Annotated in this window: 53 protein-coding genes (1 of these 53 running past the window's edge); 14 read left to right on the top strand and 39 right to left on the bottom strand. The window is 37.9% G+C overall.

The genetic code is table 11. From position 1 onward, the window contains the following. The 7 genes from ASE92_RS07415 to pheT form a co-directional block, all read right to left on the bottom strand. Window positions 1-968, bottom strand: the 5' portion of a protein-coding gene (locus tag ASE92_RS07415; RefSeq protein ID WP_056849487.1) for a hypothetical protein. It extends 487 nt beyond the left edge of the window; 968 of the gene's 1,455 nt are visible here — the first part of the coding sequence; the start codon lies at window positions 966-968; the stop codon falls past the left edge of the window. A gap of 85 nt (window positions 969-1,053) precedes the next feature. Then, window positions 1,054-3,810, bottom strand: a complete 2,757-nt coding sequence (locus ASE92_RS07410) for a TonB-dependent receptor (protein WP_056849486.1) — start codon at window positions 3,808-3,810, stop codon at window positions 1,054-1,056. Between the two features lie 150 nt (window positions 3,811-3,960). Further along, window positions 3,961-4,476, bottom strand: coding sequence for a DUF962 domain-containing protein (locus ASE92_RS07405; RefSeq protein WP_056849485.1), 516 nt, complete (start codon window positions 4,474-4,476; stop codon window positions 3,961-3,963). Between the two features lie 956 nt (window positions 4,477-5,432). Beyond that, on the bottom strand, window positions 5,433-7,004 hold the full coding sequence (gene rny, locus ASE92_RS07400) for a ribonuclease Y (RefSeq protein WP_056849484.1): 1,572 nt from the start codon (window positions 7,002-7,004) through the stop codon (window positions 5,433-5,435). Window positions 7,005-7,300: 296 nt separating this feature from the next. Then, window positions 7,301-7,591 carry a cell division protein ZapA gene (locus ASE92_RS07395; protein ID WP_056849483.1) on the bottom strand — a complete coding sequence of 97 codons (291 nt, stop codon included), beginning with the start codon at window positions 7,589-7,591 and terminating at the stop codon, window positions 7,301-7,303. A gap of 33 nt (window positions 7,592-7,624) precedes the next feature. Then, window positions 7,625-7,915, bottom strand: coding sequence for a hypothetical protein (locus ASE92_RS07390; RefSeq protein WP_056849482.1), 291 nt, complete (start codon window positions 7,913-7,915; stop codon window positions 7,625-7,627). 31 nt (window positions 7,916-7,946) lie between these two features. Then, on the bottom strand, window positions 7,947-10,346 hold the full coding sequence (gene pheT / locus ASE92_RS07385) for a phenylalanine--tRNA ligase subunit beta (RefSeq protein WP_056849481.1): 2,400 nt from the start codon (window positions 10,344-10,346) through the stop codon (window positions 7,947-7,949). 164 nt (window positions 10,347-10,510) lie between these two features. Here pheT and ASE92_RS07380 point away from each other — a divergent pair, with 164 nt between their 5' ends. Further along, complete coding sequence (locus ASE92_RS07380; RefSeq protein WP_056849480.1) at window positions 10,511-10,822, top strand: nucleotidyltransferase family protein; 312 nt, start codon at window positions 10,511-10,513, stop codon at window positions 10,820-10,822. Then, window positions 10,809-11,141, top strand: a complete 333-nt coding sequence (locus ASE92_RS07375) for a DUF86 domain-containing protein (RefSeq protein WP_056849479.1) — start codon at window positions 10,809-10,811, stop codon at window positions 11,139-11,141. Before ASE92_RS07380 ends, ASE92_RS07375 begins: the two co-directional genes overlap by 14 nt. Before the next feature lie 7 nt (window positions 11,142-11,148). On the opposite strand, the gene ASE92_RS21125 is transcribed toward ASE92_RS07375, so the two are convergent. From ASE92_RS21125 to rpsT, 7 genes are all read right to left on the bottom strand, one after another. After that, window positions 11,149-11,343, bottom strand: a complete 195-nt coding sequence (locus ASE92_RS21125; RefSeq protein WP_157255682.1) for a hypothetical protein — start codon at window positions 11,341-11,343, stop codon at window positions 11,149-11,151. A gap of 3 nt (window positions 11,344-11,346) precedes the next feature. Beyond that, the gene (locus tag ASE92_RS07370) at window positions 11,347-11,535 is read right to left on the bottom strand and encodes a hypothetical protein (protein ID WP_056849478.1); all 189 of its coding nucleotides are present in this window, start codon (window positions 11,533-11,535) and stop codon (window positions 11,347-11,349) included. Window position 11,536: 1 nt separating this feature from the next. After that, on the bottom strand, window positions 11,537-12,931 hold the full coding sequence (locus ASE92_RS07365; protein WP_056849477.1) for a radical SAM protein: 1,395 nt from the start codon (window positions 12,929-12,931) through the stop codon (window positions 11,537-11,539). Next, window positions 12,924-13,694 carry a prolipoprotein diacylglyceryl transferase gene (locus ASE92_RS07360; RefSeq protein ID WP_056849476.1) on the bottom strand — a complete coding sequence of 257 codons (771 nt, stop codon included), beginning with the start codon at window positions 13,692-13,694 and terminating at the stop codon, window positions 12,924-12,926. Before ASE92_RS07360 ends, ASE92_RS07365 begins: the two co-directional genes overlap by 8 nt. 10 nt (window positions 13,695-13,704) lie before the next feature. After that, window positions 13,705-14,541 carry an endonuclease/exonuclease/phosphatase family protein gene (locus tag ASE92_RS07355; RefSeq protein WP_056849475.1) on the bottom strand — a complete coding sequence of 279 codons (837 nt, stop codon included), beginning with the start codon at window positions 14,539-14,541 and terminating at the stop codon, window positions 13,705-13,707. Between the two features lie 3,197 nt (window positions 14,542-17,738). Then, window positions 17,739-18,437, bottom strand: coding sequence for a DNA repair protein RadC (radC, locus tag ASE92_RS07345; RefSeq protein WP_056849473.1), 699 nt, complete (start codon window positions 18,435-18,437; stop codon window positions 17,739-17,741). A 75-nt stretch (window positions 18,438-18,512) separates the two neighbouring features. Further along, window positions 18,513-18,767: a 30S ribosomal protein S20 gene (rpsT, locus tag ASE92_RS07340; RefSeq protein ID WP_010603296.1), complete on the bottom strand. Its 255-nt coding sequence runs from the start codon at window positions 18,765-18,767 to the stop codon at window positions 18,513-18,515. Between the two features lie 243 nt (window positions 18,768-19,010). Between rpsT and ASE92_RS07335 the strand changes: the two genes are divergently transcribed. Continuing rightward, a complete protein-coding gene (locus tag ASE92_RS07335) occupies window positions 19,011-19,589 on the top strand; it encodes a phosphoribosylglycinamide formyltransferase (protein ID WP_056849472.1) in 579 nt (192 codons plus the stop codon). 828 nt (window positions 19,590-20,417) lie between these two features. After that, the gene (locus ASE92_RS21120) at window positions 20,418-20,654 is read left to right on the top strand and encodes a hypothetical protein (protein WP_157255681.1); all 237 of its coding nucleotides are present in this window, start codon (window positions 20,418-20,420) and stop codon (window positions 20,652-20,654) included. 282 nt (window positions 20,655-20,936) lie between these two features. Here ASE92_RS21120 and ASE92_RS07325 read toward each other — a convergent pair whose 3' ends face one another. Next, window positions 20,937-21,770 (bottom strand): LytTR family transcriptional regulator DNA-binding domain-containing protein, encoded by an 834-nt coding sequence (locus ASE92_RS07325; RefSeq protein WP_056849470.1) that lies wholly within the window; start codon window positions 21,768-21,770, stop codon window positions 20,937-20,939. A 210-nt stretch (window positions 21,771-21,980) separates the two neighbouring features. On the opposite strand from ASE92_RS07325, the gene ASE92_RS07320 reads away from it, so the two are divergent. The 4 genes from ASE92_RS07320 to ASE92_RS07305 all read left to right on the top strand — a co-directional run bounded on the left by ASE92_RS07320 (window position 21,981) and on the right by ASE92_RS07305 (window position 24,061). Continuing rightward, window positions 21,981-22,361 carry a hypothetical protein gene (locus ASE92_RS07320; RefSeq protein WP_056849469.1) on the top strand — a complete coding sequence of 127 codons (381 nt, stop codon included), beginning with the start codon at window positions 21,981-21,983 and terminating at the stop codon, window positions 22,359-22,361. Between the two features lie 122 nt (window positions 22,362-22,483). After that, on the top strand, window positions 22,484-23,062 hold the full coding sequence (locus tag ASE92_RS07315; protein ID WP_056849468.1) for a Crp/Fnr family transcriptional regulator: 579 nt from the start codon (window positions 22,484-22,486) through the stop codon (window positions 23,060-23,062). A 137-nt stretch (window positions 23,063-23,199) separates the two neighbouring features. Then, on the top strand, window positions 23,200-23,628 hold the full coding sequence (locus ASE92_RS07310; protein WP_157255680.1) for a MauE/DoxX family redox-associated membrane protein: 429 nt from the start codon (window positions 23,200-23,202) through the stop codon (window positions 23,626-23,628). A gap of 100 nt (window positions 23,629-23,728) precedes the next feature. Continuing rightward, window positions 23,729-24,061, top strand: coding sequence for a hypothetical protein (locus tag ASE92_RS07305; protein WP_056849466.1), 333 nt, complete (start codon window positions 23,729-23,731; stop codon window positions 24,059-24,061). A 36-nt stretch (window positions 24,062-24,097) separates the two neighbouring features. Here the strand turns inward: ASE92_RS07305 and ASE92_RS07300 are convergent, their stop codons facing one another. Genes ASE92_RS07300 through ASE92_RS07290 form a run of 3 tightly spaced genes read right to left on the bottom strand, consistent with a single transcriptional unit; the run spans window position 24,098 to window position 29,235 of the window. Next, complete coding sequence (locus ASE92_RS07300) at window positions 24,098-25,453, bottom strand: RagB/SusD family nutrient uptake outer membrane protein (protein ID WP_056849465.1); 1,356 nt, start codon at window positions 25,451-25,453, stop codon at window positions 24,098-24,100. A 13-nt stretch (window positions 25,454-25,466) separates the two neighbouring features. Next, the gene (locus tag ASE92_RS07295; protein ID WP_056849464.1) at window positions 25,467-28,640 is read right to left on the bottom strand and encodes a SusC/RagA family TonB-linked outer membrane protein; all 3,174 of its coding nucleotides are present in this window, start codon (window positions 28,638-28,640) and stop codon (window positions 25,467-25,469) included. Window position 28,641: 1 nt separating this feature from the next. After that, window positions 28,642-29,235, bottom strand: a complete 594-nt coding sequence (locus tag ASE92_RS07290; protein WP_056849463.1) for a TlpA disulfide reductase family protein — start codon at window positions 29,233-29,235, stop codon at window positions 28,642-28,644. Window positions 29,236-30,307: 1,072 nt separating this feature from the next. On the opposite strand from ASE92_RS07290, the gene ASE92_RS07285 reads away from it, so the two are divergent. From ASE92_RS07285 to ASE92_RS07265, 4 genes are all read left to right on the top strand, one after another. Next, the gene (locus ASE92_RS07285) at window positions 30,308-30,580 is read left to right on the top strand and encodes a helix-turn-helix transcriptional regulator (protein ID WP_056849462.1); all 273 of its coding nucleotides are present in this window, start codon (window positions 30,308-30,310) and stop codon (window positions 30,578-30,580) included. 763 nt (window positions 30,581-31,343) lie between these two features. Further along, on the top strand, window positions 31,344-34,061 hold the full coding sequence (locus tag ASE92_RS07275) for an SMEK domain-containing protein (protein WP_056849460.1): 2,718 nt from the start codon (window positions 31,344-31,346) through the stop codon (window positions 34,059-34,061). 749 nt (window positions 34,062-34,810) lie between these two features. Next, window positions 34,811-35,065, top strand: a complete 255-nt coding sequence (locus tag ASE92_RS07270) for a hypothetical protein (protein ID WP_056849459.1) — start codon at window positions 34,811-34,813, stop codon at window positions 35,063-35,065. A 128-nt stretch (window positions 35,066-35,193) separates the two neighbouring features. Continuing rightward, entirely contained in the window at window positions 35,194-36,627 is a 1,434-nt protein-coding gene (locus ASE92_RS07265; protein WP_056849458.1) for a DNA/RNA non-specific endonuclease, read from the top strand. A gap of 161 nt (window positions 36,628-36,788) precedes the next feature. On the opposite strand, the gene ASE92_RS07260 is transcribed toward ASE92_RS07265, so the two are convergent. The 6 genes from ASE92_RS07260 to ASE92_RS21110 form a co-directional block, all read right to left on the bottom strand. After that, window positions 36,789-37,493, bottom strand: a complete 705-nt coding sequence (locus ASE92_RS07260) for an SOS response-associated peptidase (RefSeq protein ID WP_056849457.1) — start codon at window positions 37,491-37,493, stop codon at window positions 36,789-36,791. A gap of 141 nt (window positions 37,494-37,634) precedes the next feature. Then, window positions 37,635-38,879: a Y-family DNA polymerase gene (locus ASE92_RS07255; protein ID WP_056849456.1), complete on the bottom strand. Its 1,245-nt coding sequence runs from the start codon at window positions 38,877-38,879 to the stop codon at window positions 37,635-37,637. Next, a complete protein-coding gene (locus ASE92_RS07250; RefSeq protein ID WP_056849455.1) occupies window positions 38,857-39,300 on the bottom strand; it encodes a LexA family transcriptional regulator in 444 nt (147 codons plus the stop codon). Before ASE92_RS07250 ends, ASE92_RS07255 begins: the two co-directional genes overlap by 23 nt. 218 nt (window positions 39,301-39,518) lie before the next feature. Continuing rightward, the gene (locus tag ASE92_RS21115) at window positions 39,519-39,692 is read right to left on the bottom strand and encodes a hypothetical protein (RefSeq protein WP_157255679.1); all 174 of its coding nucleotides are present in this window, start codon (window positions 39,690-39,692) and stop codon (window positions 39,519-39,521) included. Next, the gene (locus ASE92_RS07245; RefSeq protein ID WP_157255678.1) at window positions 39,685-39,897 is read right to left on the bottom strand and encodes a hypothetical protein; all 213 of its coding nucleotides are present in this window, start codon (window positions 39,895-39,897) and stop codon (window positions 39,685-39,687) included. Before ASE92_RS07245 ends, ASE92_RS21115 begins: the two co-directional genes overlap by 8 nt. A gap of 26 nt (window positions 39,898-39,923) precedes the next feature. After that, on the bottom strand, window positions 39,924-40,139 hold the full coding sequence (locus ASE92_RS21110; protein WP_157255677.1) for a hypothetical protein: 216 nt from the start codon (window positions 40,137-40,139) through the stop codon (window positions 39,924-39,926). A 256-nt stretch (window positions 40,140-40,395) separates the two neighbouring features. Between ASE92_RS21110 and ASE92_RS07235 the strand changes: the two genes are divergently transcribed. Continuing rightward, complete coding sequence (locus ASE92_RS07235) at window positions 40,396-40,617, top strand: hypothetical protein (RefSeq protein ID WP_056849452.1); 222 nt, start codon at window positions 40,396-40,398, stop codon at window positions 40,615-40,617. 52 nt (window positions 40,618-40,669) lie between these two features. Here the strand turns inward: ASE92_RS07235 and ASE92_RS07230 are convergent, their stop codons facing one another. Beyond that, window positions 40,670-41,071: a DUF5675 family protein gene (locus tag ASE92_RS07230; RefSeq protein WP_056849451.1), complete on the bottom strand. Its 402-nt coding sequence runs from the start codon at window positions 41,069-41,071 to the stop codon at window positions 40,670-40,672. Next, on the bottom strand, window positions 41,071-41,826 hold the full coding sequence (locus ASE92_RS07225; protein WP_056849450.1) for a hypothetical protein: 756 nt from the start codon (window positions 41,824-41,826) through the stop codon (window positions 41,071-41,073). The genes ASE92_RS07230 and ASE92_RS07225 overlap by 1 nt, the downstream gene beginning before the upstream one ends. 291 nt (window positions 41,827-42,117) lie before the next feature. On the opposite strand from ASE92_RS07225, the gene ASE92_RS07220 reads away from it, so the two are divergent. Continuing rightward, window positions 42,118-42,336: a hypothetical protein gene (locus ASE92_RS07220; RefSeq protein ID WP_056849449.1), complete on the top strand. Its 219-nt coding sequence runs from the start codon at window positions 42,118-42,120 to the stop codon at window positions 42,334-42,336. A gap of 276 nt (window positions 42,337-42,612) precedes the next feature. Here the strand turns inward: ASE92_RS07220 and ASE92_RS07215 are convergent, their stop codons facing one another. The 13 genes from ASE92_RS07215 to ASE92_RS07155 form a co-directional block, all read right to left on the bottom strand. Beyond that, window positions 42,613-43,212, bottom strand: coding sequence for a 7-cyano-7-deazaguanine synthase (locus ASE92_RS07215; RefSeq protein ID WP_056849448.1), 600 nt, complete (start codon window positions 43,210-43,212; stop codon window positions 42,613-42,615). Further along, a complete protein-coding gene (locus ASE92_RS07210) occupies window positions 43,200-44,390 on the bottom strand; it encodes a PfkB family carbohydrate kinase (protein WP_056849447.1) in 1,191 nt (396 codons plus the stop codon). The genes ASE92_RS07215 and ASE92_RS07210 overlap by 13 nt, the downstream gene beginning before the upstream one ends. Window positions 44,391-44,392: 2 nt before the next feature. Further along, window positions 44,393-44,710, bottom strand: coding sequence for a hypothetical protein (locus ASE92_RS07205; RefSeq protein ID WP_056849446.1), 318 nt, complete (start codon window positions 44,708-44,710; stop codon window positions 44,393-44,395). Window positions 44,711-44,939: 229 nt separating this feature from the next. Continuing rightward, window positions 44,940-45,176: a hypothetical protein gene (locus tag ASE92_RS07200; RefSeq protein ID WP_056849445.1), complete on the bottom strand. Its 237-nt coding sequence runs from the start codon at window positions 45,174-45,176 to the stop codon at window positions 44,940-44,942. Window positions 45,177-45,233: 57 nt separating this feature from the next. Further along, window positions 45,234-47,417 (bottom strand): DNA/RNA helicase domain-containing protein, encoded by a 2,184-nt coding sequence (locus ASE92_RS07195; protein WP_056849444.1) that lies wholly within the window; start codon window positions 47,415-47,417, stop codon window positions 45,234-45,236. Then, window positions 47,418-47,741 (bottom strand): nucleotide pyrophosphohydrolase, encoded by a 324-nt coding sequence (locus ASE92_RS07190; protein WP_056849443.1) that lies wholly within the window; start codon window positions 47,739-47,741, stop codon window positions 47,418-47,420. It abuts the gene before it with no gap. Between the two features lie 61 nt (window positions 47,742-47,802). Then, window positions 47,803-48,672 (bottom strand): phospholipase D family protein, encoded by an 870-nt coding sequence (locus ASE92_RS07185; RefSeq protein WP_056849442.1) that lies wholly within the window; start codon window positions 48,670-48,672, stop codon window positions 47,803-47,805. A gap of 59 nt (window positions 48,673-48,731) precedes the next feature. After that, window positions 48,732-49,223 carry a hypothetical protein gene (locus ASE92_RS07180; RefSeq protein ID WP_056849441.1) on the bottom strand — a complete coding sequence of 164 codons (492 nt, stop codon included), beginning with the start codon at window positions 49,221-49,223 and terminating at the stop codon, window positions 48,732-48,734. A gap of 45 nt (window positions 49,224-49,268) precedes the next feature. Next, window positions 49,269-51,995: a DUF262 domain-containing protein gene (locus tag ASE92_RS07175; RefSeq protein ID WP_056849440.1), complete on the bottom strand. Its 2,727-nt coding sequence runs from the start codon at window positions 51,993-51,995 to the stop codon at window positions 49,269-49,271. Continuing rightward, window positions 51,979-53,316 carry a DUF262 domain-containing protein gene (locus tag ASE92_RS07170; RefSeq protein ID WP_056849439.1) on the bottom strand — a complete coding sequence of 446 codons (1,338 nt, stop codon included), beginning with the start codon at window positions 53,314-53,316 and terminating at the stop codon, window positions 51,979-51,981. Before ASE92_RS07170 ends, ASE92_RS07175 begins: the two co-directional genes overlap by 17 nt. Window positions 53,317-53,354: 38 nt before the next feature. Beyond that, window positions 53,355-54,014, bottom strand: coding sequence for a hypothetical protein (locus ASE92_RS07165; RefSeq protein ID WP_056849438.1), 660 nt, complete (start codon window positions 54,012-54,014; stop codon window positions 53,355-53,357). Window positions 54,015-54,120: 106 nt separating this feature from the next. Beyond that, window positions 54,121-54,330, bottom strand: a complete 210-nt coding sequence (locus ASE92_RS07160) for a hypothetical protein (protein ID WP_056849437.1) — start codon at window positions 54,328-54,330, stop codon at window positions 54,121-54,123. A 133-nt stretch (window positions 54,331-54,463) separates the two neighbouring features. Further along, a complete protein-coding gene (locus ASE92_RS07155) occupies window positions 54,464-55,276 on the bottom strand; it encodes a hypothetical protein (protein ID WP_056849436.1) in 813 nt (270 codons plus the stop codon). Window positions 55,277-57,671 lie beyond the last annotated feature (2,395 nt).

Here is a 57,671-nt window from a genome sequence, read left to right as displayed (position 1 = left end):
CTTATTGAAGAATTACGACGGATTTGAGCACCGTGGTAGAAGTTAGCATTATAAGAATCACCAGCTTTTTTAATCGGGCCTAAAATAGTTACGTTAGAAAATACTGCAGAAGTTTTTGGTGATTGATCTGTACCTGTTGCATTGTTATCAGATTCGAAACCATTAGATTGAGATTGATCGGCAACAGTTGAAACACGTTGTGCCAACGCAAACTGAACATTACCAGAGTAACCAAAATCTGTATCAAAATCATCATCCCAGGTACCAATAGCCAGTAAGTGTTTTGCATTTACCGTACCACCGAACCATTCAAATGCATCATCTCCTGATCGATAAACTTGAACATAATCTAAAGTTGTACCGTTACCAACACCTCCCATTGTTAACCCGTTGATCTCATTATCAACTGAATAAGCAATACCGCCAAATTCAATACGTACATATTTCATTACACCAGAGTTATCAGCTGCATCAGCACCACCATAATAAATATATGCTTTTTCGTCTTTTCCAGTAGGTTGAACCAAACCACCTTCAATTTTAACATCTGTACCTTGGTTTACTGGCGCTTTCCCTAAAAGGATAATTCCACCCCAATCTCCTTGGCTACGAGCACCTGCTCCTAAAGCCGAAGTAAATACAATTGGTTTATCAACTGTACCAGTTGCATTGATTTTTGAACCACGAGTGATAATCAAAGTTCCTTTAGAAGCTTTATCTCCTTTAATAATTGTTCCAGGCTCAATAGTTAAAGTAGCGTTGTTACTTACAAACACAAAGCCTCTTAATAAATAGATCTTACTTGCCGACCAAGTTGTATTTGCTGAAATTTCTCCAGATACTTCTACAACATTTGAAGTCGAACCAGTCGGAACATCAGTTGCAGGTCCTTCAACAATAATATTCTTCTTGCAAGAAGTTGAGAATAAAACCACCGCTAAAGCAAGTAGTAGAAATTGGTTTTTCATTTTTTTTATTTTAAATGTTTTTTTTTACAAAGAGATACTTTTAATTTTTCTTCAGGATTAAAATCCTGTTAACATATTGTAAAGACTAAAAAGAGTAGTTGAATGATAATGAAATATTTGTACCGCTTTTGTAAGAGCTAAAAGTTTCGTCTCCACCGTTACCCACACTTCCATTGTATTTTTTATCTCCGTTATAATCGAAGTATACTGTGTTTCTTTGGTTTAAGATATCACCAACATTCAGCTTCACCTCACCTTTAGATTTAATTACCTTGTAGCTTGCTTGAAAATCGATTACATCTCTCGGGTTTTCCCAAGTACTTGGGAAACGGATACCACCTGCCTGTACAATTCTTCTTCCAATTTTATTGTAAAGAATATTGAAATTTAACTTGTTATCTAAAGCACTGTGCTGTAAACCTGCATTAATTAAATATGGAGACTGACCAACCATTGGACGAGTTTTATCAATATAATCTTGATCTGTTGGATTAGTTACCTTAGATTTAATTATTGATAAATTGAAATAAGCAGTGGTATTTTTAAAGAAGCCTTCATCATTAATGAAGTTTAAATTCTTTCTGCCCTCAAACTCTAAACCATAAACATAAGCTTTTGGCGTATTGAAAAAGGCAACATCAACAGTTGATAATACATCATAACGATAAGTTTCAATCGCATTTGTAAAACGCTTATAGAAAGCAGATACCGAGAAAAGCTGTCCTGCTTCTGGATAAATTTCATAGCGTAAATCAAAATTATCAATAATCGATCTTTTCAAATTTGGATTACCGATAATATTACTCAATTGTTCGTAGTCATAATAAGAATTTAACGAAAGTTCTCTAAATTCCGGTCTTGCCAATGTACGGTAGTAAGCGGCACGCAAATTGGCTTTTTTAGTTAGGCTGTAAGTTAAGTTCGCAGATGGGAGTACGTCAAGCTGTGTATCATCAACGTAAGTGCTCAACGTATTCATTAACTTCACATTATAGTTTTCAACCCTTGCTCCATAAACTGCTCTAAAGTTTTCACCAAATTTTTGATCAAGCATTAAATAGCCATAATTAGTAAATGAATTAGCATTGTAATCATCTAATGGACCACCAACCTCTGCCAACTTGTAAACACCAGACTCTATTAATGATTGAGAATAGATTTCAGTGATTGGCAAAGATCTGATCTGAGTTTGTAAGTCGATATCGTTAGTTTGTAATTGTGCCCCCACAAAACGAGCATTGAAAGTTCTTTCACGATATTGTGATCCTAACCCCACTTTCATAGTAGTAGAAGCATCAAACAATTTGAAAGGTGTAATGTAATTAGCCTCTCCAGAATATAAATTCTCGTTCAAATCAGAAAACAACCTCGTATTTTCCTTACCCAAAGATGTGATATTTGCTTCATAGGGAACTGAGGGATCATTTTGAGCAGCTAAAGCTTTTTGGTAATTAAGCTTTAACTGATTAGGCTGATTATTAGTAATATTGCTATATGATGCCGTCCATTTCAGTTTACTATTCCCTTCGCCTATTTGATGATCACCTTCTAAAGTTGCCTTGTAAAGAGATTTTTGCATAATATCATATGCATAGAATTGATTAAGCGTATTGGCATCTCTAATACCTGTACGAACAGTATAATTATCGTCGTAATTTTTATTGTAGATGTTTTTGAAACTAATTTTATTCTTTCCAAAACTATAAGCAAAGTTAGCTAAGCCCCCAACATTGGTCGAAAACCTATATTGATTATCGTTATAGTTATAGATATAAAAATTACGTTCGTTGTTCTCGTAAATCGTTTGCGCATTCCTGTAAGTTGCAGAAATCATTGCACCGAACTTATTCCCATTCTCAAAGTTTTTCACTCTACCTAAATTAAATTGATAATTTTGAGTAGGTAGCGCAGTTGTAGTTTTGATAGAATTATCTGTAGGAAAAGATTTTAAAGCGGCAATATTTTTAGCGTTAGATAATGTTCCGGCAGCGATTGCTTCACGAGTAGGGAAATTCTCGGCCAACTGCTTCCCGCCATCTTCATAACCTAAGTAGGCAAGTGCATTTTTCTTTGTACCTAAAAAATCTTTAAATGTAGATTGAGAATTGTAACCATATCCAACACCAAACGACAGGAAGTTTTGATCTGGAATATCTTTAGTTACAATCTGTACTGCACCTCCTGCAAAATCTGCTGGCAAATCTGGTGTAGCCGTTTTACTTATCGTAATTTTATCTACCAGGTTCGATGGTACAATATCAAAAGAGAAAGCTTTTCTATTAGCTTCAGTACTTGGTAAAGTAGAATTATCAAGTGTGGCCGTATTATAACGATCACTTAAACCCCGTACAATAACAAACTTATTATCTTGAATAGTTGCGCCACTAACACGTTTTAAAACATCAGAGGTATTTCTATCTGGTGACTTTTTGATTTGCTCGCTTGAAATCCCATCAGAGATTAATGCACTATTTTTTTGCTGAGCATACAATGTATTAATTGACTCTTGCTTAAAAGACGCTTTAATAACAACCTCTTGAAGATTCTGTCCACCAGCCTCAGCCAATGTTACACTTAAGTTAGTAACAGCAGGCCCTTTTACATCAACATCAGACACTTCTTTAGTTTGATATCCAACGTAAGAAAACTCCAAGGTGTATTTTCCAGAAGCCATTGCTTGCAATGTGTAATGACCATCAACATCAGTCGATACGCCTTTAGCAGTACCCTTAATTTTAACCGTTACCCCAATCAAGGTTTCACCGGTTTTTTTATCGGTAACTGTTCCAGAAATTTTACCAGTTTGTGCGTAAGCCGCAATGCTTAGAAATGAAATCAGCATGACTAATGCCGACTTTTTAAAAATTGTGATTAAGTCCAATTTGCCTGTATTTAATTTTAGGCAAAGCTATTACCACAATGTTAGCTGTATGTTAGATGTTAATTAAGATTTGTTTAGCTAAAGGTTAATTTAATGTTAGCTACTTTTAGATTAGTACCTAATACCCGTTTTCTTGCAGATGAAGTGCAATAACCAAATCGGACCGATTAACAGAAACTTAACATCATCTAAAAAAGATGGTTTTTTACCCTCAATTTTATGTCCGATAAATTGACCTACCCAGGCAGCGACAAATATGGCGGCATAAATCGCATAAGCTGTCCCGCTCCCCAAACCAACAGACTGCTCTATTTTCACAATGATATAACTCATCAAGCCTACCACCCAAATCATTAAAAAAAACAATATAGGCGAGAGCGTGAAATAGTAATATAAACTAAATGCCAACAGAAAAGAAGCCCAATTAAAGAAGCCATTGTAATTGCCTAAAAAACCAATATGTGGAAATGGAATTTGCCAAACCAAGCCCAGTAAACTAAAAACGATCAATGGCACACAAATCCAATGCACCAGTTTATTGGTTGCGTTTTGGTGGCTTTCCGCATACTTATCAAAAAGTACATCAACAGGGCGTTTAGGTTCAATTTGGATAGTTGGTTTGCTCATGGTGTAAAAATATGAAAAATGTTGGAGAAAGCGTACCGTGAGCATGTCGTCCATTAGAAATCGATTTTCATCGACCGAAGCCATCTCATAGATCTGTGTTAATCTTCTTAATCTGCGGGAAACCCAAATCTATAATTGCATTGGGCTCAAAACTCCCCGCAGATCACGGTGATTTTCGCAGATAGGAATTTTATCCATCTCATCCGTCGTCATTKCGAGCGAARCCGAGAAAYCTTTRAAATTAACACGTCCCGAATACAGGCTYAAAAGATTTCTCCATTCCACTGCGTTTCAGTCGAAAAGACGATCTAAAAGATTTTYGYTATAARACAATTCATCAAATAAGATCTGTGTTAATCTTCTTAATCTGCGGGAAACCCAAATCTATAATTGCATTGGGCTYAAAACTCCCCGCAGATCACGGTGATTTTCGCAGATGAAATTTTTTCATCCATCTCATCCGCCGTCATTTCGAGCGAAACCGAGAAAGATCTGTGTTAATCTTCTTAATCTGCGGGAAACCCAAATCTATAATTGCATTGGGCTCAAAACTCCCCGCAGATCACGGTGATTTTCGCAGATAGGATTTATCCATATCATCCGCCGTCATTTCGAGCGAAGCCGAGAAATCTTTGAAATTAACACGTCCCGAATACAGGCTTAAAAGATTTCTCCATTCCACTACGTTTTCAGCCGAAAAGACTGGAACAATGCGAAGCCATCTTTTAATAAAGATCTGCGTTAATCTTTTTAATCTGCGGGATACCTAAATAGATAATTGCATTGGGCTCACCCCCCCCCCGCAGATCACGGTGATTTTCGCAGATGAAAAGAAGTTCAAATCGCCTATCACATGTCAACCTTAAAAACCAAAAAAGCGATGGAAAAAATTCCATCGCTTAATTTATTAATGAGATTGCTTCGGCTTTAAAAACCTCGCAATGACAGATAGGCGACTACTTCGCAAATGCTACCGAACGTGTTTCACGGATAACAGTAACTTTAATCTGCCCAGGATAAGTCATTTCCGTCTGAATACGGGTTGAAATATCTGCAGCCAATAATTCTGCCTGTGCATCCGTAATTCTTTCGCTTTCTACAATCACACGAAGTTCTCTACCTGCCTGGATGGCGAAAGTTTTCTCTACTCCAGGATAAGACAATGCCAGTTCTTCAAGATCTTTCAAACGTTTGATGTAACTTTCAACTACCTCTCTACGTGCACCCGGACGAGCGCCTGAAATCGCATCGCAAGCCTGAACGATTGGAGAAATCATTGAAGTCATTTCTATCTCGTCGTGGTGGGCACCAATTGCATTACAAATTTCTGGATGCTCTTTATATTTTTCGGCCAGTTGCATTCCTAAAATTGCGTGAGGCAATTCCGGGTTATCATCAGGCACTTTACCAATATCGTGTAATAAACCAGCACGTTTAGCCATCTTTGCGTTTAAGCCCAACTCGGCGGCCATTGTAGCACAGAAATTAGCCACCTCACGCGAGTGATGTAAAAGGTTTTGACCATAAGATGAACGGTAACGCATACGACCAACCATTCTGATTAATTCAGGGTGCAAACCGTGAATCCCTAAATCGATTACCGTACGTTCGCCAATCTCCACAATTTCATCTTCGATTTGCTTTTTGGTTTTCGCTACAATTTCTTCAATACGGGCAGGGTGAATACGACCATCTGTTACCAAACGGTGTAAAGCCAAACGGGCAATCTCTCTTCTTACCGGATCGAAACCAGATAAAATGATCGCTTCAGGAGTATCATCAACAATAATTTCAATACCAGTCGCAGCCTCTAAAGCACGGATATTTCTACCCTCTCTACCAATTACTCGACCTTTAATCTCATCACTTTCGATATGGAAAATAGAAACCGAATTTTCAATCGCAGCTTCTGTAGCCGTACGTTGAATGGTCTGGATCACCACTTTTTTTGCTTCTTTGCTTGCGGTTAACTTGGCTTCATCAACAATATCTTTTACCTGCATCATCGCTTGCGTGCGGGCTTCTTGCTTTAAATTCTCTACTAATTGCGCTTTAGCTTCTTCAGCAGAAAGGCCAGCAATAGTTTCTAATTGTTTCAGGTGTTGATTTTTTAACACTTCAACTTCTTCTTGTTTTTTAACTGCAAGCTCAGTTTGCTTTTCTAAATTGGCTTTTTGCTTATCTAGTTCCTGCTCTTTTTTGTTGAAGTTTTCCATGCGCTGGTTTACCGATTGCTCTTTCTGCTTCATGGTATTCTCACGCTGATTGATAGAATTATTTTTGGCATTCACTTCTTGTTCATGCTCTGCTTTTAACTGCAAAAATTTCTCTTTTGCTTCTAAAAGTTTATTCTTTTTTAAGATCTCTGCATTGTTCTCTGCATCTTTTAAAATCTTTTTCACCTTGTTTTGGGCTGCAATTTCCTGCCCTTTTAACAGGTTGCGCAGTAGGAACCTGCCTACCGCTATACCGATACCTAAGCCTGCTATTAAGGCAAATATGTATCCTAGAATTTCCGTTATCTCCATTTTGTTTTTTAAGTAAAAAAAAACCGCAACTAATTTTTTTAAAGTCTCATCATTTTAAACCTCAACTAAGCATAATTGGGATTTAAGCCATTTTCAGGTGCATAAAGCAGATGAAATACGCCCTCTTAACCCCATAGATATTGAAGTGTTAAGTTTTATAAATTTGAAACTCAAAAAACTAGCCGCGGCTATGTTTTTATGCTAATTAGAGCGACGCCATCCTGAATTTATTCCAGGAACTTAATTGTTAAGACTTTGAAACAAGTTCAAAGTGACAAATCGCCAAAGAACGAACCTTATTTTGTAAAAAAACCGTTGAGTAAAATATCCAACTCTTCAACTTTATCAGCAACGGCAGTATCCTGGTTTTGCACTTTATTTTCCGTTCTTAATACAGCGGTTGCATAATGCAAAACTGCCATAGAAAGAAGATCCTGCTTATCTCTAACCGCATAATTATCTTGATAATCTTTTATGCGCTCATTGATCATTTTAGCTGCCCGTCTCACAATTTCTTCCTCTTCTGTATTCACCTTAAGTGGGTAAATACGGTCAGAAATGGTTATTTTAATCGAGATTTCTCCCATTTGTTAGCTTAGTTTCTGATTTCTTCGCATCATTTATTTTTTAAGTAATGCGATACTTTTATCAATCTCCCGCACAAAATCGTTAATTTTTTGTTTAATGTCAAGCGACTTTTCACTTGTACCCTCAATACTTTTGGCCAATTTAGTAACCCTTAATTTTTCTTCAAGTTCTACATTTTTGGCTTTCGAAGTATCAAGCGCCACTTTTAACGATTGATTTTCAAGCTTTAATAAATCATTTTCTTCTTGTAATGCATTACATAACTCAATTAATCGAGCTGTTTTTTGTAATACCTTATCTAATTGATCTGCAACAGAAGTCATGAATTTATTTCTAAAAATACGAATTTATATTTTATTTCCTAATTTCTGCACCCGCTTGCTGGGTTAAATTCGCGATTAATTTTTGCATCGTATTTTCAATCTGCTTATCAGTCAGTGTTTGCTCTTCATCCTGCAAAATGAAATTCAACGCATAAGATTTTTTACCTTCCGGCAATTTATCCCCCACGTAAACATCAAAAACACCTACTTCTTTAATCAACTTTTTATCCGTTTTAAAGGCAATCCCTTTTAAGGTATCAAAAGTTACGGCATGGTCAATCAGCAACGATAAATCTCTTCGCACCTGCGGATACTTCGAAACCTCTTTATTGATGATCTTGTTCTTCCTTACAATGTCCAGTATCCCTGCCCAATCAAAATCAGCGTAAAAAACCTCCGCATTCACATCTGCAAGTTTACGATCAGCCTTGCTTGCTGCCCCAAAACTAACCAGTGTTTTATCTCCACGGAAATATTTAATTCCATATGCGAAGTTTTCATCATTTAAAACATCCGTTTGATAACTGGAAATCCCTAAACGGTTGATAATCGCATCAACAGCCGACTTCAAATTATAAAAACCTACCGATTTGGAGTTCTGGTTCCATTGCTCACTTTGTTTTGCCCCAGATATTAGTAACAACAACCTCGGGCGCTCTACATATTGTCCGTTAATTAAATGATAGGTTTTACCAAACTCATAGAATTTAACGTCAGCATTTTTCCGGTTTTGATTATGAGCCACACTTTCCAGCGCTGGCATTAACATGCTTTGGCGCATTACATTCAAATCGCTGCTTAGCGGGTTTAAAATAAAAACCGCTTCATCAAGATTTTTAGAGTAAGTCGACTTTGTTAGCGAATTACACATAATTTCAGCGTAACCGTTGGCACTTAATAAATCTGCAACAGTATTATGTGTGTTTTCTTTCTCTGGCTTTAAGCTGTAGGATAACGAAGCATTTACTTTTGAAGGAATAGCAATATTATTATAGCCATAAATGCGTAAAACCTCTTCGGTAATATCACATTCGCGGGTTACATCTACTTTGAAAGATGGCACTCTCAAAGCCAGAGTATCATCAGACGTACTGGTTGCGGTAATTCCTAAAGCGGTAATGATATGCTTAATCTCTGCAGACGGAATATTTGCACCAATGAGCTTATTGATGTTGTTATAACTCACTTCAAACTCGAAAGGACGAATGTGATTAGGATAAATATCAGAAACTGATGATGAAATTTCGCCTCCAGCCAATTCTTTAATCAACAAGGCCGCATATTTCAAAGCTGTAACCGTAATTTCCGGATCAGTACCACGCTCGTAACGGAAAGATGCGTCAGTTTTTAAGCCATGTCTTTTTGCCGTTTTACGTACCGAAACCGAATTGAAATAAGCACTTTCTAAGAAGATGTTTTTTGTTTGGGTATCAACGCCTGAAGTTTTGCCCCCGAAAACACCGGCAATGCACATCGGTGCATCGGCATTGCAAATCATCAAATCATCAACACTTAATTTGCGCTCTACATCATCTAGGGTTACAAAAGGCGTTCCTTCAGCAACTTTTTTAACAATTACTCTTCCGCCGGCAATTTTATCGGCATCGAAAGCATGTAGAGGCTGGCCTAAGCCATGTAACACGTAGTTGGTAATATCTACCACATTATTAATCGGGCGAAGACCAATTACTTTCAATTTATCTTTTAACCAATCTGGAGATTCAATAACCGTAACACCAGAAATGGTTAGGCTACTGTAACGCGGACAAGCAGTAGCATCTTCCACTTCAACAGGAATAACCAGATTTTCATTATCAACTTTAAACGCTGACAGATCTGGCATTTCATATTCGCTTCTGAAATAAGCAGCTAAATCTCTCGCAACGCCTAAATGTGAGGCTGCATCTGCCCGATTTGGCGTTAACCCGATCTCGAAAACGAAATCATCATCCATTTTGAAGTGGTCTTTAGCACGAATACCGATTTCGGTATCTTCAGCCAAAATCATAATTCCATCGTGAGATTTGCCTAAACCTATTTCATCTTCTGCACAAATCATTCCCTGAGAAACCTCACCCCTGATTTTTGATTCCTTAATTTTAAATGGCTCACCTTCCAAAGGATAAACGGTTGTTCCAACAGTAGCAACCACAACTTTTTGCCCGGCACCAACATTTGGCGCACCACAAACAATTTGAAGATTTTCTTTGCCACCCACATTTACCGTAGTGATGCGTAAACGATCGGCATTAGGATGTTGCACACAGGTTAAAACCTCGCCAATAACCAAACCCTCAAGTCCGCCAACAACAGGCTGAACCTGATCTACACTTTCTACCTCTAAACCTACATTAGTTAAGATTAAGGAAAGTTCTGCCGGCGTTTTATCTATTTTAACAAATTGTTTTAACCAGTTATATGATATTTTCATTTATTGAGCTTTGAGATTCCAGACAAGAGGTTTTAGACATACTATAGCTAAAACAGTTGTTCAAGAATTATAAAACGCAAAGATAATATTTAAAGATGAAACGTTTTAGAAATTGAAAAACATTGAATGATTAATAATTTTATTTATTAAGACTATATTTGTTTATGAGCATTACTGTTTATAACAAAGCAACTCTTTTTCATCAACTTCAGAAAAACGCAGAGAAAATAAAGTCGTTCGGAGTAGAAAAGTTGGGTGTATTTGGCTCTTTTACTACAGATCGAATTACTGAGGATAGCGATATCGATTTTCTTGTGGAATTTGACCCCTCCAAAAAAAGCTTTGATAATTTTATTGAGCTATCTTTCTACCTGGAGGATTTATTAAATCGCAAAGTCGAATTGGTAACACCACAATCATTGAGTAAACATATTGGCCCTTATATTTTACAACAGACTCAATATGTCAGCATCTAATCGTGAGTTGATCAAACACATTTTAGATGAAATTGATTTCATTCTTAAGCAAACTAGCTACAAAAGTAAAGAAAGTGCAATTACGGATCCAGTCCTTTCAAGAGCTTTGATCAGGAGTCTAGAAATTATAGGAGAAGCTAGTTCTAAATTAGACGACGATTTCCGTGCATTATACCCTCGAATTGAATGGAGAAAAATTATTAATACAAGAAATAAGCTTATTCACGATTATTTTGGAGTAGATTATGATATCGTTTGGGATATTATCATCAATAAGCTACCAAACCTCAAACGTTCGTTAACAAATTCCGTTGGTTGAGGTTAGCCTACCTCCCGATGCTTAAATTGGATAAAATGATGGCACAAGCCCCGGCGCCGATCACGATCATAATTACCGATATAATGATCAATATTAATCCTGGTTTTACAGGTTGGTTTCTGGAGGATCTGATGATTACCTGAATTAAACCTACGATGAACAATACCGCCACCGCAAGCCAGTAAAAAATAATTAGCCCCATAGCTTATCCGTTAGCGAGTAACACCGCACAGGCGCCACCACCAATTACAACCAGTATAATCGATGCGATTAACATTTGTACACCCAGCTTGGTAGGTTCGTTGTTAGATGATTTTACAATGATGGTGATGATCCCGCCGATAAACAGTCCGACAATGGCGAGGCCATAAAGAAATAAGAGGATGATGATCATATCAATTCATATTTAGTTTTTCCCTAATAGTGTCGATCTTATGATCACGATAAAAAATGTTCATCGTTTCAAAAGGCACCATTTTATATTTATCACTTACAATGTGAACACACGATTTCTTCACAGCTCTTACATCAAAATCAAGCGGATCCATAAAATTCATGATGATGATGCGGAACAGATTATCGTAACTTAAATTATCCGATTTCACCCTCGGTAAACAACACATCAATTCTCCAAAAGTATCCTCCGCACAATCTACAGAAACACCGGTACTAAATAAATTTAACATGTGCTCCTTTAACTTTTCGTCATGCTCAAAAACGATGGTATTTTTGGAGTTGTTCAATAAATCCTCAGGGTTGATTAAATGTGTCATCGGGATCACTTCATCGCCGATTTTGAGTGCATAGGCCATGCAAAGCGCATCTGGGTTACAAGGAACCGGAATTAAATCTTGCGGGGTAAAAGTAGGATACTGTTCATATATTTTCCTACGAACCTCCGTTAAGGTAATTCTTCCCTTTTGGTCATTGTAATCGTCATTCCGCCCCGCAACTTGTGTAGGCTGAAAAGTTACCCCACGAACACAACGCTGTTTAAGTGCATACTCCAGAATAGCTCCGATTTCGTGATCGTTCAGGCCGTTTTGTAAGGTTACCACCAACGTTGTAGATACATTAAACTGATTTAAATGATCTATTGCTTTTTTCCTCACTTCAGTTAAATCTTCCCCCCTTAATTTGGTTAACACCTCCGCACTAAAACTATCAAACTGTAAATAGATTTCGAAATCGGGCATGTAAGAAGCCAGTTTCTCTACGAAGGAAATATCTTTAGCTATCCTGATCCCATTGGTATTTACCATTAAATGTTTAATGGGTTTGGTTTTGGCCAGATCCAATATTTTAAAAAACTCCGGATGCACGGTAGGTTCGCCGCCAGAAAGCTGAACTACATCTGGCTCTCCTTCATTTGCAACCACCACATCCATCATTCTTTCAATTTCTTCCAGTGTACGGTGACGGCCATAATGTGGCGATGACATGGCGTAACAAGTCGGGCAGGCCAGGTTACAACGATCGGTTACTTCGAGAACCGTTAAACAGGAATGCTGCTCGTGATCGGTACATAAGCCGCAATCGTACGGACAACCATAATGCACCTTCGTATTAAACTTCAGTGGCATTTCTGATTGTTTGTTGTAATTTCTGATTTGCTTGTAGTACTCTACATCATCAGCAATCATTACTTTACTATCGCCATGTGTTTTGCAATTTTTAAGCATGAAAACTTTCGCGTCCTGAAAAACAATTTTTGCATCGCAAAGCATCAGGCATTCCGGACAAAGACTCTTGGTATAATCGTAATAAATATAATCCCTGGTGTTAGCCATGTTGAACGTTTTTAGTAAAAGCTGATTTTGATATTCTGACGATGAATTTATAATAATAAGCAAAAATCAGCAAAGCAGACCAATGAATGCTGCTTAAATTTAGAAATAATGATTGATACGGCTTGATAAATTCGATGAGAAATCTAAATAAAAAATAGAGCACCATGAATAGTTTAAAACGATCTCCATTGATCAGATTCTTGCTTTTTAATGCGTTAAAGAAGAATAAAAGCACTATCAAATAGAACATTTCATAGAGCATAATGGGGTGTCGCTTTATGCCATCCCCCAAATCCATTCCGGTAAATAAATGGGTAGCGACACCAAAAGTGGGCTCATCTATTCCCATTGAAAAACAACCGATTCTACCGATAAATAATGCGATAATAATCGGCACAACATAAATGTCTCCCGAAGCAATATGAACGCCGATGATTTTTTTAATAAGTTCTACCCCGAACAAACCTCCAAGCAAGCCACCAATAATAGTTTTACTTTGGTAAAGAATGGAAAAATTGAGCTGTCCCAATATCGCCGGAGTTTCTAAAACCGCTACCACCCTCGAGCCGATCAAAGCACCCAACATCGCCCCAAGCATGATCCATAATCTGTTCTCATCAGAAATGGGATCAACAATTCCCTTCTTTAAATAATAATATACACGAACACCTACAATGAAGGCCAGGGTTTCAAACAAGTAATGATAATGGTATTGATCACCAAAAAGTTCGAACTGAAATGGAAAGGGCGAGTTGGATTTCAATAGCTTTCAGTTAGAACCACAATCTAGCAAACACTGGTAAATGATCAGATGGATATCTTTTATCTTTACTGTCAGACAGTACAGCGAATTTTTGAACTTTGAAACCTTTGTTGACAAAGATATAGTCGATTCTATTTTTTAAATCGCTGTTAAAATCAAAAGCGTTGAACGTTCCATTCGGACCATACGCAGGCTCTATACTTACTTCTTTTGCATCAGTTAAAAAAGATTTTATAGTGGCAATAGCTTCGGTTTCTGGAGTTACATTTAAATCGCCTGTAAAAACAACCGGCAAAGTAGGTGCAATTTCCTGTATTTTCCGTTTTAAAAGCTTGGCAGATTCAATTCTCGCCTTCACACCAATGTGATCGTAATGGGTATTAAATACCAAAAATTCTTTTTTGTTGATTCTATCGTAAAGCCTCACCCAGCTACATACCCGGTTTAATGCGGCATCCCAACCTTTCGATGGCACATCTGGCGTTTCTGAAAGCCAGAAAGTTCCTCCATCTTTTTTGGTAAAGCGATCTTTATCATAATATACCGCAGAAAATTCGCCCTTGCGTTTTCCATCCTCACGCCCCACACCCACTACGTCGAAATTGGAGTTTTCAAGTAAGGCATCAAATTGTTCAGGCAAAGCCTCTTGTACGCAAAGGATATCAGCATCATGGAATTTTACCAGCGCTTTCACATTTTCCTTACGGTTAGGCCAGGCATTTACGCCGTCTGATGCTACATTTAAACGAATGTTATAAGTAATAATGTTAATTGGCGCTCCTTTCTTTTGGGCAAAGGTTACAACAGAAATAAGTATTAAACAGAATAAGGTTTTAAAGAATTTCATAAGATGGGTTATTTTTTCAATTTGCCAATATTACTAATTTAGTGTTAATTCAGTTTTAAGTAGTCAAATTGTTATAAATATACTGGCTGAGATTAATCGATGCATTCATCTTCTTAAACACAAAACATCACCAGGGCATCCTCTCAAGTAGGGTGCAACAAAGCAGAGAAGCCTTGAACCTCGCTGTAACTTTCTACTACTTTAAAAGATCTCTCCGCTACGGTCGAGATGACGCCGCCCTAAAATAGTTCGCTCGCTGTAGCCGCTCTGCTATCATGCACAGGAGCGGATGGGAGAAAAAACTCTATCCGCCTAGCGGCACCTTTCTCCTGAAAGAGAAAGGCTCGTAAAAGAATGTTGCTAAATCGCTATAGCCGCCCTGCAATCCGGCATAGCCAATTTTGGAAGCAGAAAGCAGTGAAAAACGAGCACAAGCATTCAAAAACCAGTAGTCAAGGAAATTTGCAGCCGAAAAGGAAAAGAGCCAGGGCTGGCCTCAAATTACCGCTAATAGTTTTCCGCTTAGCTTTATGCAAACAAAAGGGGCAAGCCTTGGGCTTTTGTTTCTTTTGGGCCAAGCCAAAAGAAAAAGGCCGCCGCCGATGAGGCGAAAGAGATCCTTCGACTACGCTCAGGATGACATTATGATTTGATTAAGAATCGCTTAAAAGATCTCTCCGCTACGGTCGAGAGACGATGCCTTAAAATAAGGCGCTCGCTATAGCCGCCCTGCTATCCGGCATAGGAGATGATGGAAGGGGAAAACGTTCTCCGCTACGGTCGAGAGACGATGCCTTAAAATAAGGCGCTCGCTATAGCCGCCCTGCTATCCGGCATAGGAGATGATGGAAGGGGAAAACGTTAAAGCTTTGCAGCAACTTTCAAAAACAACAAACCAAGGCATCGCGTATTCTGCGATTCTTCATCGCAGCTTGTGATGCCACAATAAAAGCTTTGACGAATTTACCCAACATCAGATCCAAGCCTTGATGTTATTATTTATATTGTTTTTAAAGGTATTAATGAGCTCGCTGAAGGGCTCGGTTTTGTTTCTTTTGTATCAAGACAAAAGAAAAAGGCTGCCGCCGATGAGGCGAAAAGAACAACTGAAAAGATCCTTCGACGACGCTCAGGATGACATACTAGTTAGATTAATCTAGCTTTAAAGATCTCTCTACTACGGTCGAGATGACGCCGCCCTAAAATAGGCGCTCGCTATAGCTGCCCTGCAATCCGGCATAGCCAATTTTGGAAGCAGAAAGCAGTGGAAAACGAGCACAAGCATTCAAAAACCAGTAGTCAAGGAAATTTGCAGCCGAAAAGGAAAAGAGCCRGGGCAAGCCTTGGGCTTTTGTTTCTTTTGGGCCAAGCCAAAAGAAAAAGGCCGCCGCCGATGAGGCGAAAGAGATCCTTCAACTGCGCTCAGGATGACTGATTGGTTGAGTGTGTTTAGGATTTTAAATCTATGGCGCATGGGAGGTTAGGCTTTATTTGTCCTGGCCGGACGGGCTCTTTGCTTTTTGATGTCAAAAAGCAACAAAAAACACCGGCTTAAAATTCTTGTTTTGAAGTTTTTGCTTAGGCATGTACCGTGCATCCCCAAGAATTTGTTAGGCCGGATTTAAGGTTAACGGAGATTTTCTGCGTTGGCCTTGTTAGGTGGAAAATAGCGCTGTAATAACAAGTGTTCGCATCTGATAGTTTAAGCTTAAAGTGCTGGATGGAAACTTCGCGTAAACGAGCAGATTGCCGCAGTCGTGAAATACTCCTTCGCAATGGCGTAAGGTGTTGTGGAAAGGGGTTTGTAATGGTTTTTCTGCTCCTTCCTCTCCGGCATAGGAGATGATGGAATGATAGACCGTTGAAACTTGTGCACTAACTTTCAAAAACAACCAACCAAGGCATCGCGTATTCTGCGATTCTTCATCGCAGCTTGTGATGCCACAATAAAAGCTTTGACGAATTTACCCAACATCAGATCCAAGCCTTGATGTTATTACGAAGCCCTTCACTTTGCTTTAAGATCCCCGCATACGCGAGGATGACGACGCTCTAAAATAAGCGCTCGCTATAGCCGCCCTGCTTTCCGGCATAGGAGATGATGGAAGAGAAAAACCTCTATCCGCCTATCGGCACCTTTCTCCTTAAAGAGAAAGGCTCGTAAAAGAATTTTGCTACATCGCTATAGCTGCCCTGCTATCCGGCATAGGAGATGATGGAAGGTTAGACCGTTGAAACTTGTGCACTAACTTTCAATTATCAGGCACAAGGCAACGCGTTCTGTTCCGACCCTTCGTCGGAATACTTGCGTTGCCGCAATGAAAGTTTCGACGAGGATAGCCGACATCAGATCCAAGCCTTGATGTTTTGTTTCTTTTGTATCAAGACAAAAGAAAAAGGCCTTTGCTTTAAGATCCCCGCATACGCGAGGATGACGACGCTCTAAAATAAGCGCTCGCTATAGCCGCCCTGCTTTCCGGCATAGGAGATGATGGAAGAGCCTGTCCCGATTTATCTTCGGGAATAGACCGTTGAAACTTGTGCACTAACTTTCAATTATCAGGTACAAGGCAACGCGTTCTGTTCCGACCCTTCGTCGGAATACTTGCGTTGCCGCAATCAAAGTTTCGACGAGGATAGCCGACATCAGATGCACATGTCCCGATTCATCGGGAAGCCTTGACGTTATTAATAGTTTATATGTTTTTTAAAGGTATTAATGAGCTCGCTGAAGGGCTCGGTTTTGTTTCTTTTGGGCCAAGCCAAAAGAAAAAGGCCGCCGCCGATGAGGCGAAAGAGATCCTTCGACTGCGCTCAGGATGACATACCGGTTAGATTAATCTAGCTTTAAAGATCTCTCTACTACGGTCGAGATGACGCCGCCCTAAAATAAACGCTCGCTATAGCCGCCCTGCTATCTGGCATAGCCAATTTTGGAAGCAGAAAGCAGTGGAAAACGAGCACAAGCATTCAAAACCAGTAGTCAAGGAAATTTGCAGCCGAGGGCAAGCCTTGGGCTTTTGTTTCTTTTGGGCCAAGCCAAAAGAAAAAGGCCGCCGCCGATGAGGCGAAAGAGATCCTTCAACTGCGCTCAGGATGACACACACTTTAGGCTGAAACTTTCAAAAGATCCCTGCATACGCGAGGATGACGGATTTGGGGTCGAGTAGTTCGGCATAGCAGCTGATGGAAAAACCCTAAATCAAATCCTCATCTTTATAACTATAATAATAATCGTTCGCGAAAATCAAGTGATCAACCACATACAGTCCCAGCATAGCTCCAGATGCGACAACATCTCTGGTAAGTTTATTATCGCTTTCACTAGGTTTTAAATTTCCCGACGGATGATTATGCGCCAGAACGATATAGGCAGCATTATTTTCAATCGCTACTTTAAAAATAATCTTTGGGTCGGCCACCGTTCCAGCTTGCCCCCCTTTGCTAATTAAATGTTTGCCAATAATGTGATTGGATCTGTTTAGCAATAAAATCCAAAATTCTTCATGGTTAAGATCAGCAAAGGTGTGGTGAAGGTATTTATGAACATCGCTGGATGCGGTAATCTGGGTAAGCTGCTCTTGCTGTGTTTCCTTTCTTCGCAAACCAAGTTCCAAAGCGGCCACTATCGAAATTGCTTTCGCCTCCCCTATGCCTTTAAACTTCGAAAGATCCTGGATAGATGCCTTTCCAAGTTTGGTCAGATTGTTATCGTAGAAGGCTAAAATTCGTTTGCTTAAATCTACAGCTGTTTCATTTCTGTTGCCCGATCCAATTAAAATTGCGATCAGTTCGGCATCGGTTAAATGCCTGCGGCCATGCTGTAAAAGTTTCTCTCTTGGCCGATCTTCTTCAGCCCATAATTTGATTCCTAACTTTTGATCGTATTCGTCCATAATTTTTTACGCAAAAAAAAGGCATCCCAACTTTTGGTTGGGATGCCTTTTACTAATATCGTAAAAAAACTTAGCTTATGCTAAACCGTTAACGAATTTCGTTAATTTCGATTTGTTGTTAGCTGCTTTGTTTTTGTGGATGATGTTCTTTTTAGCTAAACGATCTAACATAGAGATCACTTTAGGCAATAAATCTGAAGCAGATTTTTTATCTTCTGCAGCACGTAATCTCTTGATGAAAGTACGGGTAGTTTTTGCCTGATATCTGTTACGTAAACGTTTTGTAGCGTTTGCTCTAATTCTTTTTAATGAAGATTTATGATTTGCCATTTCTATTTAGCCTTTTATTTTTTCTTAATCGTTTCCTATAATTCGGGTTGCAAATATAGAGTTTATGTTTTTAAATTACAAAACAATTTAACTTTTTTATCCACATAAATTGCAACACATTTTCCAACAGCAAAAATACATTAAATTTATTCATTAATAACACTTTAACCCGGCTTAATAAAAATTAACTTCTATTGAGAAAACCTGCTTAAAAATACTATTTTTGGTGAAAACGATTTTTGAGTGAAAAAACGAATAGCCATTTTCGCATCCGGCTCAGGCTCTAACGCCCAAAAGCTAATGGAGCATTTTAAACGCAGTAACGACATCGAAATTTCTTTGGTATTAACGAACAACGCTGATGCTTACGTACTCCAGAGAGCAGATAACTTTGAAATTCCGTCCCACATTTTCGATAAGCACGAGTTCTACAAAACGGAACAAGTGATCGATTTACTGAAGAACTTAGACATCGATTTCATTGTTCTGGCAGGTTTCCTTTGGTTAATTCCTCAAAATTTAATAGCCGCTTACCCTGGAAGAGTCATCAACATCCATCCTGCAATTTTACCGAAGTTCGGAGGAAAAGGAATGTACGGCGACCATGTACACAACGCAGTGATGGCTGCCGGCGAAACTGAAGGCGGCATCACGATTCATTATGTAGATGAAAACTATGATGAAGGAGAATATATCTATCAGGCCAGATATAAAATAGACAAAGGAGACAACCTGGAAATGATCAAATTTAAGGGGCAACAGTTGGAGCATCTACATTATCCAAAGGTTGTTGAAAGTCTGGTAAAAAAAATAAAGAAATAGCCAAGGCCTATCCGGCATAGGAGCTGATGGAAGAGCCTGTCCAGATTTACCTTCGGGAGAAAAAACCTCTATCCGCCTATCGGCACCTTTCTCCTTAATGAGAAAGGCTCGTAAAAGGATTTCACCTAATTGCTATAGCCACCCTGCTCATCCGACATAGGAGATGATGGGCAGGAGAAAAACTATATGTTCTATATGCCTATATGGCTTAAAACCTAAATAGTTTTGATCTTTACAAGAGGAAAAACTGAGAAAGATTTGTCTCTTTTGGCAATTTCGTCTGTACTTGGTTAAATAGTGCAGAAAATGAAGCTTACAGTAGGCTTAGGCAATCGTCAATCACCTTCATCAGGCCTTCCCTTCAAATCGCCTACACGCTCAAACCATTAACTTATCGGCTGGTGTCCTCACCCGCCGAAGCTAATCCGCTTAACCAATTTCCTTAAAATGAGAAAAGCAATAACATAACACTATTTAATCCACCTTATCATATCGCCCCAAAGCTTTCCTTCCCTTATCGGCTGTTGCCCCCACCTGCCGAAACTAACCGCTGAACCAGCCTCCTGAAATGATTTCCTTATCGGCTGGTGTCCTCACCTGCCGAAACTACTCCGCTTAACCAATTCCCTCAAATGAGAAAAGCAATAAGCGAGCTTCATAGACAGGCCTTCAGGGACGGTAAGCTAAAATAAAAACATTTTTTTGCCTCTATGCTGGCAGGCATCTTCCTTTGAGAAGGCCAAAGGAAGCAAAGCCTTTCTGTTCCGGGTCAGGTGGCTTTTCGCCTCAGGCCTGCCCTTAAGAAATACAAAAACACGGGCTGGCCCGATGAAAAATCGGGCAAATAAAATCAATGCCCTTCCCCACACACATCCATTTTTGTATTTTCTTTTACCTGCCACTTACCGGAACGGCGATATCACAAAGCCTGAAGTAAGGAAAACCCGTAGTTTCTACAAGGATAATACTTCAAACCCAATTAGCTACTACAGCGATCACTTCAAACTCCAATCCTCCTATCGGCAAGATTTATCGCACCCTGCTATCCGGCATAGCAAATTATAGAAGGAGAAAAAACCTATATCCGCCTATCGGCACCTTTCTCCTTAAAGAGAAAGGCTCGTAAAAGGATGTCACCTAATTGCTATAGCCACCCTGCTCATCCGACATAGGAGATGATGGGCAGGAGAAAAACTATATGTTCTATATGCCTATATGGCTTAAAACCTAAATAGTTTTGATCTTTACAAGAGGAAAAACTGAGAAAGATTTGTCTCTTTTGGCAATTTCGTCTGTAGTTGGTTAAATAGTGCATAAAATGAAGCTTACAGTAGGCTTAGGCAATCGTCAATCACCTTCATCAGGCCTTCCCTTCAAATCGCCTACACGCTCAAACCATTCTTTAAAATCTTTTGATCTCCGCTGTGCAACCATCAGTGCTCTTTCTTTAAATTCTAAGCACAACTTAAGCTGCAAAATGTTCGAACTATGATTTTCATAATGACTGATAGCAGCACGATGAACAATCTCCGATCTGCTTATCAAAAAGTAATGCTCATTAGGCAATTCATTTATCGTCAGCTCCAGGGTTTTATCCCACTGCACCTTTTCACCTCCAAACTTTAGCACAAAATTAGATTTGCCATCACTAAATATAACCGCAGGTGCCTCCGGGCCGGTAATAGGAATCGGGGCTGGCTTATTATTGGCTAAGTTTCTGCGTAAAGGGCTATTTTTTAGTTTCAATAGATTTAAAATCAGATAATAAGCATGAACAAGTGCAACTAGAAAAATAACGACCGTAAAATCATATTTAAAATAATTAGCAACCAGGATAGACGTATCTCTAACCATAAAATAAAAAGTTGCAAGCATCACAGCCAGACAGATGGATAAGAATACGAGTATCCCTTGAATTAATAGCCGCTTCTTTATCGCCATTCTCCAGGGATAGCGCAAGTCAAAATAATAGCTTACTTGGGTAATGAATTCACTCATCAAAATCGCAATTATAATACTTCCTATACAAGAAAGGTAAAATCCATAATTATGCAACATATCCAACAGATCGTCCTCACCAAAAAAAACGAGAAAAATACCTGTAAAGCTGGCGCAAACGATCCTGATTTTAAAACGAGGATAAATACCCGCATTTCTGCGGAAGAACTTCGCTATGAACATGAGAATTTAACTTAGATAAGTAAATAAAACAGAATGATCTAATTTAAATATTTAACGCTAAATAAAACACAACAAAAGGCAGTTTATCGCTCATCCTCATTTTTTATATCACCCATCAATAAATCCGCCTAAACCTGCTTCAAAAGCACTTTTCAACGATAGGTTTGCTGGAAATATGCACGAAGCATATATCACCTTAACAAGTTAATCATGGAAAAATTACCTTTATCGCAGCCAGGCTTTGATAGTCTTCAAAACAGATTGTACCAACTATCCAATCATGAACTGCAAATGCAATCAAATGAAATTACAGCAAACTTTCCACGTTGGATGAGTGAACATTTTGAGCTCAGTACACAGCAAATTGATCACCTGAAATCACTCCCGGCAGCTGCGCTAGAACAATTGTCGTCGCAAACTGCTATCGCTATTCAGGGGAGGCTAAAGGTCTCATTAATCAAACCAGATGTAAAGCCGATTAATTCTTACGACAGTAAATACATCAAAACAGCCAGCCAGGTTCGGGTCCTGGCCTCCGATGATGATGAATTTGAAGCCGAAGGCGAATTAGTCATTCAGATCGGTTACTAATCTGTAAATCATCCCTATTTATAAGAATTAGATTGAAGGTGCCATCATATTTCCAATTCCTAAGTCCCAAATCATTTGGGCAAGGCTCGCTTGCCCAATTTTAGCAAGTAAACCTTAAACAAATGACTGCAATACAAAATTTCATCAACCATATCCACCAATCATACCCTATCTCCACCGATCTGGAAGAATTCTTAATCACATCACTTCGGGAAAATAAATACAGTAAAAACCATACATTGCTAAATGTAGGCCATCTCCCAAAAGAAATCTATTTTCTGATTAACGGATCAGCGAGGGTCAGCTACTTCAACGCTAAAACACAAAGCGAAAACATTCTCTGGTTTTGGCTCCCGCAACAGATTATTCTCCCTTTGGAAGGCATTGCTACAAATTACAAGTCCGAAACTTCGATTATACTTAATCAAACCACAACGGTAATCAGCCTTTCCCTAGTACATGTGAAATATTTACGTCAGCTCTTCCCAGAATTTATTAACGTTGGGCAATCAATTCTGGAAGAATTAATCAAAAAGTTAGCGAGTCACCTACAATTGGTTAAACACGCCAACGCCAGGCAACGCTATCAGTTCATTCTCGAAAATCAACCCACCATTCTGGATATGGTCAACCTCAAAGATGTCGCCTCTTTCCTGGGCATGTCACTTAATACCTTAAATCATATTCGGGCAATCAAATAATAAAAGCTAATGGCAGAAAAACAGGTAAGCACCCACTTTGGCATCAAATATAAAAAAATACCGTCAACATACTGCCTGTTAAATGTTTACAACTCACCAATACCAAACTAACTTGCCTATATCAAACAGAAACTAAAATGAGCAAACAACATGCATTGTTATTAATTTGTACACCCATCCAGTTGATGTTTTCCTATGCAGCAATATCAAAATGGATGGCTTTCGAAAAGTTTGTTGGCGAAATGCATGTACAACCCATTCCACATAGTTGGGCTATGCTTCTGCCATATCTTCTCCCACCCTTCGAAATCCTCATCGCCCCCAGCTTGTTTCCTCCATTGCTAAAGTGGGGTTTATGGCTGTCAGCATTTACCATGTTAAGCTTTACAACCTATATCGCTTTAGGTTTATTAGATTTTCTTGGCACAATACCTTGCAGTTGTGGCGGCATCCTGGGCACTTTATCATTAAAAACCCACCTCCTATTTAATCTATTCTTTCTGGCACTTTCTGTTTGGGGCATATTCATCTTTCAAAGAAAGGAGGTCAGGAACTTAAGTAACTAAAACCGGCGTGAACAGGGTTCAGCAATGGAAACACAAAACAACCTAATTACCGGAGGCGAATTAAATAGCCTTCTAAATCCTAAACTAAATTTTAAATTACATGAAAAATTACATTTTCGGCCTGGCGGCCATCGCAATCGCATTTGCAGCAAGTGCGTTTACAACAACAGAAAACGCTTCAAACCGCAGCACCTATTTCTACAAGTATAAGCTAACCACTTATACGCAGGCGCAAATTGAAAACCCTGCAAACTACGAACGCGCTGTAGATAACTGTGGCCTTGGGGCACACGTTTGCGGCGTATCCTTAGATACAGACAATGGTCCTTCATCACAGCCTGATGCAGATGAGTTTGACAATGTAAAAGCAGAACTTTGGTCATCTGAGCAAGCTGATGTAGCAACTCTTGCTGAAATCAAAATGCGTAATTAAAATAAAAGCGGCGGTAAGAAAACCGCCGCTTTTAACCTATGGATTCTGCTGCATCCCACTAAGCAAAATCACCGTTCTGTCAATCGGCAACACATATCTGGCATCGCCTGGTATCAAGGTATAAACTTTACTGTTTATTGTTCTGTTTAGAGTAACTGCGCTAACTGCATCCTGATTAAGCCTTCTCAAATCACTCCATCTTAAATTTCTAAAAAGTAATTCTTTTCTTCGTTCAACTAATACAGTTTTCAATGCATTTTCACCATCTATAAACGTAATTGGTGTAAAAGTGCCCGTTTTATACCGTTTAGCTAACAAAGTATTTAAATCTATTGCAGCCTCCACCAAACGGCCTAACCTAACGTAGCACTCCGCCCTGTTTAACAATACCTCATCAACAGCTAAACCACTAAACATCACCGCAGTACTTAATCCAGTATAATTGCCCTTGAAGGCATAACTTCCATCAGTATTTCTTTTAAAAAATAGGATCTTCCTCAAATCATTTGTTCCATAAGCATCATATAATCCTGGGTCCATTTTAGCTCGGGTCTGCGCCAATATTGCCGGTACCGCCGTGCGGCAATCGTACAAAACCTCCGCATTAAACTGGGCGAATGGAGCTGCTGCCGTGGTACTTAACGTATTATAATTAATCAGTACACTATTTTGTTGCAAACAGGAATCTGCATACATGGCAGCCTGGCTATAGCTTCCAGTCAGCAAATACAATCTGGATAACAATGCATACCCTGCAGTTTGATTTGCAAGGTACTTCCCTACACTCTTTTCAGGAAGATACTTTACTGCCTCATTCACGTCTTTAAATATTTGCTGATAATTTTCCTTTATACTACTTCGTACACTAGGCTCCTCAACATCACTACTCAATCGTAAAGGGATACCAGCTCCCTCATTTGACCCTCGCAGCTGAAACGCTGGAGCAAACAATTGAGCCAAAGCCAAATGATAATAAGCCCGCAGAAACAAAGCCTGTCCCTTTAAAATTCGCGCCTCCGCTTGCTGCCCAGCGCTAAGTTCAAGCGTTGATAAAGTCTCTAATACCAGATTAGCATTAAATATCACCTTATACGAAAAATTCCACTCCACAGCGGTATCTTCAAACTTTTGCCAGAGATAAAAGTTTCGCTGCTTTTCTGTCGATGAAGCCCAACCCGCATCCGTCAAATAATAATTGTCTGCACCAATCTCTCCAAGCGAAGGATACTGGGCATTCATAGCAAAATAGTTATTGATTATACCTTGCAAATCACTCAGCTGATCTGGTGTAGAGATCCGCTTGTTGGGTTTCTCTTCCAGGTATTTCGCACATCCTGAAATAAATAAAGCAATACCCAACAATAGCATAACATATATATATCTTCTTTTCATATTTCTTCTTTGATTAAAAATTAGCCTTTATGCCAGCCGCAAAACTTGCCCGGTTCCGAACCTGATATACCGCATCCGGGTCAATCCCAAGCTTATTCGCCCGCCATAAAATAAAATTCAGTTGATTGGTATACAGATAAAAAGTAGCCTGCTTTAAAAACTTTAAATGGGCCGGTTTCCATTGATAGCTCAGGTATAAATCTTCCAAACGGATATGATCTCCCTTTTCAACGGTTACTTCAGATTGCGTATAGAATAAATCACGCATCCCATCCGCTGGATAAATCATAGATGGAACAGTGGTAAATATTTCATCACCACTTTTCTGCCACCGGTTTTCAAACTCGCTCAACCCGCTGCTGCTTTGGTATAAACTACTATAATTAATAGAAGGTCTTCTAAAATAATAGCCAAGCTTATATCTGATGTTTAACGTTAAACTGAGGTTTTTCCAGTTGAAGGTATTCCTAAGGTTGCCAAATACTGGCGGCACCGCCGGGCCATGTACAACCTGTTCTTCAATTGGGTTTAAAGCAATCGCATCATAGTCATTACTCACCTCCCCTTTCAAATATCCAAGAGGATTTCCATTTTGAGGATCGAGGCCTGCCCACTTAAAACTAACCACCGCATACGGGTTATAACCAGGAACAGGAAAAACAATAGCACCATCACTGGTTAGTCCGGTGGTATTAATAGAGTTCCGGTTACTCAACACTTTATAGTTAACATAGCTAAACAATAAACTACTTTGCCAGTTAAATGTCCCTTCAATATTTCGGCTATTCAAAACCACATCCACACCCCTCGCTTTGATAGCCGCAGAGTTCAGTATAACACTGGTAAACCCCGAGGTGGCATCGGTATAAACGGTATTTAAAAGATCAAAAGCATATTTGGAAAACAAATCAATACTTCCTGTAAATCGTTGCTTCCTAAAACCAAAATCAACCCCTAAGTTAAACTGCTCAGTTTGTTCCCACCTCAGGTTTGGGTTTGGCGGGGCATTCACCGTAACATATGGTATATTGATGGGAGAAGCTGAAGCAGCACCATAGGTAATACGGGTTAATGCAGATGCATTATTGTTCACATTACCACTAAAGCCATAAGAAACCCTTAAACTTAAATGAGGTATCCAATCATTTTGATAGAACCCCTCATCATCAATCTTCCAAACACCACCTACTGACCATAACGGCACCCACTTCTGGTTCGTACGTACGCCAAACAGGTTTGATGCATCGCGTCGGATACTTCCGGTAACGCTATATTTTTGCTTATAAGTATAAGCCGCATTGGCATATACAGATACAAATCGGTTCAATATTTCCGAAGGTAAACCCGCAGCCGGTATATAGGCGTTATCATTCAGGTTGGCATAGGTTGGGTAGGCAATGGCATAATTAACATTAATACTATTTAGGGTTTGCGGATCATAACCGTACAAAATTTGGTTATCTGTCCGTAACCGGGATTGCCTGCGTTCGGCACCCACAATCGCCTCTAGCGCATGTTCGCCCCAATTCTGGTTAATATTAAATTGCGCCCGGGCAGAGTAACCATTCCGGTCAGTATCTGTCCTTCGGTAAATCCCCCCTTTAGGCAAATTATAGGTAATACTGTTAGTTCCCAAAACAGTAAACATGTTAATTAAATCACGACTATAATAACTCTCAAGAGCATTAAACTGTGGTGCCTGTTGGTTGCTCCTTTGGTATTGGTATTTAAAATCAGCACTCAGCCATTTGTTAAGCTGGTAACTGGTACCCAAATTGAGTAGCAAGTCAAATAACTGAGTTTGGCGGTTACTAATCTTCAATTCATCCAATGGCCGATATTTCCAGTCTAATAAACCCAGGTTAGCCACACCATCTGTAAGCCCTTTGTTATAAAACCAGTCTACAGCTAAGGCATTACCCAATCCATCTGCCAGTTGGCTATACGTTGATACCCCCCCCGTACTTGTCTGAAAACCTCCATAACCGCCAACACTATTATTTCTATCCAGGCTACTCGTCAGCATTACGCCAGCAGATAGCTTCCAGTTTGATGTTAAAGCGATCGTGTTGTCCGATCTGAAAGTATACCGCTCATTAGCGTCACCAATCAAATTGCTCAAACTCCGATCTGCACCACCCGATAACCTGTAAACTAGCCCGCCAGTATTTCCCGCCAGGCTAAGCGCATATTGTTGCGCTACTGCCGGCCGGTATAGGTATTGAAGCATATCTTTTCGCACATCCTGTCCATTCAATAAACCTAGTTTGGCTTCAGCATCCGTAGCCGATAACACCCCCGTCTTTTGCTCGTTTAAAATACTGGCTACTTCGGGTATCAGCGGATAATAAGGATCAGAAAATTGATGATCATAATATCCCTTCGCAAATAACATCCTTTCCAAATCAACTGTAGCAGATGGGCTTAATTGATTCGCCTGGTAGAGGTCGGGCTTCCCCTGCACAGAGATGCTCGAAACCAAATCTATCTGCACCTTCCCCCCTGCCTTTGTTTTTTTACTGGTCAAAACAATAACACCATTACCAGCCCTGGCACCCCAAATGGCACTTGCAGCAGCATCCTTCAAAACCGTAACACTCTCAATATCATTTGGATTAATATTGCCAATATCCCCCTCATAAGGGAAATTATCCAGCACAATAAGAGGCATACGGCTGTTGGCATCAAGTGTTCCCAAACCCCTGATCTGATAAGTGGTGCTGCTGCCTTTACGTCGGTCTACCTGTAAGCTACTCGTAATGTTTTCAAGCCGCCCTAAAATGTCAGGATTTACACTCTGGTTAAGCTGCGCCTGTTCCACCTTATAAAACGACCCAGAGGATCTACGTTTGTCTATTACCTGATAACCCGTACTTACCTGTACTTCATCCAGTTGTTTAACGGCTCTTTTAAGGATAATTTGAATCACACCTTTTTGTGGAACAGTAATTAAAGTATCGTAATTCACATAACCTGTATGACTGAAATTAACCTGGTGCTTACCCGCAACAACATTAATCTTAAAAACCCCACCTATCAAACTGAAGCTTTTTTTAGGCACATTTGCAATACTAACGTTCACATTAGCAACGGGTAGCCCTTGTTCATTGGTAATCTTGCCTGTAAGCTCTTGCGCACGTAAACTTAGAACAATACCCAAACTAAAAATCGTAATGATCCACTTCATATCAATTACCCTCCCTCTCCTTTTTTATCCTACGTCTAATTTCCAGTAAGCTATTTCTTTCCTTTACTATAGCTACAATTGCAGCCTCAGTAAACAGGTAGCTTTGGGTGATGCCCTCCAGATATCGATCTCCGGATATCACCGCATAGGTAGGTAAAGACACAGTTGGAAAAAGCTGCCCAAGTATTGTATCCTCTACCACAATAGGCATATCTTTTAAATGGCTTGCATTTAACTCGTATACTCTTGCAATTTTTTCTGGCGTATCTCCCACACTTTTTTTATTAACTAGAAAAACCTGCAACCCGCTTTCAAGGCTATCCTGCAATTTGCTCAGCTTAGGAAACCCCTCAACACAATACCCACACCAGGTAGCCCAAAAATCGATAACAATTACTTTTCCTTTATACTTACGCAAGGTTTCGGTGCTATATTTACCGTTTTTATATATCTTCATCGGCATATCCCACATTTCATTAGGTACCTGTTCCCCAACTTTCACTGGCTTTAGTACTTCAGGTTTAACTTGTGCAATAACCCAGAAATTCAGGCAAAGCATAGCCATTACGATGGCTATCGTTATTTTTTGAATCATAAATTTTGTATTAGTTTGTTTAGTTAATCGTTAATAATTGATGCAGCTCAACAGTTACCCCGAGCCGTACCGAAAGCTTAAGTTTCAATCTACTCCTTTACGCGTAACAATTTTTTGAGCCATTTTCAACCGTATAGGTATTTAGCCCATATAGCTTTGTCATCCTGAGCTTGTCGAAGGGCTTGCCAAATAAATTTTACCGTTCCACTCCACCTGTCATCCTGAGCCTGTCGAAGGACCTACCCACCTTTCCGCTTTCACCTTCCCTCGATCGGTCATCCTGAGCCTGTCGAAGGACAACTTTCCCTTTCCACTCCACCTGTCATCCTGAGCCTGTCGAAGGACAAAATCCTAATAAAAAGAGTCGTCATTGCGAAGGTGGTTTTTCTCCACCTGTGGCAATCCCTCCTTTTTACGCGTAACCACCCAACTTCACACTCCACTTGTCATCCTGAGCCTGTCGAAGGACAAAACCCTGCCCGCTCCCAAACGATTATCATTAACCTTAACATTATGAAAAAAAGGGAACGAAACAGGGCTTGCCACCTTAAACTAAACAGGGTTCTTCGGCTTCAACGCATACAAATAATCAAAAGGGCACTTTCTGGGATGGCAAACATGTTGGGAATAATTTGGGGTTAAGCTGAACGCAAAAACAAGCACCGCCCTGGGATGAGGCAACGAAAAAAATTGTACTTGTTTTAATTTTTGGTTCATACTCGTATTGATTAAAATACGAGTCTTGTTTTAGAATGCCAATACCTGTGGGGCCGCAAACCATAACCACTTTAAAGTTTCTGACGCCTTATGTTGAAATGGAATTACAGCAGCACCCACAGTTATTTCAATGCACAAATATAGTGCATCCAAACAAGCTGTAGGTATTAATCTGCTGTCCTGCTTCAACGGCGTCAGATTTTGTGGTTGCAAGACTCTTATTAATACCTAATTATAATAAACGAATATAATAAAAGTTTCGATAATCTAAAGTATTCTTTGGAAAGTAAAATGAAAAACCTCAAAATTATCAGGATCGAAGTGACATAGTTATGTTTAATCAAAATATTTGATTTTGGCTAAGAAAGCGGACCTCACAAGACTTGGTAAATACCTAATACAAAAATCGGCAAATCGTGCCGAAATTTTTAGGAAGACAAGCATCAAAGAATCACGTTTGAGTCTACTTAGCAATGATGCAACTACTAAGCTGACAGTTGACGAGTTATATTTAATTGCACTGGCAATAGACGTTGACCCAGGAGACATGATAAAAGTGATTTGTAAAGATATCGTACTTAACGCCCCAGAGCAACAGCTGAAACTATCCGAAAGAAATAAAAAATAAAAAAGGCAGACTCAATAGCCTGCCAATTCCGAGTGATTTTCCTTTAAACTAATGTAATCATTTAATCTCGGTTTGTTTTAGTGATCGAATTATGATTTGCGGCTTACCCTCATAATTACTGATACGGCCCTTTACACAAATGCGTTTGCTGAGATATAATTTTGCCGGCTCCATATTAAATAAGTGCAAATCCTTTTTGTAAAAGACTAATGTTAATTTTTGATCTGGATAGTTGCCCTTCATGTTAACAAATGTTAAATGGGGTAAGACTTTTATGCTGTAAACGGAGTCACATACTGTAACCTTCTGGCCAATATATTCCGAGGCACTATCAATTGAAATTTGTTTTTGAGCTTTCTCTACAGTAAAAATTAGGGATGAAAAAATTAAAAGGCTTAGTTTTTTCATAATTAAAGATAATAAATATGCGGAACAAAAACAGCAGATAAAATACATGCTACGGCAGCGATAATCTTGTGTTTTGTATGAAATAAATAAAACAGAAGGTAGTTTATCATCATGAAAATTCAACGACAATATATTCTCCATAACGTATGAGGAGCTAGTTAAATAGGATTATTCCTTCAATTTAATAGACCACTCGTTTTTGAAGTGCAGTTTCTAAGTTGTAGTGCTCTTGTTAATTATAGTATTATGAATAATTAATATTGCTTATACTTAAATAGAGTAATTAAATAAAAAAATTATATTTAAGTATTTCAAAATAATAAAACATATTTGCTGTCTAAATTAATTATCTCGCATGGAACGACTTATTACTCATCATGTAATACAAACTTACTTAACACGTCTTAATGAATTACTAGTTATAGCAAATTCAGCTGGTGAATCGACTCTCGCAACGGTTTGCGAAGGACTAATGCTTGAAATGTTCAACATAATTTATGACACTAAATTTGAAAATACAAACTTAAAAATCTCGAATTTTCCCGCAATAGACCTTCATGATCAAGACAAGAGAATCGCTATCCAGATTACGTCGAATGATACCCTCTCAAAAATCTACACGTGTTACGATAAATTCCTTAAATATAACCTACAAGCTAGCTATGATAGGCTAATAATTGTTGTATTATCTACAACTGACCTCAATAAAAAAACGCTAAAAAATAATTGCGAAAAAATACAGACAAAATACAAAGCACAATTCAACTTAGACTTCGATAATGATATAATAAACTTAACTAGCCTATATAAGCTAATAACAATCGGTTCTGAAATTGAAAAAATTAATGATATTAGAGCCCTTTTAGAGAAGAGTTTCGAAAAAATAAAGCAAATCGGAGAGCTAGACAGCTACCATAAGCACCTCAAATCAATGTTTTTTGATGTAGTAATGGATGACGAAACTGGTTTAACTTTAAACAGTATCTATATAGAGCCGAGCTTCGATATCCTTATAGAAAGTGCAAACAAACTATCTTCTGATTTAAAATATCTAAACGCTACTTGCTTACAGCTTAACAAAGATTTTTCAATTCACAAGGTATTAATGTCAAGGTTAAAAGGCGAAAATACTTATAACCAATTATTTGAATATCCAAATAGTAATGTGACATTTATCTTAGGATACCCAGGTCAAGGTAAAACATCTCTTTGTTCAAAACTGCTTTTTGATTTGTTAACTATACCGCAACAAAAACCTGTATTTTATTTAAAACTGCGTAATATATCAGACACCAAAGCATTTATTCACAATCCATTCAATTTAATTTTTAATGAATTGGATAACGAAATTGATACAGAACTAAAAAAAACCCAATTAAAGAGTTCAATAACAATATTAGATGGATTGGATGAGCTGTTTATGAAAGATAATCTAACAGCCGATGATATAGAAACATTTTGTAAGGGAATAATCCATGAAACTGAAAAATATAAAGGCTGGCAGGTAATAATTACAACCCGGCATGGTTACGTAAACTTTCAAAGATTATATAAAGAAGCTTATGTTGCTCTTAGCTTAAAACCAATAGATATACATAGGCAAAAAGACTGGTTATCAAAATATTTGGTATTTCACCCTGAAAGTTGGCTAACATCGGAATATTTAGAAATATCTAATAATGACAAAAATCATTCGCAAACCTATCTTAAAGAACTTATAAATCAGCCATTACTTCTTTATATCGTAGCTTCATTAAAAAGCAGGCCAGATGATAAAGTAAGCAGAGCGCAAATTTACAATTTACTTTTCGACCAAATTATTGAAAGAAAATATAGCAAAGATGGCCAAATTGAAAATCTGAAGGGGTTGACGTTACAAGATTTGAGAAGAATGGTTCAAGAGATAGCTTATATGATATTTAAATCCGGTAAAGGATTTGTAAACACCAAAGACATTTTAAATAATGAAACAATAAGAGAATGTTTAAACCAAATTGGTAACGATAGCCTTTCGAATACACTAAAGGGCGTAATGATTTCATTTTACTTTAAGGAAACACGCGATAAGGATAAGAGTGAGGATAACGAAGGAATTGAATTTTTTCATAAGTCATTACAAGAATACTTAACAGCAGAATTTATTGTTGAAATAACATTTGACTATTTCTTGAGAAAGGATAAGTTAGATAAATATATCAATAAAAAAGCTTCAGACACTCTTATTTTTTTAAACCAATATTTTGGTTCATTGCCAATTCCATTTGAAATTTGGAATTTTATGGAAGAACTAATTTCCAAAAAAGCTTCAAAAATAAAATTAGAACTAAGTGACAGATTGGCCTTAAATATTAATTATTTGTTTGAAAAAGATTTTATTGCAGGATTTAATAGTATAGATAGTGATCCTATTGCTTTAAGCACAAACACGTTTTCTTCCTATTGGAGCATACTTCAATCTGTTAATCAAGGAAGAAATTATTTTATTGAGAAATCAATTGGTTTAAAATTTTTAATATACCATACAATAATTGATCAATCTACACGGCCTTGGGCATGTGGTAATCAATTCATATACCAGCATTTCATTGATCAACCATTAAGAGCTATAAGTGTATATGAGTCTATTTTACTTCAAACTAAGTTCGAAGATTGTTGGATAAATATCCTACAGATATATGGATGTGCTTTAAACAATGTTTCTTTCGTAAAATGTGACATTAGCCATCTAACGTTAGATGAAACTATATTAAATGACGTGCGATTTATTGGATGTGAAATCTATAACTTAGAGATAGATGCCGGCGGGGTTAAGAAACTTTCGTTCGAAGCTTGTGATTTAGAAAGTAATTTACGAATCTATGGAAAATTAAAAAACAAAATAGTGTTCAGAAATTGTTCGATAGACAAATCATGTCTTGAAAATTTATTAAAATACAAACCAAATATTCAACTCCAAAATTGTTACACAAGAACATATCACACTATAGCAAATTCCGCGATGACCCATACAGATGAGGCAATAGTATGGGATAGGAAACAAACGCAGATCCACCAAATTGGTCAAGATTTGTGATCTTAGCCTGCCGTTTTGATTGATACTTTGACTGAAGCCCAAGCGGCTTTTCGCTGTACACGGAAAATCCCTATTACTACCTTATGTCGAACATCTGTAGGGGCACTATAACTCGGGATAAGTTTTGAGCTTTGCTACAGTAAAGTTAGGGATGAAAAAAAATTAAGAGGATTAGTCTTTCATAGCTGAAGGCAGGGAACGTAATTACGTTATCAGCTAGCGAACATTTATTTGTAATACCTACTCTTAAAGGGCGCTCAAAAAATTAATAGATTTTATAAATTTCAATTATTTAACGTTGAAATTGAATTTTACTTTTCACCAGCATCTGTGATATTTAAAGCCTGTTGCCAATTTACCCCGAGCTCCATACTTAGCATATTCCTCACTAAACCCTCAGCTGGCGCACGCGTGTCGCGTGTGCATATTTAACTTCTTACTCTAAGAAATATGAACTTAAACAGCACTCGAAAACTTTATCTTACAAGAATGCAAACTACAAACAGGTGAGTATTATTTAAAGTTCAAATCCAAAAAACTGATACGCGAGTATCAGCTCGTGTTTAATATAATTCACTTATCAAACGCATGCCTTAGCTAGGCCCCTTATTTAGAGAACATTTGATATAGTATCCTGTTCCTTAACATCTTCCAATTGCGAAATCGTATCAGCTAACATTTCCTCGTTTTTTGAAATTATTGTCGTATCAATCGTCAAATGCTGAAGCTTTTGCTTTTTTTTTCTTTTTATGCTTGCTCACCGTCCGCTAGATAAAGATAAGAATACAATAGCAATCGTATATCTCCCCTCAAATCCATCGCTCAGTCAGGATAAACAAAGCCTGGCCAAAAACATTAACGATTTAATGATTAGAATTATATTAATGCCTCTTGTTTTTGTATTAATTTTTTATGTCATTACTGCATTTTCTATTCGCGAAGAGATAAAAGCCAAAACCTTAACCGATCGGCCAAAAAAATACTGGGTTTTGATTAAATCTTAATTCGGATGCTATTGATATTCCAGCTAAGTTGTTAATATTAATTTAACACCAAGCATGTTTTTTCTTCATACCTTCGTCATTCACTTAAATGATCTGATTAACGCACCCCCTTAGACATTTAAAAAGTAATGAAATTTAAAAACATCCTTATCTATTCAGGATTAATTGGCATCCTGTCACTATCCGCCTGTTCGAAAAAAACAGCAATTGAAGGCGAAACGCCTGTAACACCTCCCAAAGCCCCAACGGCTTACGCCATTACCGAAACTTTTGAATCTGGCACCAAAGGTGGTTATGCATTAGATAGCGTACAGCTTTTAACCGGGAAATGGACCATGAGTGATGCCCTTATTGGCAACCTCGCAGCAGATGCCAAAAATGGTTCAAAGTCCGTGCGTTTAAGAGCAGGCTACTTGTCGATGAACTTTGATGTCGCTGGTACAAAAATGATATATATTTCCCATGCCAAATACGGCACAGATGCAAATTCCACCTGGCAACTCCTAGCCTCTACCGATGGTGGAAAGACCTTCACTCAATTGGGTTCAGACATTACCGAAACCAGCACAACCCTCGTTATTGATTCATTCAAAGTGAGTACCACCGGTAAAATCCGTTTCCAGATTAAGAAGGTAGGTACCACCCGAATTAACATTGATGATATAATCTTTAAAGGTACTGGCGATCCGGGAATTACTGTAGGCGCACCAGATACCGATCCTGCCGACAATGGCAATACAGGAACCGCTGCGCCAGGGAGAGGAACACCGGAAGCAGGTGCTGATGCGCCACCAGCAGGCGGTGATAATTCAAACTTATTGTTTGGAAATCCTTCAGGTGCTCAGGCAACAATGGTTTCAGCTGAAAATTACCTCATCGATCAAAAATATTATGTAGAAAGTTATAGCATGTCTCGCGGCACACCAAATTGGGTGAGCTGGCACTTAGACCCAAATAACTTTACCGGTACAGCAGCAAGGCAGAATGATTTCGCATCATTTACTGGGTTGCCAACAAATTGGTACCAGGTACAAAGCAATAGCTATTCAAATTCCGGCTTCGATAGAGGCCACAATTGCCCAAGTGGCGATCGTACAAGTTCAAGTACAGCCAATTCGGCAACATTTTTAATGACTAACATGATCCCTCAGGCCCCAAATAATAATCAAAAAACCTGGGAATCTTTTGAAACCTATCTTCGTGCCCAGGCATTAAACGGCTATGAAGTATATGTAATCATGGGCAGCTATGGTACAGGTGGCATTGGCTCAGCCAGCGCATCAGTAATCAATACCATAAACAATGGAAAAGTAACAGTTCCGGCAAATGTTTGGAAAGTAGCAGTATTGCTAAAAACCGGAGATAACGACGTTAGCCGTGTTACCTCATCTACAAGAGTAATTGCTATCAATACACCTAACATCAATACCACCACTGCAAGCTGGAAAGATTACATCGTATCAGTTCGTGATATTGAAAGTGCAACAGGTTACAATCTGCTTTCTAACTTACCACAGAATATTCAGGATGTGGTAGAGAAAGTGAAAGATCCGGGTAACTAGCATTATCAAACTCGCAGGGGCTATATCTCTTTAATTAGCCTAGCCGATAAGAGTAGCGTAAAACCGCATCAGATTGATTTGATGCGGTTTTTTTTTAATTTTATTCAACTACATTCAGTTGTTGTATGTAACAAAAGTCTTTAATTATAACCCTAACCCATTTAAATAGCATCATCCGTATTTAGGGGCAACAGTAAATCGGGATCATTATTAGGTTTTTTCTCGGTAGATACAGCATTAACCCGCTTGCTTATCTTAGTCCGTTTCATCAATTCCCCAGGGAAAGTATCTAACACCATCATTTTGGTCTCAATGGGCAAACTTTTACTTAACCATATTTCTTCCTCTGCTTTAGTTAAGATCACTGGCATCCTTTTCTTGCTATGAACTTCGGCAACAAGTGTATTGGCCACCGTGGTCATAATACCATACGTGCGAAACTTTTCTTTTGTTTCTGGGTCTACCCATTGCGACCACAAGCCTGCAAAACAAAACAATTTCCTATCTTTTAAGGTAAAGCGGTAAGGCTGCTTATCGCCTTTACCATGTTCCTTCCACTCGTAAAAGCTATCAGCCATAACCAGGCAGGTTTTATGATGTACCAATAAAGGCCGCCAGGTTTTAGATTCCATTGCGGTTTCGCTTCTAATATTCCAACTATCGAAGCTCAGTTTTAAATTTGCTGCGTTATGTGGCACAATCCCAAAGCGCATTTGTTGGATCACATCTGGCTCATCTGCAGTAATGATCAAACCCATTTGAGTAATAGCCAAATTATAATTCGGGCTCCATTCACCTTGTATTTCATAAGGATGTGCTTTCAAAATTTCTTTTTCTTCAGCAGTAAGGGTATAACGTGCACACATAATAGTTTTATTATTTATAACCTAACAAACTTCGCAGTCAAGCTGTTTTACGGCCCCGCTTGGGTTTATTAACATCCTTTATCTGATTTAAAGTTGCAGCTTCTTTCAATAAATATTGTTTTATTAAATCTAACAGTTCTTTCATCTTACTTTAATAATATCATTCCAATTTGTGGTATAACATGGTTTTAGAAATTGCCGCTTCATTTTCCACTTTTGTTGTCCCCCTTCTCCGGCAAGCCGCAGCGTTCCTGCGCCATAATGGAGATTTAGCTGATCTAATACTTGTGAAACCCGATCATGCTTTAACCCTTTGTATTCACTAAATATATTTAATTGCACCTCTGCTTCCGGGATTAATCCTGTGGCAGTTACCTCAACCTTCTGGAACATATACCCCCTCAGATAAATCTTTTGCAACCCCAATAGGGCAACTTTAACTAAATCTAATGTGTTATTTACGGGATGCTCCAATGGCATAGTAATAGATGGAAAAGCTTCTAATGCCGCTGACCCAAATTTATTGGTAAGCAACCTTACAGAAATTACACTGGCACAAAGCCCTTCTCTTCTCAATTTTACCCCCAACCTGGCCGCGTAGCTCGAAGTAGCTTCTTTTAATTCGGCGTAGTCAGTGGTTAGTTTCCCAAATGCCCTGCTGGTACACATACCTTTTTTTGGATCAAGCATGGTTTTTAAAGGGATACAACTTTCTCCCCACAGCTCACGCCACATCCTTAGCCCTACAATCGTCATATGTGCTTGTACCCAGGCCATGGGTAGCGCCCTGAACTGTGCAGCTGTTTCAATTCCCTCTTTAATTAGTTTGTGGCTAAACTGCCGCCCTACCCCCCATAAATCTTCTACAGGGTAATCAACAAGCGCTTTACTGATCTGCTCTTCGGTTTCTAATACCATTACCCCATTGTGTTTTTTAGAGGTTTTGTTCGCAACCTTTGCCAGTACCTTCGTTGGGGCAATGCCAACACTAATGGGTATACCTGTATGTTGGATAACGGTATCACGCATTTCTTTCCCATAATTTTGAAGGCAATCATAACCTTTTAATCCTAAGAAACATTCATCTATGCTATACACTTCTACATCAGGCGTAAACCGGGCAAGGTTTGTCATCACTCTGGCACTAATATCGCCGTATAAGGTATAATGGCTGCTAAACACTGCAATATTATGCTTAGCAATCTCATCTTTGATTTTAAAAAAGGGTGCCCCCATCTTAATACCACAGGTTTTTGCCTCATCGCTACGGGCAATTACGCAACCATCATTATTGCTCAGCACCACCACTGGTACCCCATTGTATTGTGGTTCAAATAAGCGATGGCAGCTGGCATAAAAATTATTACAATCGGCCAGTGCGAACATGGGTTGTTAAGGTATGTGGTAAACAAGTCCAGGTAACTGCCCCAAATACTGTAACTTTTCGCCTGGTTACATTTAAGCAAGCATCCATCGTATCATTCAAGCAAAGAAAAATGCTTTCGCCTTGAATCAGTAATCTTCTGGTGAGCCACTCATCCTCTACACAACATACAATCAGCATCCCGGAATTCACAGGTACAGTCTTATCAACCACTATGATGCTACCTTTCATAATACCGTAATACCGCATTTGGTCGTCATCCGCTTCAAAATAAAAAGTATTAGTCGGATCTTTCACGATGCGTTGAGCAATATGCAACCTGCGTTGTTTGTAATCTTCAGCCGGCGAAATAAAACCCGATACGCGTCCTGGATTTTCAAGAGGCTCCAATTCGTGCCTCGGCAACTCTAATTCTCTTATCATAAAATTGTGATTTGAACACAAAATTACTAAAAATATTAGTAATTTATAAGTGAATTGTTAACACTCCGATAAGTGGTAGAACATTCTCAATTACGGTGGAACAGTTGTGATGTTGACATTAAAGGCCTTGCCGAATTCATTCAACCAAACACACAAATAAAAATTACGGGTGCACATTTCTGCGCACCCGTTCCAATTAATGAATGTAATTTAGTTAACTACCGCTTATCTCTCGTTTTAAATAGCCATTGTAAAATCCTGCTAACAAGAAAGCTGGCAGCAGCACCTAAGGCAGCTAACAGCATGGTTTGCAAAACGCTACTTTGAACCTGTCCGATCAAACTGAACGAAACACCACCTAAAACGCCCATTTTAGTCTCGGCACTATTCATCAGTTCCCGATTTTTCAACAGCTTTTACAATGCCAGCCAATAAGGCGATGTATTGCGCAATTCGTGAAACTTTACCTGGCAATTTTAAGGGTGCTGCCAGTAGGATACCTGCCGTACTGCCAGCAATGCCCACTACCCGTTTTGCAATTCGCAACCAACCTTTCCCCGAAGATTGAGTTACATTCACATTTAATTTATTTTTCACTTCAATAAATAAAAAGCTAGTGATATTTAATCCTGCCCCGCCACCCCATTTCTTACCGCCCCCATCCAAATTGAGATATCAGCGATAGCACTAAAAACATTTGTAGTCAATACACTTAACTCATCGCTATATCCTCCCTGCATTCCGGCATAGGAGATGATCGAAGAAGAAACCGCTAAAAGCTTCCAGGATAATTCTCCTTTTAAAGACAAAGCGGCAACGCGTTCTGCCCGATTTTTCATCGGGAACTTGTGTTGCCGTAAAAAAGCTTTTAGCAGGTTTATTCAAGATCAGATCCATGCCTTGATGTTATTAATCGTTTATTATTGTTTTTTAAAGGTATTAATGAGCTCGCTGAAGGGCTCGGTTTGTTTCTTTTCTATCAAGAGAAAAGAAAGAGGCCGCCGCCGGTGAGGCAAAGAAAAAACCGCTAAAAGCTTCCAAGGTAATCTTCCACTATCCTCATCGCTATATTCTCCCTGCATTCCGGCCTAGGAGATGATCGAAGAAGAAACCGCTAAACGCTTCCGAGATAATTCTCCTGTTAAAGACAAAGCGGCAACGCGTTCTGCCCGATTTTTCATCGGGTACTTGTGTTGCCGTAAAAAAGCTTTTAGCAGGTTTATTCAAGATCAGATCCATGCCTTGATTTTTGTTTCTTTTTATCAAGAAAAAGAAAAAAGCCATTCGGCAGCAAGCCGAGGCAAGCCCCAAGCATAGGCAAACCAATAAGAGTAAAAGTTATGCAGGGAGCCTCCCTGCACAACCAATCTTACTTTACCGAAGTAATCACCAGAAAAACTTTTTCACCGGCATCCAAAACAGGATAAACCAAAGCCTGAAGTCTTTCCAATGCGATACGGCTATAGTTACCCTCACCTTCACCAGTACATTTGCTCACAGGTGCGATGCAGCCCTGCAGCTCTCGCAAAGCAAAGTTTGCTGGATGAATGAGGATAGCCTCGCGGTTGGGTACAATGCTCAGTGCCAACTGCAAACCATGCTTCATATGCTGCCGTTTGATCAGCAAATAGCGGCCTTCTGGTATACAGCTGATATTCCGCTTATTGTTTCGCCATGGTAATTCAATGCTTTCGCAAATTAACCGCCCTTGATAACTGATTTTTCCATTAGTGCCACCCTTAAAATAGGTACGGCTTAACAGCAACTCCATTACACCCCTTGTATTTGCACTAATGATAAACCATTGTAAGCACCGTTACTTAAAGGATAGTCAAAACCGTTAACCCTTTGGTAAAAACTAATTCCTAACAGTAGAAACAGCGGGTTGGTACTCGCAGCGGGTATTTGGGCACTCAATGCTACCGCAGCCACATCAATTGCTTTCACATCAATCATGTCACTTTCACTGGTGTTGAGTTGAAATACCTCCTCTTCAAAGTTTAGTGCCGCACCGGCAGCACTGATTCTAAAGTGAGTAGCACCTTGGGGCGCATTGATCAGATCCCTGGCACTAAAACCCGGAAAATCAATACTTAAAACACCTGTTACCCGGTCAATAGCAGTTTCATAAACCACGTTGATAGTGGTACTGATTGGTGCCTTGATGTTAAATTCGAAACCAGTAAGCAATTCCGTTTCCGCATCCAGCACCATGCGTAAACCACGTTCGTTTACAGAGTCAGCCTGGATAACCTTCAACATCTCTTTCATCAGTCGGTTCGTAACCGCCTTATCAGCAAGCTGGTTGGTTAAAACCTTAAAGGCCAGCCTTAAAAATTTCCCTGCCTTGGTTGCCCGGCCAAATTCAGCCATGTTCTCCCTTGTACGCAGATACCTCGGATCATTAGCAATCCGGCTGGCATCAACACCACCTTTTTCTCTTGCTAAATAACCGTTCCTTGTTTTGTAAAACGTCAAATCCCCGATTCGTCCGTTTAATTTAATGATTCCTTCCTGACGTGCCATAATATATGTCTTACATCTGGATACAAAATTGCAGCATCTTCAAGAATGCCAGGTCGCGAAAGAAAGCTTTCGCAGCTTTTGGTGATATTTAATATTAAATCAAAGCCTTTTATAGTGCTGCACAACAAATAGTATCATTTAGCAGTTTTTACTACTTGGAAAACCTATTTTAATTGCCTAATTTGGATTTATATTTAATCTCGTTCTTTTATTACTGCTTTAGGAAGGATAGTTTTTAATTTTTTAAGGCTATGGCACCTCCGGTACTGTTGCGGTCCAATTCAAACCCACATGAAAAGAGTATGTATTTATCCGAAAGATGTTAGTATTTTAACAGGTAAAAGCTTAGCCCAGGCACAGAAAGTGCTCAGAAACTTGCGCTTTATATTAAACAAACGTAAAGACCAATTGATTACGTTCGAAGAATATGCAGAATATTCAGGTATAAACCTCGCACTGATCCAAAAAATCTGCCTGGCCAGACCGCTGATGGCCTTAGTCGACTGTTAAAAAAAACAATAACCCGCCCGTCACATCCCCGGGTTTTGTTTTTACGCTAAGTGTAGGTAAAGTAGTGTTTTATGCTACTCCCTATTGATATAAATGCTCTTCAAGTTTCGTTGAATGAATTAATATATTTTCTAAGATAGACGAATTAAGTGCTAAATAGAAAAATTTCAATAACATAAATTAAAAGTTGATTTCAAAATAGAAGTACTTATTTAGATATAGATAAGCACTTAACTAAATAGTAGAGCCACAAGAAATTGGATGTTTTAAATATTATTACTCAATTTTTAATTCATACCTCACTTTTAGTTGTTTTAGGCATCCCGAACATTTACCGCAAGCTAAATTTGAAATATGACAGGAGTGAGCAATAGTTAGCATATCAATAGGAACATTATATTTTGAAACTAGTTCATGACTGTAGTAATTTAATGTAGGGCAATGAACCTTTAACCTCCCCTCTTGATAAGAAACTGTATCATTTATTAATTTGTAAAATTCTTCAGTTCCATCTTTGTGAAATTTATCTGATTTTACCGAAGCCAAATATATATCACTAACGCCATCCTTAATTCCGATCATCGCTGCAAATGTGATTAATAGTTGATTTCTATACGGCCACCATTCCTCAGATGGTGCAAAACTTAAATTATCAGAATCAGCTAAAGTTCCAGTCCCTAAACTTCTGCAATTAATTTGTATAACCTTATGCTCTATATTTAATAATTCGCAAATATATTTTGACACATATATTTCCCTTTCAGCAACAGTTTGACCATAATCAATTGTATAAGCGATGTCTGGCATTAAACCATAAGTCAAACATATTGAATCAACTCCGCCTGATAATAGGGTTGCTTTTTTTACAAATTCCATATTGTTTGATAAATTGCTGTTGTTAAATTGGTATAAATCTTCGCCTCACCTGCATTTAGCATTGTTAGTTGAGGTTTATAACAAGTTCTATGATAACAAATCATTTTTTTCCCATGAGCAATTGAATAACCAATTTCTATTAAGGTTCCAGAGTCCAGATTATCTAGAACGCAAAACACAATACTTGACTTATCAATCCCTTCGATATCTTTTTTCGCAATAGTTGCATCATCTCCTAAACCAATGTCGTGAAAGGGAGAGAAAACTTTGACACCAAATCCAAGAAAAGCGTTTCTTATTTTATCAATTAAAATTAACTCGGCTATTGAAAAAAAAGGAGCAGCCAAGTATATACATACATCGGTCAGTTTATTATTAGCGAATTTTTTATAGCTAAATGTTGGGTCAGAAGAAGTGTTTATATAAATCTTTTTATCACAATAAAGGGCGGTTGACATAGATGCATAAAGGGCACACTCCTCGAGCTTAAGACCCATTTCCATCCAATAGTATCCAAAGCTTGATGTGAAGATATCCCCTGAACCAATTTTATTTACATTATCTGTTATAAATGAAGGAATTTGCACCTCATTATCCTCATGATATAATGTTGCACCATATGGCCCATTCTTAATAAGAATCGCTTTCACTTTTTCTTCATTAAAAAAGTACTTTTTAATTTCATTTATGTCCTCAGATGACGAAATTGATCTTGCTTCATTTAAATTCACGATATATATTAATTCATCAGCAGTACCAACATCTTTAAATTTTATTGGCTTTATAGAAGTTTGAGGATCGTACACAACTTTATTACCCTTTACACTAAAATCCGTTTCCAACATTCCGTAACAAATAATATTCGTACCAGTTAAGTATATCTTATTTGACTTTTTAATATTCAGAATACTTGGAAATATAGTGGGATCATCTAGCGCAAAACTGTATTTAAAGGTTATAAATTCATCATAATCAATACAATTGAAATTAAAATTTTCATAAACCTTTTTATTTTCAGCTAAAAATTTCGAAACTTCCAAACTACCTGTAGTGCTGAATTCAACCGCACATTTATTCTCCAATAGAAACTTTACACATCGAAATCCAGATCCGAAAACTTCCATAGCAACATCGTCATAATCAATTTCTCTATATGTTCCGCCAACAACCGATATCATAACTATCTCCTCCTGATTAATACTCTACAGGCTGGCGACTTGATATCTAATATTTCCGCTTCATATTCGGCTCCGCCCTTTATACATTCTATAATATCAGAAGTATTAAGATGCAATATAGCACCAAGGATTTCGCCGTCACCATCTTCTAAAACCAATGCATTACTACTCCCTATTTCGATGTTAAGAACATTTGCTATCCTATGTTTGTCTAGTACAGTAATGTTGATTGATGACACACTTGAAGTGATAAAACTGGTTTGACAATCGAAAAATACTCTTTGTGGTGGCATGTAACCGCCACCTCCTGATCCACTCATAATTGGTATAGATTAAAGTTATACAGTTATTAGTTGGTAAATATTTAATAGCAAAAAGCCCTTATCAATTTAAATGAAACTATATTAACAGAATTAGTGGCCTTCGAGAAAAGACAGGCCTCTAATAATATTGATAGAAACGAGCTAGAATTATTTAGATATTGTAATATAGATGAATAATTTGAACTTTACAAGTTTCTAAAATCACAACTTAAAAGATAAAATTTCATTAACACTTGCAGGCACTTCTCTCCACATATTCCTTATTGCCCTTACTGTTATAATAAAAGCACCCACCTTTAGAACCTTGATATAATTTTTGCCCGGATTTATAGGTACCACATGGCGTATAGGTTTCGTTATCAGTATCTGCCGTAATTTCATTTTGTTTGCTACAGGCCAGCATGCCAATACTTAAAAACAGGATATAATAAATTTTTTTCATGGTACCAAGATACCACGCCATTGGACGTAAAAATTACGGGTTCCCGTATGGAGAGAAAAATTTGTTGAAAATAATCTATTAGGCCAACACTCTCTCAAAAATCCCAATAACCTTTAAATCAATAGTTTCCTCATCTCGTAAAACGAGAGGTTGAAAATACTCATCAGTCGATAGAGGGTGTAAGGTAATTTCCTCATGCACCCAACTATCATCAGTTTGGGTTTTCTTGCTTCTATATTCTTTAATGGTATACTGGCCACCTAATTCTTTATCATAGATATTGGTTGATTCGACTAAACAAATCAATCCATTACGTGAGCCACCGTTATATTTTTTAAATAACGCAATCGATCCGTTAGGAATAACTTTATTCATAGATTCGCCAACTATCTTGCAGGCAAATAGATCGGGATTTGTCCTTAAGTTGTCAGGCAGTTCTAAAAAGCTAATATTTTCAACTTGCTGATAGGCAGAGAATGATCCCGCAGCAATATTTAAATCATAAAAAGGAATGCATTGCCCGTTGATTTTGTTTGAATGCAGGTTTAGCGGCTTAACTTGAGCAACAGTCTCTTTTAACCGCCAAAACTTTTTAAAATGTTTACGCAGTGCGGGGTCGCAAACGTAAATGAACGTTCCATTAATTCCTCTTAATAAAATGGTTTTATAAATATTAACGATATAGCTTTTTAGTATCTCGGGATCTTTAATAGAGTTCTTACCATTTTTATCCTGATAGAGTTGGTCATGAATAATGAGTTGCTCTGATATAGGATCGTAGCCAATCTCAGGCCCAATAATTACGCCAGTATAATTTAAATCGTAGCCTTGAATAGTATGTATACAACCAACTTCATTTATGGCATTTGGTGTATTTACCCAATCGACGGTTACGGCATTCCATTGCAACTTTGTATCTTCGATCACAATATCAAATTTGCTTTTATCTTTATTTGAGATCCATTTCCAGGCAAAACCTGCAATTAATCTGGATAAGCCGAATTGCTGATCTTTTAATTTGATATCATTCACCATATCATCTAAACATTCATAGAGATATGATTCATAGTTTAAGCCAGGGGCATAAGGTTTTAACGCCTTATTCTGCTCAGTGAACAAACCTTGAATAAATTTTACGTAATCAGCCCCGCCCTTTACCCTAAACTGAGTTTTCAATATTTCGTAGCGGGTATCTGCTTTTTGTTTTAAATTCTTAAATGCACCGGCCGAAACATCAGAAGGTTTTATGCTTTGTTGTTCATCATAAAATAAGATGCTTTTATTGGCTTGTTTTAAAACCCAGTCCAATTCAGAACTCGTCATTTTATCGAAACCTAATGCCTTGCAGTTTTGATCGAAGGCACCGAAATAAGCACCTAAATTTACCCTTTGCCTTAAACGATGTGATTCATCAATAATTAATAAATCATATTTCTTTTTCACCACATCGGCCGGTCCGATAACCATGTTCGACCTTAAACCTTTAATCCCTTTAAAAACTTTTTCTATTGTTTTTCTAAACGACGACATAGGCACCACTAAAGCCATTTCCAGATGACCGTATTGCTGCTTAACTTTTTTGAATAATTCAAAAAGTTCAAGATCATTTTCGTCAAAATCGGTTAGATTAAAATCTTCGGTATCAGTTTTTAGAAGCTTAAATAAAAATATAGCTAAAATACTCTTTCCTGTTCCTGCGCCACCTTCAATTAAACTTACTTTTGCACGATCATCCAGCAAACATTTGAGTATCATTTTTAAGCCGGCAACCTGTTCATCCGACAAACTTTTATAGGGCGAATATTTAAATAGGTCGCTGTTATCAATATATTCTAAAGAGTGTCTGGTAATACCCAGCGTTCTGAGTTCAGACCAAATGTCTTTAAATATATCCCAGTATAGTTCCTTTTTTTGGTAAAAATGATGGTTAGCAATTCCCAAGTTACCATTTTGTAACTGATAGCGTCCATCTGCAGCTATGTATTTTATTAAATTAGATTCAATATCAAGCGTTGCAGATTTGTTAAAAAGATCGCTTGAAATTAGATGTGCTGATTGAAGATTTTTTTTGTGATCACTTTTTAAATGAGCTTTCATCCGACTAACAAGATCGGTAGTTTCCCCAACGTAAGCTTCAAACTTATTGTTTTCACTTAAAAAGTAAACTAATGGCCAGGATAAAAAATTCTGATGTTTTAAACTTAGATCAGTTAAACTTTGTTCGGAAAATTCAGAGGTGCTAATTAGATAACGCTTACTCATTTATAATTCATTATACTTTTTAGCCGTCCCTTTAGCTTTATCCACAGGATATTTCGCATCGTTAAGTTTAATTTTATCGAGGATAATCTGTTTTACATCCAGATTGTATTTTTCGGCCAACAACAGCGCATAAGAAAAAACATCAGCCAATTCTTCCTTTATCTTATCAACATTTGCATCCTCCGCATTTTTCCACAAAAACAACTCAAGCAACTCCGCTGCTTCAATATTCAAGGCAAGTGCTAAATCTTTAGGGTTGTGAAACTGTGCCCAGTCTCGTTCATCTCTAAATTTTAATAATGCTTTCGTGATCTCTTCTGTCATAAGGATAATTGATGCTAATTTAGGGATATCATCTCAAACTTAGTGCTGCAACTAAAAAGATTTAAAGCTGGTGAAGTCGTTTTGCTTCTCTCCAGTTCTTCCTTAGTATAGGCGCTGCATAACATGTGGCTCCATCAGCAAGCTCTCCGGTAAAGTGGCAAAATTTTTCGCTGTAGTCTGGATTGCTCCATTTAGCCCAACTGCTGTAAGCTTTGTCGCAATAAGGCTTTCGTATATCAAAGGGAATCTCTACCCCTGTTCTAATGCAAAACCCTACATTACCTTGTTTTTGTATCGGCAAGCTAAAGTTCGTGTTCTTTTCAAAGGACTTAAAACCTACAAAACGCTCATCAACAATGTTATGATATTGGTCAATGATATCTTTTTCGATTGTAGCTTTGTCGAAGGCTTGACTTAAGCCAAACATCTTTGACTCAAAATGGGGTATGCGTTGATACAATAACTCACTATTCAAAATTACATCCTGAAAATAATTATATGCATCCGAATCTAGATCGCCAGTGCCAACAAAACTAGATAAACTACTAATGATCCGATTGGTAGTTTCCGTAAGTACACCTACCTCTATATTATTATTTTGCGAAAAATCATAAAGATTCATCGACGTAATCAGCCCTGCCGATTCATTACCATAGTATTTGGCATGTAAATTCTTTTCATATCTGATTTGGATATTTGGAAAAGCTTTCAGAAATTCAAGATCATCTTTAGCAAGGCGATTGCCATTTTCTGATTTACCATAAACAATTACAATTTTGAGTTCAGGGAAATTCTTTTTCGGTTTTAGTTCATCTTTTACTCTGCTATGGAGCCTAATGTATGGTGATACAAGAACCAACGACGACTCTGCTTTTTTTATAATTTTTTCTAGTGTAGCATTTAGTTCACTACCCTGTACAAATTTAGTCATGAGTGATATTTAATTTAAACAAGATAAATATTTTATTCCAACAGCAACAAACATTAAATTTAAGTAATCCCTTTCAATAATTTTATCTTCTCAATCTGCTCGTCAACACGATACGCTTCCAACAATGGCATATTCTTTACAGATATATTTACGCCCCACTCATCTTTACTCTTTTTACCATTTTGCTGATATTTTCTATCGCATAATAAACTATTAGGATTTAACCATGCAGAACCTGGGATAAGAAAGATTTGTGGGTATTGATCATCTGTAAGCAAAACCAATGCTAAATAAAGATTATCTCTGCTCATTTCATTTTCTTTCCAGCTTTCTTTCGTAACGAAAACGTAGTTGGTTTTAGAAGTTCGGATAGTTTTAACCTGTGCGTCAACATGTTTTGCATTATCTAGGCGAATCACGAAATCTATGGCTTTATCATCAACATCGCTGTAGTATGTATCTAAGTTGTACGATGTAAACAGCATCTTGACCCAATATTCTCCTAACCTCCCAATTTGAAGATGGTTAAGTTCATTGAATTTTAATTTCATTGTGTGATTTGAATATTTACTTGATATGTAATTGAACAGGAATTATTATAATTTGATCGAGAGACCATCCTTTAAAACTTTAACTACCGCCTTAGCAAGTTTTAATTCGTTCACTTCATAATTATCGCCAAACTTTACTAAAGTTGTTTGATGTAATCTTAAGAATTCACCATTGGACATTTTTTCCCATTGGTGTTCCTTTAGTCTTTTTACTGCTTTATGATTACCATTTAGGTCTGTAAATAAAGAATACTGGAAATGAGTACCATCTTGGTTCCAAAACTTGAGACAGATCAAACTTTCTTCTCTATTTTTTGCGATAAAATATTCATTATTCCGATATCCAATATTGATGTATAAAAATTTGTTATCTAAATAAAGCTGGTAACCGAACTGTATCTGGAAATGATGTTGCAAAATAAAAGCATAAAGTTCACGAGCTTTATAAATGGTGTTTTTATCAGCTTCTAAGAGATAAATTAGTTTTCCATTTTCAAGATATTGAAAATTGCCTTTCTTACAATAGGTTATAACCTCTGGATATTTAATGAATAGAAACCTGTAATCAGCTTTCAAATCTTGATCGGTTAAAAAATGGTCAATAACTTGCTGTAATCCCTTTGGCTTGTTATTTACAATATGCTCTTCAAACAATTGAAATGCACGATGTTTCCGAATATAATCGAAATCAAGGAAATTATATTTGTTACCATTAACATTTTTAGGATAATCATCAAAACATAATAATGTGCGGGTTAGTAATCCTTGATTTATTAATTGATATTCTTTAAACCATTTTTGGGCGTTGTTAATTGATTTAGATAAAGTAAACTCAGAATTTAAGTTTGCGGTAAATAAATCAATCATAGATTCCTCATGTGCGTCAATCTCCTTTTCTTCCCAACGAGTTTCCTTAATCATTAAAAACTGTTTTATACTATCTAAGTTTGATGAAACCCCATAATAATCACGTTTAGCCATTGGCGTATTATTGCTAAGTTTTGAGTTTTTATCATGACTTATAAGACATAAATTTCCAAACGAGTGCAAATGCGATTCATCTATTGCTTTGATATCCTCAGTAAGTCTATTTTGTGGATAATAATGCTCAACTGAACTTCTAAATGTATATTCAAATGCTTTAACTCTTGGGTCTTTATCTACATCCTTATATTTTACCCAGAGAAGATAATCTAAAAAGTTAAATACTAAATTATTTTCAATTCTATGATAACTCAGTTTTGTTAATTCCAATTGTGATTTAGTTCTGTAAATCGGAAACACACTTTCGTAAATCATGTGATAATATTCTTGAGGTTCTTTCGCCAGATACCGATCGAAAACGAATAATTTAGCGATATGCTCAAGATAGCCGATATAAGCTTTACTATCAACTTCAAATTGATGAAATAAATAATTTAATGCTGCATTAAGCCAGTGCTTATAAGACATAGCAGGCAGCGAAACGTGAAACATGGATAATAACATAATTACTTGCCTGTTATCCCCATCAAATACCCCTACCTGATCTTCACCAAATGTATTGGCATACGTTATCCCATTCTTTATAGTGCTTGAATTATACCATTTTAAATTTTTTAAGCTCCACCGATCAGTGTTAGCAGTAAATTCTCTTTTAATCACATATTTATCATACAAGAATTTACATTTTAAAAGGTTGAAGATATAATCTTTTACAAACTGTATTTTAGCTTGAATAGTATTTGGTAATTGTGCCTCAAAAAGTTCAATCAACCGCTTATCATCTAAAGCTACATCACTACTAGCAGTTTGAATTCTTAATACATGTAGTAAAAAATTCTGAAAATTTGTTACAGAATTAAACCTGTCTGGAATTTGACTGTCGCCAACTTCTTTAGCCGCTATTGTTTTTGCTTTAATTATTTGTTCAATAGACAAGTATAAAGCGCTGTCATTTTTCACATTATCTGCTAGCTTGTCGACAAATTCATCGAAACTATTAATTGCTAAAATATTCCAATTATCCTGGCCAAAGATCAAATGGCGTTGTTCTGTTGCAAAACTGCTTTGCAAGTACAGCTCCATATTTGAACAGGCTTCCCAAATAAGATTGAAGCATGCAACATTATTAGCATTATTCTCTGCCGAAAAAACTTCCATTAAGCTAGCCTTTAAAACTTCATGCTTTTCCAACTGCTCTCCCCGGCTATTCATAATTTCGAAATAGTGGTTTAAATCTGTTCCTTTTGGCAAGACAACTCTTATAATTTGAACATTACTAAATATATAGCTAACAAGGTCAACAATAGAAACTTTTTCCTGATTAACTTTTTTCACCAGTTCTTTTTTACAAATTTCATATGCCGCCTTAATATTTACATCATAGTTTTCACCATCAAATGAACCATTGAAAGCTGCCCCTAATGAATGTTCAGATTTTGTTCTACTCTCGTAAGTTAAATTCAGCTTATTAAACCAATCTAAATTGATTTCCTCATGCTCATTTTTAATTACACAGGCTAATATGGCTAAAGTGGTTAACCGTTGTTGCCCATCTATAACACTGAAAACATTATCTTTTTCAAGTTGCCCTGCAACGACTAAAGTGCCGATATAGTAGTTTTTATTTAAATTATTTACTGCATAGTCAATTACATCCTGTATCAATTGCTCAATTTCTTTTGCTTCCCAAGCGTAGTTTCTCTGATATATCGGAATACTGTAATTGTCGGAGGCATTCAATAACTCGGTTATTGTTAGCGTCTTTACACCATTAGGTTCTTTTGACATAGTATTTCATAGTAATAAACATTCCCTTAATTTTTTTGGTCTTTTTTGACTCGTAATCATCTTCTATAACCGGAATACTCATATTCAGAATATCTTCTTTATAAATCGCTTCTCTAATTTTCCTAAATAAATTAATTTCCTTCAGAACATAATTATCTACTGATGCCAATTGTAAACTTTGATATGTTAACCGAATAGAATATGCCCATATAAAGATTTTTTCGATGGCTTTAGAAAGGTCTTTGTAACCAAACTTGTCTATGTAGTTAAGTAAAGCACAATTGAAAAGCATTCTAACATATCTATCTCCCATTCTGTGCATGCCCTCGTAATTGTTTATTACAATTATGATATCCTTTGCTACACCTGTTACGACCTCCAATTTACTTTCCAAAGCGTCATATAAATTTTTATAATGAGTGATCATCTCAAAAAAATACCTGCCATTTATAATAGTCTGATCTAACTGAAAAGGAAAATCGGCATTTCCTTTTAGTCTTGCATCTCTTGTAAACTCATCAGCAATCGAATAGATTTTAGTATGAGGATAATCTTCGATAGTTTGAAGATTAATTCCTTTAAACATTATGGTATCTTTCTTGGAAAAGTATCTAGCCGAATTACCTTTGGCCCAACCTTTAACACGATATAAAAAATCGGCAAAAATACTTCCTAGTTCTCTAGTGTCCATTAACTCCCACGTTTCTACCAACTGGGTGTCATCCTGATTCGTATAATTTTTTGCCGTGTTAAGTTCTCTTAAATGGAAAGCCTTCAATAAATCATGCGGTTCCAAATCTTTTCCCCTTGCATTTTGCGAATCGAAGAATTGAAAAGCTTCAGAAATATCATCTATTACAAAATAAGTTATCTGGCATTTATTTAAGAAAAATTCAATAAAATCTTCCTCAGCATTAACTATCCGAAATTCTATCTCTTTATAATTAAGCTGTATGTTCTTTTTAGAAATTTCGCTCTGAAATACAGGTTTAATTACCTTTTCGTTTAAAACAAAAAGCCTTTCTCTTAATTCTTCATTATTTAGAGATTCATGCTTATTTAGCATGATTGCCTTTAAAAGCAATAAAAACGAGATGGTTCGTTGCTGGCCATCTACTATTTGATATCCTTCATTATTTTTAAAAATAACGATAGTGCCAATACGATATGGTGTAACTCCTTTAAACCGATTAATATCGTCTATGAGTTGAATAACATTTTTTGTAGTCCATTTATATGGTCTTTGGAAATGCGGAAATTGTAATTCACTATTGCTAAGATATTGCAGGATAGTTACTACCGACTGTTCAATTATTGCCATTAATTATGATTAGAAGAGAAGATTATTTTTGAAATAAATTATTCTTCGGATGATTTCAAATCGTGCCATTGCTGTTGCCACTTGTAAAGAATGAAATTGTTTAAAGATGCCATATTAAATGTTTGTTGAGGATTTTCACGATTAAACGGAAACATAGCAAATCTTGCAAATTTAGAAGGTGTTAATATTTGTGTTGCATGTAAACCATTAGCAACTGCATAGACTTTGATTGGTTGCCAAAGAGAATTCCAGAAGCTCCCTGATCCTCGCGTTAAATAGATATTTTTTATAGTGGAATGATTTTGTAGCAAATTCACAATATCCGTAACAATATGATTATTAAACTTAGTTGCAATATTTGCATCACTATAGCTTCCCATTAATTTATCATGTTTTGGACTATAGGCATCATCTATGGTAGTAATTAAATCTGTAATAGCTATTTTGTTTCGTCTACAGAAATCTTTCCATTTAGTTGGATGATTATTTATTAAACTATCTTCACCATAAACCCTTGGTAATACATCCCAAAAATTGTTGTTAGGTTTACCATATGAGTCATGTGTTCTGCCATAAAACCATTCTGCTTGATTATTTTCTGGCCATTCTGGATTAAAAGTCCCTATAATTAAGGTGTTTGGTTTAAAATCTAATCTATCAAGATTTAGAAATTCATAGAATTTATGATTGCATGACATGTGCATTTGTAAGATAAATTTAGTTTTTAAATTCTAAAGTATAATTATGATAGAAAACGAAAAAAAATAAATGCTCTATCAAAGAGCATTTATTTTAATGTTACTACTAACTTGTGTGACAAGAAGTAGCGCAATGTACACATCCATTAATTTTTTTAGTCGGATGTTTACGTTTTGCTTCAGTAACCGCAGGTGCACATGCACTAAAAACACCCAAATAATCATAATTTTGCGCAGGATAATACCTGCAATCATCCTTGTGCACCTCGTAATCACCATTGGATTGTTGGTTCAAATTTAATCTGTAGCTAGCCATAACATTTGGTTTAAAAATTTAACATAACCAAACTTCAGGATATATCTCTTAAGTTCTTTACGGTTTCCCGTAAGCCATCAATCAAATTAAATTATAGTGCCTAACGCTCTCCATTATCTATACCTTAATTCTATCACCCCCCCATCTCCCAGCTCAAACCCTGTTCCTCCTCATCTAATAATTCCACCCGTTCAATTAATGGCGCTACAAATGCTACCTCCACCCCATCCTGAATATGAAAACAATGGCTGATCTGGCAGCCATAATAACGGCGGTCGTCTTTCCTGGATTCCTCATGCAGGTAATGAAGCCCAATGGCTACGAGTAATATCCGGTTGCCTTCCTGTTCAACGGGTATCTGAAGTTTAGCACCAGGGAAATGGCTTTGTTCAAGAGAAAAACGAAGATCGTTCACTTTAACGATTTCATATTTTTCACTGCACACTTCAAAACTGAAGATGCTCAGTTGTAACACAAAGTCATCCGATTTGGGAACGAACTTAACCAGGTTTTTGGTTTGGATTTTAGGTAAAAGCAGTTGGATCGAACCTTCGGTCAGCATGACCTTAGGTTTTTGAATTAAAAGCTGTTCGAGCCGGGTAGCTGCATTAAATTGAAATTCCTGGAGCAGTTTGATATTGCCGTCCACCAGGTTCTTTTGCCCGGCCTGTGTAGGAGGAGCCGTTTTAAAAATTTCGATCAGTTTTTTGTTGAGGCGGTTATGCAAGTCGCCATAACCATAATCTTTAACCAGCGCTGCGAAGGCTTTTCTAATATAGGCGGCATTTCTGCTGGCATTGCCAAAGTCGGTAGCGCTTTTTCGGCTATTTTCAGAGAGATGATGAACAGTGGGGGCATACCGCACCACGTCCTTTTTCCCTCTTCTATAAAAAACAAGATCTCCAAGTTGCCCCGAAAATCGAACAATCCCATTTAATGTGGCCATAATTAGTTATATTAGCGTAATCAAGGGATTGATCAATCCAAGATAGCAAATTTCTGCTTTTTAATCATTAAAATTTCGTTTCAAGTCCACCTTTCGCCCACCATTAGTCCACCTTATATCCACCTTTCGCCTATACCTGCTTGCACCCTGCTCCCAGTATGCTTCAGGTCTGCTTCGGTAATGCGTTAGTCCAGGTGAAAGAATTCCCATCCTAGCATGGTGCTTGCATGGTGCTGGATAGATGCTTTTAGGTAAAGATAGGGTCTATCGTACCTAAGGATTCACCGACGAGGATACGAACCTGATCAGTTTCTTTCCGGAAGGGAGGACAATGCTCTCTGGGAGGAGGGTAAAGCAGCACACCTATTCGAGGCGGAAAATGATTCATTTAACCACCCCCGGCCCTTCCTTGAATCAAGGTTTTGATGAATACTTAACTCTTTAAGATCCCCAGTCGAGCTGAGGATGACGGATTGGTTGGATGGAAACTTCGCGTAAACGAGCAGATTGCCGCAGTCGTGAAATACTCCTTCGCAATGGTGTAAGGTGTTGTGGAAAGGGGTTTGTAATGGTTTTTCTGCTCCTTGCTCTCCGGCATAGGAGATGATGGAAGGATAGCCCGTTGAAACTAATGCACTAACGTTGAATTATTAGGGACAAGGCAACACGTTCTGTTCCGACCCTTCGTCGGAATACATGCGTTGCCGCAATGGAAGTTTCGATGAGGATAGCTGACATTAGATCCAGGCCTTGAGGTATTAATAATTTGTTATTGTTTTTTAAAGATATTAATGAGCTCGCCGAAGGGCTCGGTTTTGTTTCTTTCTGTCAAGAGAAAAGTAGGAGGCCGCCGCCGATGAGGCGAAAGAGATCCTTCGACTACGCTCAGGATGACATAAAGTAAGATTAAAGTATTTTCAAAGATCTCTCCTACTGTTGAGATGACGATGCCCTAAAATAAACGCTCGCTATAGCCACCCTGCTATCCGGCATAGCCAATTTTGGAAGCAGAAAGCAGTGGAAAACGAGCACAAGCATTCAAAAACCAGTAGTCAAGGAAATTTGCAGCCGAAAAGGAAAAGAGCCCGCTAATAGTTTTCCGCTAGCTTTATGCAAACAAAAGGGGCAAGCCTTGGGCTTTTGTTTCTTTTGGGCCAAGCCAAAAGAAAAAGGCCGCCGCCGATGAGGCGAAAGAAATCCTTCGACTACGCTCAGGATGACACACACTTTAGGCTGAAACTTTCTAAAAGATCCCTGCACACGCGAGGATGACGACGCCTGAAAATAAGGCGCTCGCTATAGCCACCCTGCTATCCGGCATAGGAGATGATGGAAGGGGAAAACGTTAAAGCTTTAAATAAAGCCTATCTCCAAAGATCTCTCCGCTACGGTCGAGAGACGATGCCTTAAAATAAGGCGCTCGCTATAGCCGCCCTGCTATCCGGCATAGGAGATGATGGAAGGGTAAAACGTTAAAGCTTTAGCAGTAACTTTCAAAAACAACAAACCAAGGCATCGCGTATTCTGCGATTCTTCATCGCAGCTTGTGATGCCGCAATAAAAGCTTTGACGACTTTACCCGACATCAGACAAACCAAGGCATCGCGTATTCTGCGATTCTTCATCGCAGCTTGTGATGCCGCAATAAAAGCTTTGACGACTTTACCCGACATCAGATCCAAGCCTTGACTTTTGGTTACCTTTTTGTCAAGAAAAAGGTAAGAGGCCGCCGCCGATGAGGCGAAAGAGATCCTTCGACTACGCTCAGGATGACATACAGACGAAAATAAAGCCTATCTCCANTTTTGTCAAGAAAAAGGTAAGAGGCCGCCGCCGATGAGGCGAAAGAGATCCTTCGACTACGCTCAGGATGACATACAGACGAAAATAAAGCCTATCTCCATAGATCTCTCCGCTACGGTCGAGAGACGATGCCGTAAAATAAGGCGCTCGCAATAGCCACCCTGCTATCCGGCATAGGAGATGATGGAAGGGGAAAACGTTAAAGCTTTTGCAGTAACTTTCAAAAACAACAAACCAAGGCATCGCGTATTCTGCGATTCTTCATCGCAGCTTGTGATGCCGCAATAAAAGCTTTGACGACTTTACCCGACATCAGATCCAAGCCTTGATGTTATTAATAGTTTATATTGTTTTTAAAGGTATTAATGAGCTCGCTGAAGGGCTCGGTTTTGTTTCTTTTGAATCAAGACAACCTGCGAAGCAAGCTTGAAGACCTATAAAAATACAACTACCTCTGAAAAAAGAAAAAGGCCGCCGCCGATGAGGCGAAAGAGATCCTCCGACTACGCTCAGGATGACATACAGACTAAGATAATACCTATATTCAAAGATCTCTCCGCTACGGTCGAGAGACGATGCCTTAAAATAAGGC

It is taken from the genome of Pedobacter sp. Leaf41 (genome assembly GCF_001422545.1).
In the GTDB taxonomy this organism is placed as follows: domain Bacteria; phylum Bacteroidota; class Bacteroidia; order Sphingobacteriales; family Sphingobacteriaceae; genus Pedobacter.
Note: the sequence above shows the minus strand (reverse complement) of the source record. Positions and strands in the feature narration are given on the sequence as shown.

Coding starts and splice junctions, on each gene's coding strand:
- ASE92_RS21110 (WP_157255677.1), bottom strand. CDS start 40,139: ATGAAAAATCGGGCAGAACGCGTTGCCGCTTTGTCTTTAAAAGGAGAA.
- ASE92_RS07395 (WP_056849483.1), bottom strand. CDS start 7,591: ATGGGAGAAATCTCGATTAAAATAACCATTTCTGACCGTATTTACCCA.
- ASE92_RS21120 (WP_157255681.1), top strand. CDS start 20,418: ATGAAAAATCGGGCAAATAAAATCAATGCCCTTCCCCACACACATCCA.
- ASE92_RS07305 (WP_056849466.1), top strand. CDS start 23,729: ATGAAAAATTACATTTTCGGCCTGGCGGCCATCGCAATCGCATTTGCA.
- ASE92_RS07375 (WP_056849479.1), top strand. CDS start 10,809: ATGTCAGCATCTAATCGTGAGTTGATCAAACACATTTTAGATGAAATT.
- ASE92_RS07405 (WP_056849485.1), bottom strand. CDS start 4,476: ATGAGCAAACCAACTATCCAAATTGAACCTAAACGCCCTGTTGATGTA.
- ASE92_RS07255 (WP_056849456.1), bottom strand. CDS start 38,879: ATGTTCGCACTGGCCGATTGTAATAATTTTTATGCCAGCTGCCATCGC.
- pheT (WP_056849481.1), bottom strand. CDS start 10,346: ATGAAAATATCATATAACTGGTTAAAACAATTTGTTAAAATAGATAAA.
- ASE92_RS07275 (WP_056849460.1), top strand. CDS start 31,344: ATGGAACGACTTATTACTCATCATGTAATACAAACTTACTTAACACGT.
- ASE92_RS07365 (WP_056849477.1), bottom strand. CDS start 12,931: ATGGCTAACACCAGGGATTATATTTATTACGATTATACCAAGAGTCTT.
- ASE92_RS21115 (WP_157255679.1), bottom strand. CDS start 39,692: ATGAATAGTGCCGAGACTAAAATGGGCGTTTTAGGTGGTGTTTCGTTC.
- ASE92_RS07205 (WP_056849446.1), bottom strand. CDS start 44,710: ATGAGTGGATCAGGAGGTGGCGGTTACATGCCACCACAAAGAGTATTT.
- ASE92_RS07290 (WP_056849463.1), bottom strand. CDS start 29,235: ATGATTCAAAAAATAACGATAGCCATCGTAATGGCTATGCTTTGCCTG.
- ASE92_RS07410 (WP_056849486.1), bottom strand. CDS start 3,810: ATGCTGATTTCATTTCTAAGCATTGCGGCTTACGCACAAACTGGTAAA.
- ASE92_RS07235 (WP_056849452.1), top strand. CDS start 40,396: ATGATCGAAGAAGAAACCGCTAAACGCTTCCGAGATAATTCTCCTGTT.
- ASE92_RS07390 (WP_056849482.1), bottom strand. CDS start 7,915: ATGACTTCTGTTGCAGATCAATTAGATAAGGTATTACAAAAAACAGCT.
- ASE92_RS07200 (WP_056849445.1), bottom strand. CDS start 45,176: ATGGCGTGGTATCTTGGTACCATGAAAAAAATTTATTATATCCTGTTT.
- ASE92_RS07320 (WP_056849469.1), top strand. CDS start 21,981: ATGGAAAAATTACCTTTATCGCAGCCAGGCTTTGATAGTCTTCAAAAC.
- ASE92_RS07230 (WP_056849451.1), bottom strand. CDS start 41,071: ATGGAGTTGCTGTTAAGCCGTACCTATTTTAAGGGTGGCACTAATGGA.
- ASE92_RS07380 (WP_056849480.1), top strand. CDS start 10,511: ATGAGCATTACTGTTTATAACAAAGCAACTCTTTTTCATCAACTTCAG.
- ASE92_RS07315 (WP_056849468.1), top strand. CDS start 22,484: ATGACTGCAATACAAAATTTCATCAACCATATCCACCAATCATACCCT.
- ASE92_RS07215 (WP_056849448.1), bottom strand. CDS start 43,212: ATGGAATTTGTAAAAAAAGCAACCCTATTATCAGGCGGAGTTGATTCA.
- ASE92_RS07165 (WP_056849438.1), bottom strand. CDS start 54,014: ATGTCATGCAATCATAAATTCTATGAATTTCTAAATCTTGATAGATTA.
- ASE92_RS07170 (WP_056849439.1), bottom strand. CDS start 53,316: ATGGCAATAATTGAACAGTCGGTAGTAACTATCCTGCAATATCTTAGC.
- ASE92_RS07185 (WP_056849442.1), bottom strand. CDS start 48,672: ATGACTAAATTTGTACAGGGTAGTGAACTAAATGCTACACTAGAAAAA.
- ASE92_RS07195 (WP_056849444.1), bottom strand. CDS start 47,417: ATGAGTAAGCGTTATCTAATTAGCACCTCTGAATTTTCCGAACAAAGT.
- ASE92_RS07370 (WP_056849478.1), bottom strand. CDS start 11,535: ATGATCATCATCCTCTTATTTCTTTATGGCCTCGCCATTGTCGGACTG.
- ASE92_RS07160 (WP_056849437.1), bottom strand. CDS start 54,330: ATGGCTAGCTACAGATTAAATTTGAACCAACAATCCAATGGTGATTAC.
- ASE92_RS07175 (WP_056849440.1), bottom strand. CDS start 51,995: ATGTCAAAAGAACCTAATGGTGTAAAGACGCTAACAATAACCGAGTTA.
- ASE92_RS07310 (WP_157255680.1), top strand. CDS start 23,200: ATGAGCAAACAACATGCATTGTTATTAATTTGTACACCCATCCAGTTG.
- ASE92_RS07180 (WP_056849441.1), bottom strand. CDS start 49,223: ATGAAATTAAAATTCAATGAACTTAACCATCTTCAAATTGGGAGGTTA.
- ASE92_RS07225 (WP_056849450.1), bottom strand. CDS start 41,826: ATGGCACGTCAGGAAGGAATCATTAAATTAAACGGACGAATCGGGGAT.
- ASE92_RS07270 (WP_056849459.1), top strand. CDS start 34,811: ATGCTTGCTCACCGTCCGCTAGATAAAGATAAGAATACAATAGCAATC.
- ASE92_RS07325 (WP_056849470.1), bottom strand. CDS start 21,770: ATGTTCATAGCGAAGTTCTTCCGCAGAAATGCGGGTATTTATCCTCGT.
- ASE92_RS07155 (WP_056849436.1), bottom strand. CDS start 55,276: ATGGCCACATTAAATGGGATTGTTCGATTTTCGGGGCAACTTGGAGAT.
- ASE92_RS07265 (WP_056849458.1), top strand. CDS start 35,194: ATGAAATTTAAAAACATCCTTATCTATTCAGGATTAATTGGCATCCTG.
- ASE92_RS07260 (WP_056849457.1), bottom strand. CDS start 37,493: ATGTGTGCACGTTATACCCTTACTGCTGAAGAAAAAGAAATTTTGAAA.
- ASE92_RS07355 (WP_056849475.1), bottom strand. CDS start 14,541: ATGAAATTCTTTAAAACCTTATTCTGTTTAATACTTATTTCTGTTGTA.
- ASE92_RS07250 (WP_056849455.1), bottom strand. CDS start 39,300: ATGATAAGAGAATTAGAGTTGCCGAGGCACGAATTGGAGCCTCTTGAA.
- ASE92_RS21125 (WP_157255682.1), bottom strand. CDS start 11,343: ATGGGGCTAATTATTTTTTACTGGCTTGCGGTGGCGGTATTGTTCATC.
- ASE92_RS07300 (WP_056849465.1), bottom strand. CDS start 25,453: ATGAAAAGAAGATATATATATGTTATGCTATTGTTGGGTATTGCTTTA.
- ASE92_RS07190 (WP_056849443.1), bottom strand. CDS start 47,741: ATGACAGAAGAGATCACGAAAGCATTATTAAAATTTAGAGATGAACGA.
- rpsT (WP_010603296.1), bottom strand. CDS start 18,767: ATGGCAAATCATAAATCTTCATTAAAAAGAATTAGAGCAAACGCTACA.
- rny (WP_056849484.1), bottom strand. CDS start 7,004: ATGGAGATAACGGAAATTCTAGGATACATATTTGCCTTAATAGCAGGC.
- ASE92_RS07220 (WP_056849449.1), top strand. CDS start 42,118: ATGAAAAGAGTATGTATTTATCCGAAAGATGTTAGTATTTTAACAGGT.
- radC (WP_056849473.1), bottom strand. CDS start 18,437: ATGGACGAATACGATCAAAAGTTAGGAATCAAATTATGGGCTGAAGAA.
- ASE92_RS07210 (WP_056849447.1), bottom strand. CDS start 44,390: ATGATATCGGTTGTTGGCGGAACATATAGAGAAATTGATTATGACGAT.
- ASE92_RS07295 (WP_056849464.1), bottom strand. CDS start 28,640: ATGAAGTGGATCATTACGATTTTTAGTTTGGGTATTGTTCTAAGTTTA.